Annotated in this window: 47 protein-coding genes, 1 tRNA gene and 1 other RNA gene (1 of these 49 running past the window's edge); 18 read left to right on the top strand and 31 right to left on the bottom strand. The window is 55.8% G+C overall.

Annotated features, from left to right (window positions below; all coding sequences use genetic code 11):
• The 13 genes from VLY20_00625 to priA form a co-directional block, all read right to left on the bottom strand.
• Window positions 1-186 carry the 5' portion of a hypothetical protein gene (locus VLY20_00625; GenBank protein HUK55146.1) on the bottom strand. 270 nt of this gene lie to the left of the window's left edge, so only the first 186 of its 456 coding nucleotides appear in the window; the start codon lies at window positions 184-186; the stop codon falls past the left edge of the window.
• Window positions 186-821 (bottom strand): radical SAM protein, encoded by a 636-nt coding sequence (locus VLY20_00620; GenBank protein ID HUK55145.1) that lies wholly within the window; start codon window positions 819-821, stop codon window positions 186-188. The genes VLY20_00625 and VLY20_00620 overlap by 1 nt, the downstream gene beginning before the upstream one ends.
• Before the next feature lie 204 nt (window positions 822-1,025).
• Window positions 1,026-1,727, bottom strand: a complete 702-nt coding sequence (locus VLY20_00615) for an HAD family hydrolase (protein HUK55144.1) — start codon at window positions 1,725-1,727, stop codon at window positions 1,026-1,028.
• Window positions 1,705-2,331, bottom strand: a complete 627-nt coding sequence (locus tag VLY20_00610) for a CDP-alcohol phosphatidyltransferase family protein (GenBank protein ID HUK55143.1) — start codon at window positions 2,329-2,331, stop codon at window positions 1,705-1,707. The genes VLY20_00615 and VLY20_00610 overlap by 23 nt, the downstream gene beginning before the upstream one ends.
• A gap of 96 nt (window positions 2,332-2,427) precedes the next feature.
• A tRNA-Leu gene (locus VLY20_00605) sits at window positions 2,428-2,511 on the bottom strand.
• A gap of 76 nt (window positions 2,512-2,587) precedes the next feature.
• A complete protein-coding gene (locus VLY20_00600; GenBank protein HUK55142.1) occupies window positions 2,588-4,303 on the bottom strand; it encodes an EAL domain-containing protein in 1,716 nt (571 codons plus the stop codon).
• Between the two features lie 151 nt (window positions 4,304-4,454).
• Window positions 4,455-5,579 carry a hybrid sensor histidine kinase/response regulator gene (locus tag VLY20_00595; GenBank protein HUK55141.1) on the bottom strand — a complete coding sequence of 375 codons (1,125 nt, stop codon included), beginning with the start codon at window positions 5,577-5,579 and terminating at the stop codon, window positions 4,455-4,457.
• A 234-nt stretch (window positions 5,580-5,813) separates the two neighbouring features.
• On the bottom strand, window positions 5,814-7,586 hold the full coding sequence (locus VLY20_00590) for a cache domain-containing protein (protein ID HUK55140.1): 1,773 nt from the start codon (window positions 7,584-7,586) through the stop codon (window positions 5,814-5,816).
• Window positions 7,583-9,097 (bottom strand): ABC transporter substrate-binding protein, encoded by a 1,515-nt coding sequence (locus VLY20_00585; protein ID HUK55139.1) that lies wholly within the window; start codon window positions 9,095-9,097, stop codon window positions 7,583-7,585. The genes VLY20_00590 and VLY20_00585 overlap by 4 nt, the downstream gene beginning before the upstream one ends.
• 293 nt (window positions 9,098-9,390) lie before the next feature.
• Window positions 9,391-10,740, bottom strand: coding sequence for a radical SAM protein (locus VLY20_00580; GenBank protein ID HUK55138.1), 1,350 nt, complete (start codon window positions 10,738-10,740; stop codon window positions 9,391-9,393).
• Between the two features lie 426 nt (window positions 10,741-11,166).
• Window positions 11,167-13,125 (bottom strand): TonB-dependent receptor, encoded by a 1,959-nt coding sequence (locus tag VLY20_00575; GenBank protein HUK55137.1) that lies wholly within the window; start codon window positions 13,123-13,125, stop codon window positions 11,167-11,169.
• Between the two features lie 12 nt (window positions 13,126-13,137).
• Window positions 13,138-14,520, bottom strand: coding sequence for a sigma-54 dependent transcriptional regulator (locus VLY20_00570; protein HUK55136.1), 1,383 nt, complete (start codon window positions 14,518-14,520; stop codon window positions 13,138-13,140).
• 78 nt (window positions 14,521-14,598) lie between these two features.
• Window positions 14,599-16,860: a primosomal protein N' gene (gene priA / locus VLY20_00565; GenBank protein ID HUK55135.1), complete on the bottom strand. Its 2,262-nt coding sequence runs from the start codon at window positions 16,858-16,860 to the stop codon at window positions 14,599-14,601.
• Window positions 16,861-16,973: 113 nt separating this feature from the next.
• Here priA and VLY20_00560 point away from each other — a divergent pair, with 113 nt between their 5' ends.
• Window positions 16,974-17,768, top strand: coding sequence for a peptidylprolyl isomerase (locus VLY20_00560; GenBank protein HUK55134.1), 795 nt, complete (start codon window positions 16,974-16,976; stop codon window positions 17,766-17,768).
• A gap of 18 nt (window positions 17,769-17,786) precedes the next feature.
• Here the strand turns inward: VLY20_00560 and VLY20_00555 are convergent, their stop codons facing one another.
• The 13 genes from VLY20_00555 to smpB form a co-directional block, all read right to left on the bottom strand.
• A complete protein-coding gene (locus tag VLY20_00555; GenBank protein ID HUK55133.1) occupies window positions 17,787-18,350 on the bottom strand; it encodes a helicase in 564 nt (187 codons plus the stop codon).
• 29 nt (window positions 18,351-18,379) lie between these two features.
• Window positions 18,380-18,724 (bottom strand): hypothetical protein, encoded by a 345-nt coding sequence (locus tag VLY20_00550; GenBank protein HUK55132.1) that lies wholly within the window; start codon window positions 18,722-18,724, stop codon window positions 18,380-18,382.
• Between the two features lie 108 nt (window positions 18,725-18,832).
• Window positions 18,833-19,504, bottom strand: a complete 672-nt coding sequence (locus VLY20_00545; protein HUK55131.1) for a response regulator transcription factor — start codon at window positions 19,502-19,504, stop codon at window positions 18,833-18,835.
• Window positions 19,473-20,549 carry a sensor histidine kinase gene (locus tag VLY20_00540; GenBank protein ID HUK55130.1) on the bottom strand — a complete coding sequence of 359 codons (1,077 nt, stop codon included), beginning with the start codon at window positions 20,547-20,549 and terminating at the stop codon, window positions 19,473-19,475. Before VLY20_00540 ends, VLY20_00545 begins: the two co-directional genes overlap by 32 nt.
• 46 nt (window positions 20,550-20,595) lie before the next feature.
• Window positions 20,596-21,126, bottom strand: coding sequence for a transcriptional regulator NrdR (gene nrdR, locus VLY20_00535; protein HUK55129.1), 531 nt, complete (start codon window positions 21,124-21,126; stop codon window positions 20,596-20,598).
• 15 nt (window positions 21,127-21,141) lie between these two features.
• Window positions 21,142-22,377 carry a serine hydroxymethyltransferase gene (glyA, locus tag VLY20_00530; protein HUK55128.1) on the bottom strand — a complete coding sequence of 412 codons (1,236 nt, stop codon included), beginning with the start codon at window positions 22,375-22,377 and terminating at the stop codon, window positions 21,142-21,144.
• A 22-nt stretch (window positions 22,378-22,399) separates the two neighbouring features.
• Complete coding sequence (rpiB, locus tag VLY20_00525; protein HUK55127.1) at window positions 22,400-22,864, bottom strand: ribose 5-phosphate isomerase B; 465 nt, start codon at window positions 22,862-22,864, stop codon at window positions 22,400-22,402.
• Window positions 22,865-22,944: 80 nt separating this feature from the next.
• On the bottom strand, window positions 22,945-24,159 hold the full coding sequence (locus tag VLY20_00520) for an ATP-binding protein (protein HUK55126.1): 1,215 nt from the start codon (window positions 24,157-24,159) through the stop codon (window positions 22,945-22,947).
• Entirely contained in the window at window positions 24,156-26,336 is a 2,181-nt protein-coding gene (locus VLY20_00515) for an ATP-binding protein (GenBank protein ID HUK55125.1), read from the bottom strand. The genes VLY20_00520 and VLY20_00515 overlap by 4 nt, the downstream gene beginning before the upstream one ends.
• Window positions 26,337-26,977: 641 nt before the next feature.
• Window positions 26,978-29,893, bottom strand: coding sequence for a PilZ domain-containing protein (locus VLY20_00510; protein ID HUK55124.1), 2,916 nt, complete (start codon window positions 29,891-29,893; stop codon window positions 26,978-26,980).
• Window positions 29,894-29,918: 25 nt separating this feature from the next.
• Window positions 29,919-31,250 (bottom strand): acyl-CoA dehydrogenase family protein, encoded by a 1,332-nt coding sequence (locus VLY20_00505; GenBank protein HUK55123.1) that lies wholly within the window; start codon window positions 31,248-31,250, stop codon window positions 29,919-29,921.
• A gap of 216 nt (window positions 31,251-31,466) precedes the next feature.
• Window positions 31,467-31,816: a transfer-messenger RNA gene (gene ssrA, locus VLY20_00500) on the bottom strand.
• A gap of 34 nt (window positions 31,817-31,850) precedes the next feature.
• Complete coding sequence (gene smpB, locus VLY20_00495; protein HUK55122.1) at window positions 31,851-32,309, bottom strand: SsrA-binding protein SmpB; 459 nt, start codon at window positions 32,307-32,309, stop codon at window positions 31,851-31,853.
• A 571-nt stretch (window positions 32,310-32,880) separates the two neighbouring features.
• On the opposite strand from smpB, the gene VLY20_00490 reads away from it, so the two are divergent.
• Window positions 32,881-33,195 (top strand): DUF721 domain-containing protein, encoded by a 315-nt coding sequence (locus VLY20_00490; GenBank protein HUK55121.1) that lies wholly within the window; start codon window positions 32,881-32,883, stop codon window positions 33,193-33,195.
• Between the two features lie 104 nt (window positions 33,196-33,299).
• On the opposite strand, the gene VLY20_00485 is transcribed toward VLY20_00490, so the two are convergent.
• From VLY20_00485 to dnaA, 5 genes are all read right to left on the bottom strand, one after another.
• On the bottom strand, window positions 33,300-34,064 hold the full coding sequence (locus tag VLY20_00485) for a tetratricopeptide repeat protein (protein ID HUK55120.1): 765 nt from the start codon (window positions 34,062-34,064) through the stop codon (window positions 33,300-33,302).
• Window positions 34,065-34,131: 67 nt separating this feature from the next.
• Window positions 34,132-36,630, bottom strand: coding sequence for a DNA gyrase subunit A (gene gyrA, locus VLY20_00480; protein ID HUK55119.1), 2,499 nt, complete (start codon window positions 36,628-36,630; stop codon window positions 34,132-34,134).
• A 110-nt stretch (window positions 36,631-36,740) separates the two neighbouring features.
• Entirely contained in the window at window positions 36,741-39,179 is a 2,439-nt protein-coding gene (gene gyrB, locus VLY20_00475) for a DNA topoisomerase (ATP-hydrolyzing) subunit B (protein HUK55118.1), read from the bottom strand.
• 85 nt (window positions 39,180-39,264) lie between these two features.
• Window positions 39,265-40,389, bottom strand: coding sequence for a DNA polymerase III subunit beta (dnaN, locus tag VLY20_00470; protein HUK55117.1), 1,125 nt, complete (start codon window positions 40,387-40,389; stop codon window positions 39,265-39,267).
• 31 nt (window positions 40,390-40,420) lie between these two features.
• Window positions 40,421-41,755: a chromosomal replication initiator protein DnaA gene (gene dnaA, locus VLY20_00465; GenBank protein HUK55116.1), complete on the bottom strand. Its 1,335-nt coding sequence runs from the start codon at window positions 41,753-41,755 to the stop codon at window positions 40,421-40,423.
• A gap of 394 nt (window positions 41,756-42,149) precedes the next feature.
• On the opposite strand from dnaA, the gene rpmH reads away from it, so the two are divergent.
• The 16 genes from rpmH to VLY20_00385 form a co-directional block, all read left to right on the top strand.
• Entirely contained in the window at window positions 42,150-42,287 is a 138-nt protein-coding gene (gene rpmH, locus VLY20_00460) for a 50S ribosomal protein L34 (GenBank protein ID HUK55115.1), read from the top strand.
• 349 nt (window positions 42,288-42,636) lie between these two features.
• Window positions 42,637-42,846, top strand: a complete 210-nt coding sequence (gene yidD, locus VLY20_00455; GenBank protein HUK55114.1) for a membrane protein insertion efficiency factor YidD — start codon at window positions 42,637-42,639, stop codon at window positions 42,844-42,846.
• An 8-nt stretch (window positions 42,847-42,854) separates the two neighbouring features.
• Window positions 42,855-44,528: a membrane protein insertase YidC gene (yidC, locus tag VLY20_00450; protein ID HUK55113.1), complete on the top strand. Its 1,674-nt coding sequence runs from the start codon at window positions 42,855-42,857 to the stop codon at window positions 44,526-44,528.
• Window positions 44,464-45,930 (top strand): tRNA uridine-5-carboxymethylaminomethyl(34) synthesis GTPase MnmE, encoded by a 1,467-nt coding sequence (gene mnmE / locus VLY20_00445; GenBank protein ID HUK55112.1) that lies wholly within the window; start codon window positions 44,464-44,466, stop codon window positions 45,928-45,930. The genes yidC and mnmE overlap by 65 nt, the downstream gene beginning before the upstream one ends.
• An 83-nt stretch (window positions 45,931-46,013) precedes the next feature.
• Window positions 46,014-47,945, top strand: coding sequence for a tRNA uridine-5-carboxymethylaminomethyl(34) synthesis enzyme MnmG (mnmG, locus tag VLY20_00440; protein HUK55111.1), 1,932 nt, complete (start codon window positions 46,014-46,016; stop codon window positions 47,943-47,945).
• Window positions 47,923-48,573, top strand: a complete 651-nt coding sequence (gene rsmG / locus VLY20_00435) for a 16S rRNA (guanine(527)-N(7))-methyltransferase RsmG (protein ID HUK55110.1) — start codon at window positions 47,923-47,925, stop codon at window positions 48,571-48,573. Before mnmG ends, rsmG begins: the two co-directional genes overlap by 23 nt.
• A 175-nt stretch (window positions 48,574-48,748) precedes the next feature.
• Entirely contained in the window at window positions 48,749-49,525 is a 777-nt protein-coding gene (locus VLY20_00430; GenBank protein ID HUK55109.1) for an AAA family ATPase, read from the top strand.
• Entirely contained in the window at window positions 49,503-50,357 is an 855-nt protein-coding gene (locus tag VLY20_00425) for a ParB/RepB/Spo0J family partition protein (protein ID HUK55108.1), read from the top strand. Before VLY20_00430 ends, VLY20_00425 begins: the two co-directional genes overlap by 23 nt.
• Before the next feature lie 41 nt (window positions 50,358-50,398).
• A complete protein-coding gene (locus VLY20_00420) occupies window positions 50,399-50,839 on the top strand; it encodes a polymer-forming cytoskeletal protein (GenBank protein HUK55107.1) in 441 nt (146 codons plus the stop codon).
• Between the two features lie 8 nt (window positions 50,840-50,847).
• Window positions 50,848-52,029, top strand: coding sequence for a tRNA 2-thiouridine(34) synthase MnmA (gene mnmA / locus VLY20_00415; GenBank protein ID HUK55106.1), 1,182 nt, complete (start codon window positions 50,848-50,850; stop codon window positions 52,027-52,029).
• Between the two features lie 49 nt (window positions 52,030-52,078).
• Window positions 52,079-52,615 (top strand): ATP synthase F1 subunit delta, encoded by a 537-nt coding sequence (gene atpH / locus VLY20_00410; GenBank protein ID HUK55105.1) that lies wholly within the window; start codon window positions 52,079-52,081, stop codon window positions 52,613-52,615.
• Between the two features lie 17 nt (window positions 52,616-52,632).
• A complete protein-coding gene (atpA, locus tag VLY20_00405) occupies window positions 52,633-54,153 on the top strand; it encodes a F0F1 ATP synthase subunit alpha (protein HUK55104.1) in 1,521 nt (506 codons plus the stop codon).
• A gap of 21 nt (window positions 54,154-54,174) precedes the next feature.
• Entirely contained in the window at window positions 54,175-55,041 is an 867-nt protein-coding gene (atpG, locus tag VLY20_00400; protein HUK55103.1) for an ATP synthase F1 subunit gamma, read from the top strand.
• Window positions 55,042-55,186: 145 nt separating this feature from the next.
• Window positions 55,187-56,608: a F0F1 ATP synthase subunit beta gene (atpD, locus tag VLY20_00395; GenBank protein ID HUK55102.1), complete on the top strand. Its 1,422-nt coding sequence runs from the start codon at window positions 55,187-55,189 to the stop codon at window positions 56,606-56,608.
• 3 nt (window positions 56,609-56,611) lie between these two features.
• Window positions 56,612-57,016: a F0F1 ATP synthase subunit epsilon gene (locus tag VLY20_00390; protein HUK55101.1), complete on the top strand. Its 405-nt coding sequence runs from the start codon at window positions 56,612-56,614 to the stop codon at window positions 57,014-57,016.
• A 183-nt stretch (window positions 57,017-57,199) separates the two neighbouring features.
• A partial coding sequence (locus VLY20_00385) for a hypothetical protein (protein ID HUK55100.1) occupies window positions 57,200-57,671 on the top strand: 472 nt, incomplete at its 3' end.

The raw sequence follows: 57,671 nt of genomic DNA, 5'->3' as shown, positions 1-57,671 counted from the left end.
GTATATCGCCTTCAGGTCGGAAACCCTTACCTCGATCGGCGATTGGGCCGGTTCCGATTCGATCTGGAGATGGACCGTCTCGGCCGTGGGGGTAAAACCGATGATCAAACCCTTCAGCAGTTTCCCCGCCCGCACATGAAGCACCGCCTGATCTCCGGACAAATTGGATTCGGTCGGTTTTTCCATCAGACGCCCCGAGCCTCCGGATGCCAGATATATTTGTGGATCTGCAGCTGGAGACGGACCGGCCGGCCGTCTTCAAGGATCCAGTCGGCCAGCTGCCGGGGATCCAGGGCGCCGAACACCGGCGAAAAGAGAACGACGCGTTGGCTCAGAACGGGGTATTGATCCAAGATCTCCAGGGCCCAGTCGTAATCGGCGCGATCCTTGATGACGAACTTGACCTGATCGAGCGATCGGAGCGCCTGGATGTTATCCCAGCGCATGGCGCCCGACATGCCGCTCGCGGGGCATTTGATATCCATAATGACGATCGCCCTCGGATCAACGGCCCGGATGTCGAGGCTTCCGCTGGTTTCGATCAGCACCGTGTAGCCGCCGTCCAGCAGCCGGGTCACCAACAACGGGGCCTCCTTCTGCAGCAGCGGTTCTCCCCCGGTCAACTCCACCAGCCGGCAGGCCGACGTCTCGACCCGGGACAGGATGGCCTCCAGGGTCATCTCCAGGCCTTCATAGAAGGCGTGCGGCGTATCACACCACTCGCAACGAAGGTTGCAGCCCGTGGTTCGGATAAAAAGGCAGGGTTGTCCGACATACGTCGATTCGCCCTGGATGCTTTTATATATTTCGTTGATCTTCATGGCCGACAGATTGATCGCGCACCGGCTCGGACTCCGCTTTTATATTATATATTATAATATTCAAAGGCGGCGGGATTTTTTGGGGCCGGCCTTCCATCCGACGGTTCATTATGCCAAGCGACCCGTTGCAAATCAAGGGGAAAAGTTCCCTTGGAAACCGCAGCCCGACGCCCGCGCGGGGATGGCGGGGGCCGGGGACCCCATTTACCAATTCAAAACGGGCCAACCGCGGACGGCCGCCAACCGTTTCATCGACCGGCCGGGATTAACGACATGCGGGTAGCCCACCGCCTCAAAAATGGGGACATCCGCGGAGCTGTCCGCATACGCGTGGGATTGATCCAGTCGAACGGTTTCCATCTCGGCCCACGTTTCCAACAGCCGGCGCTTGGCCTCACCGTAGGGGTGAGGCGGAATCAACCGGCCGGTCCATCGTCCGCCTCTCTCCTCCAGCCGCGAGCCGATGACGGAATCGATGCCGAGTTTGTCCGCCAGCGGGCGGATCAAAAACTCCGGACAACCCGTCAGCAACAGAAGGCGGTGTCCCTGCCGACGGTGATCCTCCAATACGGCCAGGGCCTTCGGCGACACGACCGGACGGATCTCGTCCAAAACAAAGGCACCCGCCAATTCCTCCATGGCCCGGACGGAACGGCCGGCCAGATAGCATTTGTTCGTCTTAAGACGGATCGTTAACGGGCCCCGGCTATCGATCAGGAGACTTCGGATCGTTCGGAGGAAGTCCGGAAGCCGGAGCCAGCCGCGGTTCCAGAGAAACCGTATAAATATCCGTTCAACCGATGTTCGGGGAACCAGTGTGTAGTCAAGGTCCAGAATGACCGATACGGGGGACTTCCCGGACGCGACGGAGGGGCGAACATCCTTACTTCGCTTCGGTTCGGACATAGCGTCGGCCTTCGATCAGAACCGGTATCCCGCGCGCCAGACAGCATGCGACGGTGAAGTAGACAAGCCCCATCCCGAACTTGTACGCCCACGGAAGCCCGTTTTCCATCCCGCCAAGATCCAGTCCGACCGCCTGGGCCCGGATCAGGGCCATGTACAAAAGGAGATATCCGAAGGTGACGGCTTTCGCCGCGGCATAAACCGCGCGGGAGGCGCGCGAGGCCACCACCCGGCGGCCGATCCCGGAGCGCAGCATCGTCCCGAAAGCCGTCTCGCCGCGGGTCCGGGCGATCGACCGGACCGCATCCGTCGCCAGCCCCCGGACCATCACCGTGATCGGGATCCAAACGGGGATCAGCCCGATATGGGCGAAGACGATCCAAAGCGCGTTCTCAACAACCCGGTCCGCGAAAATGTCCATCACCGCGCCGGTCTCATCGGCCCGTCCGGTCCGTCGCGCGATCATCCCGTCCAGGCCGTCCAGCAGAACAACGACGAGGACGACTCCGAACGCAATCAGTTCACCCAAAACCGTGTCGGTATAAATAAATCCGATCGCGATAAAGAGCAGGGCAACTCGGAGAAGTGTGATGCGGTTGGCCATGAAGAAACTTGGGCAGGGTTGGCGTTACGGGCCGAAAAACAACCGACGATTTGCCATTCACGATTCACCGGAAAATTTCCCGCGCGGAAAATTTTCTGGTGCCGAAGGGGGGAGTTGAACCCCCACGGGTTTCCCCACACGCCCCTCAAACGTGCGCGTCTGCCATTCCGCCACTTCGGCTCCCGATGTTTGTAGAAATGGTATTATAGAAAGCCGAGGGGCCCTTGTCAATTAGAGGAAGGGGGTCCCGGGCATCTCAGGCTTGCTTCGATCCCCAGGGCGATTCGTCCAGCCATCGGTTTAGCTCGGCCAAGGGGAGTGGCCGGCTCATGTAATAACCCTGAGCCGCGTCGCAACCCAGTTCAATCAGTCGTTGATAGGTCTCCTTGTTTTCCACGCCCTCCGCCACCACCTTGATGCCCATGTTGTGACCGAGCTCAATGGTCGAGCGCACGATCACTAAATCGTTGGGGTCGCTCGCCATGTTGATGACAAAGGATTTATCGATTTTGATGGCGTCCACCGGCAGTTTTCGGAGATAGGCCAACGAGGAATACCCGGTGCCGAAGTCGTCAATCGAAAACCGGACGCCCATCTCGTAGACTTTGAAAAGGATTTCCAGGGCCTGTCCCGGATCGGCCATGATCGCGCTCTCCGTAATCTCCAGTTCGAGGCGTTCCGGTGAGCCGCCGTGAAGCCGCAGCCATTCCGCAAGCTGGACCGGAAGCCTTGAATCATGGAGGCTTCGGGTCGATAAATTGACCGATACCGTGAGCGGGATCTGCGCGTCCCGCCAGGCTCGATCATCGTTCAGCGCCGTCGTGATGACCCACTGAGTCAGCGGACCGATCAACCCCGTTTGCTCCGCCGGGCCGATGAATTGCTCGGGAGGAATTAATCCATATTCCGGATGCCGCCAGCGAACCAGCCCCTCCAAGCCGATCACCCGACCCGTGGTCAGACTGACCTTCGGTTGGTAGTGCAGGAATAATTGGTTCCGCTCGATCCCCTTGCGCAAGGCCCCCATCAAGGCCAGCCGGCGGGGACTGTGCTGATCCAGTTCCGCGGCATAAAGGGTATATCCGCTGCCGGTGCGTTTGGCCTCGTACATGGCCACATCGGCCCGCTGAAAGAGCGTCTCGGCGTCCGCGCCGTGATCGGGGTAGAGCGCGATGCCGATGCTGGTTTCAACCGCGATGGGCAGCTTCTCGATCATGAAGGGGTCTTCCAGGGCTTTCAGGATTTTTTGGACCACCACCGTGATGTGTTCAGCCGCCGCCAGCCTCGGAAGCATCACGGCAAACTCGTCTCCGCCGAGACGCGAAACGATGTCCGGCTCAAACAGCACGCGCTTTAAGCGCGATCCGACCTGGTAGAGAAGGTTGTCGCCGTGATCATGTCCCAGGGTATCGTTAATCTCCTTGAATCGGTCCAGGTCCATGAGGATCAGCGCCACCGCGTGTTTGGCCTGCCGCCCGTCGACAATGGCCCGTTGCAGATGCTCCAGAAGCAGAATCCGGTTGGGAAAGGCGGTCAGCGGGTCGTAATACGCCAAGTACTTTATGGTTCGCGCCGCTTGCTCCCGTTCCCTTCTGACCCTGACCTCGCGCAACTCCCGTTCAATAACGAGGCCCAGTCGGGAGAGATCGTTCTTTAAGATGTAATCCTGGGCCCCGCTTTTCATGGCGGCGACGGCCATATCTTCTGCGATCTTCCCGGACACGATGATGAACGGGAGGTCCAGCCCGCTTTTTTTAACGAGCGCCAAGGCATCGGGCGCGCTGAACTTCGGCAGGTCGTAGTCGCAAAGGACGATGTCCCAGGCCTGATCTAAAAGAACCTTGGCCATCGCGGCGTGTGTGTCCACTCGTTTGACGATCGGATCGTAACCGGCCTGGTTCAGTTTGCGGATCACCAATAAAGCGTCCGCTTCCGAATCCTCAACCATCAATACGCGCAGCGGTCTACCCATAATCTTCCATGCTCCAAGACTCGTCGACCGGTATTTTGGCGTACGGCGGGCATAGCTTACCATAGACCTTGCGTTTTGTAAAAACGGATGGATCGCCGGGAGAACGGCGCCATGGGAGAAACCGCAGGCGAGGGTGCCGCGCCGATTTAAATCAAACAAGAGGGGGATTCAAGGGAAGCGTCATCCAGATGCGACTTTCCTGCCCGGACCGGTTTTCAACTCCAAGCTCCCCGCGGTGCCGTTCGGCGATCGATCGGGCGATCGTCAGGCCGAGGGGGCCCGTTTCTCCATCGGAGATTCCCCGGCCCGACGGCTCCGGAGGAACACCGGAACCCGTGCAGGCCATCTCAATCCGGGCCTCATGCCCCAGGGGCAAGATCCGGATGGTGACGGTCCCGCCCGCGGCCGTGAAGCGGTGGGCGTTCGACAAGAGATAGCCGAAGGCCAGGAACAAATCACGCCGGCTCCCCTCAAGCATCAGCCGGTCTTTCGTGGGAGACTTGAACACCAGGCGCACTCCTTTTTTATCCAGACGGCGGCGGAATTTTTCAACCGCCTCCCGGAGGACTTGAGTGAGGCCGACTTTCTCGAAAGCAGAACGCGTGCGGGAAACGCCCTCGAGTCCGTCCGCCAGATCCAGGAGATCATTCACGTGTCGGATAATCTCCCGCAGATAAGCGCCGGACACCGAGGGAGCCAACCGGCCCAGCTTCTGCTCCAGCAGAGAGCAAAATCCGGCGATGACCGTCACGGGGGTGCGAAGCTCGCTCAGCACCTTGGCGACAAACCGGTTCTTGAACTGTTGGATCTCTTCATGGCGTTTTTCCTGTTCATCCCGGACCGTAAGCGCCCTGCGAATGCGCGACCGAAGTTCCTTCAGGCGATAGGGCTTCACCACGCAATCCACGGCGTCTAAACCCGAACCGGTCAGGATCTCTTCCACCCGGCTCACGGAGGTCAGAAAAATTAAAGGCGTCGGCCGGGTCGTCGAATGACTGTTTAGCCGTTTCCAGGATTGAACGCCGTCCATGGAAAGGATCGGCAGATCGACAAGGATGAGGTCGGGATGCACGGCCGCCGAAAGGTTCAGGCCTTCGACGTCGCTTTCCGCCGCGATCACATCGTAATGCGCCGCCTGGAGTTCTTTTCTCAGCAGGGACCGGGTGTCGGGGTAATCGGCGATGACAAGAATTTTGGGCGGAGAGGCGCGGTGATCTTGGTGAATCATCGGAGGGACAGCCGGGGCGGTATGGACATCGTCTCGAACCTTAAACATTTCCCTTGATCCGACCGGCCCGATGGTTTTTTTATTCGTCTTCATGTTAGAGCGATCGTTTTGCTGCTAACCGGATTCCGCAGGTCCCGCTGCATCCGAAAACAGCCCCGGCGCCCGCTGTCCTGCCACCAGAAACATATCCGATCGGAATGCTTCTGAAGACGTTGGGCGCCGGGGATGCCGATAAAAGACAAGCAAACCTCGTGCCAACGGATGCCTTAGATCCAATCGATCTCAGGGATTGGGGAAGCGCAGGATAAACGTGGTTCCATAACTGGGGCGGTTTTGAACATGAATGGCGGCCCTGTGCTCGTCCACAATTTTTTTACAGATCGCCAAGCCGAGACCCAGCCCTTTGCGTTTGGTGGTGATAAAGTCTTCAAACAAATTGTCCAGCCGGTCCGGAGGAATACCGCCGCCGGTATCCGAAACCGAAATCTCGGTTAGGTTCGGCGGGGCCGGCCGGGCCGAAATATCCAGCCGGCCTCCATTCGGCATCGCCTCAAGGGCGTTGGCGACCAAATTCTTCAAGATGCGTTCGAGAGCAAACCGATCCGCCCAGACCGTTAGCTCCGGCGGATGGACATCGGCCGAAACCCGGACTTTTCCGTCGACCAAGGGCTCCAAAGACCCTTCACCGAATTTTTGAATCACGCAGCGGGGATCGATTCGAAGGGACCCGAGGAAATCCTCGAAAAAATTATAAAGGTTGACGCTGACGGGTTGGATCGGGGTGGGGCGGCTTAAGTGCAGGAGATTCTCCAAAAAGCGGTCCAAATTTCCAAGCTCCCGTTTTACGACGCCCTGATAGACGTCACGCACCTTGGGATCTTCATATTTTTGAATCATAAGGCGGCTGCTGTTTTCCAGGTTTTTAATCGGATGTTGAAGATCATGCACCAGCCCGCCCGCGATGCGTCCCAGCAAGACGGCCCGCTCGTTGCGCCGGATATTCTCTTCCAACGTTGACAGGCGGTCCGTCATGGCATTAAACGCTTCCCCGAGCTCCAGAAACTCATCCCCCGTCAAGATTTTGACCTTTTTAGCTAAATTTCCGCCGCCCACTTCGCGTATGCCTCGGATCAGCTCCCGGATCGGCGCGACGACGGATCGTCTTCCTCCGACCATACCGATCAGGATCATCAGCAGAAGGAATATCAGCACAAGAAGGGTCAACTGACCGGTCAGCCGCGTCGAGGCGGCGTAGGCCTCTCGGGTCGGCTGCTCGATTACCAACCCCCAACCCAGACTCTCGACGGGAGCGGAGACGCCGATCTGTTCAAAGCCTCCCTGGTCGTTGTAGATGAAGGACCGCCTTTCTCCCTTCAAAGCCGCCTCGACGACCGCGAGAGGGCCTGCACGCTCCTGGCGAAAAACCCGCTCTTTGGCCGAGTTGAGCCCATGGGCGATCAGCAGGCCTTCCTTCGACACCACAAACGCATGCCCATCCTGCCCGATCCGAATGCTGTCCACCAATTTCCACATCTCAATCAGATTCAGCTGCCCCACGACGGCGCCCTGAACTTCACCCAACACCTTCAAGGGAATGGCAAGAGTCATGCTCGGCTCGAAGTTCCGCGAAATAAACACTCCGGACCGGTAGACCCGCCCGGCCAGTGCGGCCTGGATCGACGCCATCTCCGGTTGGTCTTCTCGGGTCAAATCCAGCCGGCTGGTCACCAGCAGCCGGCCGGTCTCATCCACCAGATCAATCGACCGGAACCGCTCAAACTGGAGAGTATAATTCCTGACCATCCGTTCCTTTTGCCAGTTCTTGAGATCCGTCTTGGCCAGGTTCTGAACCAGGGCTTCCAAGATGGACTGGCTGTTGTTGACGTACTGTTCGATCTGGCGGGCGGCGCGGTCGGCCACCTGAAGGTTTTCCTCGGCCACGATTTGTCGTGCCGTCTCGCGGGCCGTCCAGACGGCGATCATCCCGAAAAGGGTCATCGGGACCAGCGCGGAAAGGACCAACAGCAGGATCAGTTTCGTGGAGACCTTGTTCATTGTTTCCTGGCGCTACTCGGGCTTTCAGATTCCGGATGTCGCTGCTCCGCCTTCGGGACGTACCATTCCTGAATATTCTCAAAAGGGCTCACCGAGCTTATTTTCACCCCTTTGAAGCGCTTCTGAATTCCGACGAGATAATTTGTCCAATACAGAAAAATCCCGGGGGGGTCCTTGAGGATTTCTTCTTGGAAATTAAAATATATCGCCTTTCTTCTTTCCTGGTCAAATTCGGATCTCCCTTCTTCCAATAGTTTGTCGACCGTTTTGTTATGATAGGACGTTACGTTAAACCCGCCTTGAATCTGGGAAGAGTGCCAGAACTTGTAACTACTATCGGGATCGCCGCCGGCTCGTGTCTCGGGAAAAACGGCCTGAAACTGCTTCTTAAAATAGAACCCGATATCGGCCGCGTCAAAAAAATTCAGCCTCGCCTTGATTCCAATGTCCAGAAGCTGCTGTTGGATGAGAAGGAACGTTTTCTTTTTCGCGTCGTCTCCGGCGTTGACCTGCACCGTAAATTCAAACGGTCGTCCGTCTTTATCAAGAAAATGATCGCCGTCATGATCCCGCCAGCCGGCTTCCGCGAGAAGAGCGAGGGCTTTCTTGGGATCGTAGGGATAAGGTGCGATGTTTGGATTGTAAGCCCATGAACCGGGAAAGATCGTCCCGGCGGCGATCCGGCCTTGGCCCTCCAAGACCTTCGCCACGATCTCCTCCTTATTGACGGCGTAATTCAAAGCCTGCCGGACACGCCGATCCGCAAAAAGACGATCCTCCATATTAAGGGCCACAAGATAATAATACGGCATGGGAACCGAGTAGAAACGAACGTTTGGAACCTGCTTTGTAATTTCATAGTCACCGGCGCTGAGATAGTCAAAAAAGTCGACTTCCCCGGCCATCAACTTGGCCCAGATGGCTTCACGATCGGGGTACGCGATCGCGCGGATTTTATCGAGGTAGGGTCTGCCCAAAAAATAAGACTCATTGGCTTCCAGAACGATCTCTTGATCGGACCATGATTTGACCTTGAACGGCCCGGTGCCGACGGGATGAAGGTTGAATGAAGTATTTTCGATCTCCTTTCCTTCCAGCAGGTGTTTTGGCAGAATCGGCACATCCAGCGATTGGAGAAAGGAGGCGAGGGGGGTCTTTGACGTGATTTGAACCGTATAGTGATCGACGACATGAACCTCTTGCATATCCTGAGAATTAAAGGAGGTCGGAGCGATTGAAAACCGCTTCATTTTTTCAAACGTGAAGGCCACGTCGTCGGCCGTCAGTTCCACGCCGTCATGGAATTTTACCCCCGGCCTCAAATGGAAGGTCCAGGTCCGGCCATCGACCGGCCGTTCCCAGGATTCCGCCAACTGCGGTTTGGGCTCGAAGCGGTCGTCAAGTTTTATCAAACCGTCGAAGACGATGTCGATTAAGCGGGCCGACAGTGTCGTGGTCGTCAGCAGGGGATTCAGGAAGGCAAACTTTTCAGTGTCGGGAACAACGAGCATATCGCCCGTCGCTTTTTCATCGGTTGCCGATGTGGATTGACACGAGACAGACGCGACGATAAACACAAGAATGGGGATGAAAAGGAACCGTCTGATCTCCCGAGGCATGACACTAGATTAGGCAGGACCTCAAGAGAAGTCAACAACGATAAGAAAGGGATCGCAGATCCGCAATCCCCATCCTAAAGACCCGTGGACCTCAGCGTATAAACACGGGGCATGACGGTGGCGCTGATCGGGTCTTCCGTTCCCCCTTCTTGACGATCTTCATCTTCATGGCCTCACCTCCTCCTTCAATCCATCGTATTTTGCTCATTAAAATACTCTTTCTTGACCAACTCGAGGGCCACATTTTCGAAATAGTTTTTTTCACACGCGATCTTTCTGAAATCCCCCGACTGGGTGACGGAGCTGCCACGGCAGCCGCCGCCGCAGATCGGACGGTAAGCACAGGGCTGGCAGAAGGGATCGCGCCAGAGGTCGACCGTCATAAACTGGGTGTTCCGGTGATTGGTCTCCGGCTCACGAACATCTCCGATCATAAACTCCTTTCGCCCCACCAGCGCCGGGCATTTATAGATGCTTCCCCACGGATCGATCGTGTAGGTGTGTTCCCGGGTGGCGCAGCAGGGACCGATCGCGACATGGTCGGTCGTTTTGAAGCCCCTTTTACCGACTTCGTCATGCAACCATGCGATATCGGAAACCTTGATATCCGAAAAGGTGCAGGCATGGCCGGAGTCCATCGCATTGTTCAAGACGGGCAGCCGGTTGGTCGCTGCAAGAATCGGCTTAAACGTGATGTCCAGGATGTCGTCGGGGGTGAAGCCGAGCTTGACCAACAGATCCAGCAGGCGGGGAATGCTGTCTTTTGTGGTTTCGTCAAAATTGCCCCCGATCGAAATGGGCGCCTTGCCCTTGAGGGCGAGAAGATTCTTGAGGATGACTTGAAAAGACCCCTTACCGTTTTTGTGGCGGCGCTTGGAATCGTGGGCCGTTTCATCTCCGTCGAGAGTCACCTTAACCCGCTTAAGGCCCAACGGGATCAGATCGTTGATGATTGCTTCGGTGAGAAGAACCCCGTTCGTGATGATGCTGATCCGGTGTTCGATTCCCCGTTCGCGGGCTAAATTATATAGTGAGCGGCTCAAGAATCGGGCAGCCTCTGGATTCAAGAGCGGCTCACCGCCGAAGAGGGTCAGGTGGAGACTCCGCGGACGAACCCTGTCGAGTGTCCGGCCAACCCAGGACGCCACACGCGAACAGGTCTCCACCCTCATAAACCCCTTCAGATCGATACCGTTTTCAAAACAATACGTGCACCCCAAGTTGCAGGCCGAGGTGGTCAGGATGATCAGGTCCAAAACGGCGTTGTCGAACTTCAGCCTCTGGAACCAGTACTCTAGCTCGCGGTCTTCATCCACCGCTTCATCCACCATGACCCCGAGTTCGCGAAGCACCTCCAGGTTGTTTCGCTCGGGCTCGGATAAGACACTCAAATCGGTCAGGCCTTCCGCCTTTTCCATCACATTCTTGAGCGGCTCATTGATCACCACCCGTGAATCGGAGAAGGTGTTAAAGACCAGATACTCACCCGACGCGGGGAAATTTGGAATCAGGACATTGAACTTGGAAAGCTTCATTGTCGATCCCGCCTCTTGTGCTCTTACAGAACCCGCTTACGGTTAAGAGCAAGACGCGTGCCTTAATTCGACAGGCCGACTTTCTGCTTCCGTGTATCGAATCATTTCTCCGGCCTCCGCCGGCTCAATTACATCACCTGAAAAACAACCGGATCGTTGGGATGGCATGGTTTTCAACGGGATGGGATTCAGACGAAGGATGATCCCGATCGGGATGTCGATGGTATTCGGATTATAAAAATTTCAGGAAAGCGACGGAATCATTGCCGGGGTTCTTATTGGAAGACACGACGCAAAACTCATCCGAACCGGTCCCAAATCCCTTCGTAAATTTATAAAAACCGCTTCTGTATATGGATTTGTGTCCTTGGCGACAAAAAACTGTCCGGACGGGACAAGATTCCATCTAATCGGAATGGTTATTTTCTACAATGCGGCCGTCAGGCCCGCCAAATAATTGATGCCGGGGGCCGGGAAACCCGGGACTTCCTGATATTTCTGGTCGAAAAGATTTTTGAGTTTGACGAAAAATCGGGTTTCATGAACCCCCCAGTAACTCCGGAAGAGATGGTAGGCGGCCGACAGGTCCACGCGCGTGTAACCCGGGCATCGACCCTGGAGCAGAGAGCCGTCCGGCAGTATAAAATCGGCCGAAATCGCCTGGCTTGATGCCATATTGATATCGAGATGGGCGACGAAGTTGGCCGTGGGCGCGTAAAGAAGGCCGATGTTTCCTATCTGTCTCGGACGAAAGGGAAGTTCCTCGTCCGTTGTCCTGTCTTTCGCGTCAAGATACGTGTAATTCGCCTTGGCCGTCAGGGTTGAAAGAAGCCGGACCTCGAGGCTTGATTCGACACCCTGCGTGCGGGCCTCCCCGATGTTGACGATGGTGGTCGGGCCGATCTGAATCAGATCCCGATAGTCAATCCTGAAATAGGCCGCATCCAGAAGCATCGTCTCACCGAAGACCTTCTGTTGAACACCGGCCTCCCAGCTCCGGCTTTTCTCCGGCTGGAGGTCCGGGTTTCCAACGGCGGGGAAGAACAACTCCTGGATGGTCGGGGCCCGAAATCCTGTGCCCCAGCTGGCCCTCAGTTTCGTCCCCGTGTTTTGAAAATCATACGCGGAAGAAACCTTGGGATTCGTCACGGTCCCGAAGCTTTGGTTGTCGTCCGTTCTCACCCCGGCTTGAAGGACGAATTGTTTTCCCCATTTGAACAAGTTCTGTAAATAATACCCCGTGTTGTCTCTGGATTGATTGACCGGAAGGGCCGTACCGAAATACTTGATTTCACTGTCCACTTCATCTCGTTGCCGGTCGAACCCGAATGAAAGCGTATCAGTGTCGCTCACCAGAACATTTTGCTGGAGGTCGACAATAACGGTGCGCGTATCGGTGTTTTCAAAATAATCGTCGGAATTTCCAGACGAGGGATCGGGCGGATTGTCCCAGTTTAACTTTGTGTCCACCGCCGCCACTTTCCAGGACAGCTCAAACCGTGGCGCGAGCCGGTCTTCATATTGGAGGGTATTGAAAAAGAATCGCTTCCGGATCTCATCGTTTTGGTCGAAAAACACCTGAACCGCGTCGGCCGTAACAGGAACCACATCGATCGCCAGTTCTTTGCTGTCGCTCTGGAGCCGCGAGATGAACTGAAGCCGACCGTTCTCGCGCACGGGAACCCCCACCTGTCCCGTAAAGGACGACGCCCCGAAACGGTCCCGATCGAACTGACCCTCGGTGTCGGTGCGCGCAAAGGTCAGCGCATAATCCATTTGAGATCGCTTCTCGCTCATCGAAACAGCTTCGCGAAACGTTCCTTCGTTCCCGACCTCTTGCGTGAAGGAGGATTCCGGCGGTCCTTGCGCCCCCTGGGTTTTTAGATTGACGACACCGCCCATCGCATCGGAGCCGTACAGAGCCGACTGGGCGCCTCGAACAACCTCGATCTGCCCGATCTGATCCATCATCAGGCCGCCCAAATACAGATCAAAGTCACCCCGAAAAGGTGAATTCAAACGTATGCCGTCCAGCATAATCAACGTTTGATTGGGGTTTGATCCGCGGAGGGTCAGCGCGGCCGATTCCCCCATCGTGCCCGACTCTTGAAGGCTCACGCCCGGGAGATCCCGCAAAACCTCCGGCGCGGACACGGGGTTCTGGGCCCCGATCTCGGGCCCGGACAACACCGTGACGGAACCCGACGATTCATCCGCCGGCTCCTCCAGACGGCTCGGTGTCGTGGCCGTCACGCCGAGTTGAATTTCGGGCCCGGCCGCGTTTTCGTCGGCCGAAACCGGAAGACCGGTCAGCGCGGACAGGATCAACCCGATGAGAAGGACAATGACCTTGCCGGAAGCAGAAAAGGGCGGATAAGGATTCACGGCGCCTCGGAGTTACTTTTCTCGTTTTGGGGATCGGCCGAGAAGCTTGAACTTTTTCATCTTATACTTCAGCGTGCTTACGGGTATCCCGAGGATACGGGCGGCGGCCCCTCGGCTCCACTTTTCTTTCTCCAGGGTTTTCAGGATCAAGTTCTCCTCAAAGGCCTCGACCGCCTTTTGAAACAACCCTTCCTTCTGATGCGCCCCTCGCAGGCCGCTGAGACTGTATTCGATCGGGATGTGCTCCGTCCGAAGTGTGTCTCCGTCGGAGAGCGCCACAAGCCGCTCGACCAGATTTTCCAACTCGCGGATATTGCCGGGCCAGTCGTAGGACGAGAGCATTTCGATCGCCGACGGGTTGACATGCGCAATATTTTTTTTAAACCGCCGATTGTATCGCTGAAGAAAAAATTCCACGAGCGCGGGAAGATCCGCAATCCGTTCCCGAAGCGGGGGAAGCTTGATCGGGATGACGTTCAGCCGGTAATACAAGTCTTCCCGGAAGGCCCCCTTTTGTACCGCAAGGGCCAGATCCACATTGGTGGCCGAAATCAGGCGGACATCGACCCGGATGGTTTTTGTGCCCCCCACCCGCTCGATCTCGCCTTCCTGGACGGCCCGCAGGAGCTTGCCCTGAAGCTCGAGCCTTAGACTTCCGACCTCATCCAAAAAAAGAGTCCCCCCGTCCGCCAATTCGAATTTTCCGATGTGCTGGCGATAGGCCCCGGTGAAGGATCCCCTTTCGTGACCGAACAGCGTGCTTTCGACCAGCGTTTCGGGAATCGCCGTAAGATCGACGGTGACAAAGGGGCGGTCGGCGAGGGCGCTCTGCTTATGGATGTACCGTGCGAGGAGTTGCTTTCCGGTGCCGCTCTCCCCCAAGATCAGGATGGTGGTCGGAAGCTTCGCCACGCGCTGCACCAGGTCGTCGATCTCCCGCATCCGCTTGGTCCGGCCGGCAATGAATTCGGCCCCCGACAGCTGTTCGACCTCGGACCGCAGGTATAAGAGTTCGCGTGCGTTCCGCTGCCGTTCCGCCACCTTCTCAATGAGGGCCAGAACCTCGTCATAGTCGAAGTCCTTCGTAATATAGTGATAGGCACCCAGCTTCATGGCCTGCACCGCCGTACCCACTTCTTTTACGGCCGTGATCATGATCACTTCGATGTCCGAAAACCGGTCCTTGATCTGCCTGAGAATCTCCAGGCCGTTAAGATCGGGAAGCAGAATATCGAGCAGGACGATCTGAACCTCGTGCGCATGAATCAGCTGGAGCCCCGTATGACCGTTCGGGGCCTTGAGAACGTTGTAGTTCTTTTGAAGGATCGCTTCCAACGTGTCCCGGGTGCTTTCGTCGTCGTCGACGATCAGAACGGTGGGGCGTTTTGCATCCAAGGGAAGCGGCTCCTGGGAAAATGCGAAATTCGGCTCAAAGATATCCCATCATTCCTTACGGTGTCAATCTTTCTTCGGCTAGGCGATCCTCTGGGGATCGACATCCACCTCGAACCAGACCCGGGCTCGGTCCGATCCCGATCGAACGGCGCTCAAACCGGCCTGAAGCGCCTCGTGAAGGACACGGCTGTTCGGCGCTTTGATCAGGATCCGGCAGCGAAACTTTCCGTGCAGGCGCGGCTTAATTCCGGCGGCCGGTCCGAGGACTTGAAACGGAGGGTGGGGATCATCCGGACGTGCCGTCGGCCTCATCCCCTCCGCCAGCCGCTGGGCCACCGCCTGGGCTTTCGCCTCGCTCAGAGACTTCACGGTTACGACCGCAAGGCGAGCAAAGGGCGGATAGCCCAAGGCCTTTCGCTGAGCAAGTTCTTTCTCGTAAAACGCTCCCGGCTCTCCGGCCGCGGCCCAGGCGATCGCCTCATGATCGGGATGCCGGGTCTGGAGAAGCACCTCGCCGCCGGCCGAAAAATTCAGGATCCGTCGGATCAGTTGAAACGTCTGTTCACCGGCCCGGAAATCCGGCAGATGAAATGCTCCGTCCGCCTGCAACAGACCGATCAGACCCGGCCGGGCCATGCGGGGGCCGTTGAGCAGGAGCTGCGTCCCGATCACCAGGTCGATCTGGTCCCGATTCAGCCGCTCGATCGCGGCCGACGCCTCGCTCAGACGCACCGTGTCCCGGTCCAGCCGCGCGATCCTCGCGGACGGAAACCGCGACTTGAAAAATTCCTCGGCCTGTTCGGTCCCGGCGCCGACGATCTCCAAACGGGTTCCACGGCATTCAAGACAGGCCGCGGGCGGGTCGGAAACCGTTCCACAGTAATGACAGGTCAGTTGCCGCCTCCGCTTGGAGTAGGGCATCGCCACCTGGCAACGAGGGCACCGGACCACGGCGCCGCAGTCCCGACAGCACAGCGCCCCTCCAAACCCCCGACGGTTCAGAAGCAGCACAACCGGCTCCTTTTTTTCGAGCCGGCCGGCCACGGCCGAGAGAAGGTCGTCCGAGACAAAGGTCCCGGGCGACTCGCCCGCCAGGCCGATGATTCTCACTACGGGACGGACCGCGTGTCCGGACCCCGGTCCGTCCAATGGGACGGACCGGTACTTCCCGTTCCGGATATTGGCGTACGTCTCGATCGACGGCGACGTGCTGGTCAGAAGCACGAGCGCGCCGTCATGCGCGCCCCGCAGGACCGCCACGTCGCGCGCATGGTACCTCGGCGCCTCCGGCTGCTTGTAGGCCGGATCCTGCTCTTCTTCCACCACGATCAGGCCCGGATTCAAAACCGGAGCAAACACGGCGAGACGCGTCCCGATCACGATCGAACCGGCGCCTTGACGAACCCGCTCCCATTGCGCCCGACGCTCGCGGTCCGAAAGCCCGCTATGGAGTATCCCGACGATGCCGTCGATCCGGCCCTTCAGCCGCTCGGCCCAATCGGAAACACGGTCGATTTCGGGCACGAGCAGGATCACGGACCGGTTTCGGCGCCTCGTGGCCGTAATGAGGGCCATGACCTCCGGCCGGGACCGCTCCGCTGCGCCCTCAAGACAAACCGCCGCAAACCGGCCGGAGCCGGCGGCCTGATAGAGATCTTCCGGCAGAGACGTCCCCGCGGGCATCGGACCGTCGCAAGGCTTGAAGTCCGCGACGGATCTGGAAAGAGGAGGGTTCGATGAACGGGGACGCGGCAAGACGTTGGTCTCCTCGACCCAGCCTTTTCGGACAAGAACGGAAAGCGGTCCGGATAATCGCGCCGCGCCGCTTTGAGCGGTTTGGACATCCGCCGTCGTTCGCCGCAACAGGGTCTCAAGCCTCATTCCTCGAGGAACGCGTTCCAGTATGGCTAAAAGCCGTCGGTCCCCTTTCGGAGAGGGCCCCGAAACGGCTTTTCGGCCCGCCGGGGTAATCCGAAAATGCCGCCCGATCTTTATCTCCAGGCCCGGCGGGAGGATGGTCTTCATCGCCGTACCCAACCCCGTCACGTAGTATTCCGAAAGCCAACGGGCCAGCGCCATCATCGATCGATCCAGCAGCGGGCCTGAATCGAGAAGACGCAGGATCGGCTTCACGTGGGCCACGTCGGCCCGATGGAGGCGGCGGATGACGATCCCGGTCCGCCATCGGTTCCGAAACGGAACCAGCACGCGCATGCCGGGTTCAATCCGATCGCGGAAATTCTCCGGAATGAGATAATGGAAGACCCGGTCGAGGTGTTCGAGCAACGCCACCGCGGCGATGGACGGAGCCTCCCGGGGTGCGACTTCGCGATTCATCATGGCCGGATTCTAACAACTCTTCCGAACAAACACAATCGGGAATGCCGGCGGGTTGCTTTTCGATCGCGGGGATGGTAGAGTGCGGGCATTTTGAAGCGAAGGAGGATCGCCGGATGCGTTATCGATTTTGGGTCGGCGTGATGGGCGCCGGGTTGATCATCGGGTCCGCGCTCGCCGATGAGCTGGCCTCCGTGAATGGAACGCCCATCACCACGGAGGCGCTCAGGCAAAAACTGGCCGAGCCGCCCGCCCCTCTGAAGGAATCGATCCATTCGCCGGAAGGCCGCCGGGAAATCCTGGACATCCTGATTACACGGGAGTTGCTGTACCAAGAAGCCGTCAAGCGTCATCTTGAAAAGGAGCGTGTGATTCAGGCCAAGATGGCCGAGGCCCGCCGCTCGGTTCTGGTCGAAGCGATGATGGATCGGTTGACGGCGCGGATGACTGCGGGGAATACCCTCAAAGATTATTATGCGTCACACCGAAACGAGTTCCGAGAAATCCGGGCCAGCCACATCCTGGTCGAGAAGGAGGAGGAGGCCCGAAATCTCAAGCAACAACTGAATGCCGGGGCGGATTTCGCGGAACTGGCGCGAAAGTTTTCGCAAGACGCGCGATCCGGCCCGACCGGAGGGGATCTGGGCTATTTCACGAAAGGGCGGATGATTCCCGAGATCGCGAACGCCGCCTTCCGCCTGCGGGTGAACGAGATCAGCGAGCCGGTCAAATCATACTACGGATACCATCTGATCAAGGTGACCGACGCGCCCGAAGCCAAACGATTTGAGGAACTGCCGACCCCGGTCTTGGAGGAAATCAAACGGGCCGTCCTGCAGGAGGAGATCCAGGCCCTCCGTGCTGCGAATAACGTGACGGTCAACACGGACCGACTCGAACAACTCCGATGACCATCGGCCCGCGCGCCGCTACTTGGGCGCGCCTTGAACCGCGGCCGCTTTGCTCCAGTTGACGGGAATGCTGTGGTACTCGTTGTTCTTCTGGTAGCGCAGCTGCCCGTGATGTTTTCCGTACTCGTACAGGTCGCGGGTCAGCCGCACATCCGCCAGGCAGTAGCTTTTGAGCTTTTCCATATCCCCTTCCCGGAAGTAGCGGATCGCATCCAGTCCGTGTCCCGTCTTTCCCTCGCCGAGCGTCGCCTTGACGAGGGTGTCGAGGCTCAGCCGGTGGCCGAGGAACCGCTCGACCTCTTCCATGATATCCAGCGTTGGAAGGTTCTTGAGGCTCCGCTTGAGGTAAGGCTCCAGCACCAAGTAGTCAAACCGCTTGACGTTGAATCCGACCACCAGGCCCGCGTCTTCGAGGATCCCGCGAAGGGACGGGGTCTCCCATTCGGTGAACGTTCGGAAGAGGTCCTGGTGATAGGAATAGATGCCCACCACGGAGACCCGGAGCAGGTGAAGGTTTCCCCTCCCGCCCACTTCATCGAAGGTCTTCTGCGTCTCCAGATCCAATACAATCACGTCGCCCATGATTCTCCTTTCCCCGTTGGAATCCGCCTTTACTTTCCTCCGGAAGGTTTCAGCGTGATTTTATGAGCGATGTACTTGCTGCCTTCCAAGGCGTACTCGATATCGACCGCCTCGCCGGCCTTAATATCCCCGAGACGTTTCTTCTCATTCCCGGCGGTGATCGCGGTGCCGTCGGTCACGGCGAACTTGATGCGGCCGCCCGACTGGGGATTTTTCACGATCATCTGATGTTCGGCGGCGTCGACCTTTACCACCTGTCCGGAATAGGGGATGTCGGCACTCAGCGCCGGCGTCCTGAGGATCAGGACCGCAACAACCGCCGAGCCGATCAGAAAAGACGCGGCGACGGTGGAAATTCGAGACTGATTTTTCATGGACACTCCCTCCTGTCGTAGGGTTACGATGGGGTCATCATATCAAAGGTGCCAGGGATGGAGCAAGCGAAGAGGCTCATCTTCCTTTGATGAAGGGATCGGGGCATGCTACATTTTGGGATCGAGCTCGATCAGGCCTTTCCGGATGGCATGAATCGCGGCCTGCGTGCGGTCGTAGACATGGAGCTTGTGGAAGATGTTCCGGACGTGGTTCTTGACCGTCTTCTCGCTCAGCTCAAGTGCGTTCGCGATCTCCTTGTTTGTCTTGCCCTGCGCCACCAGCTTGAGAACCGTGATCTCGCGGTCCGTCAGGCCGTGTTCGAGGCGCCCCGGCCTTCGTCCCTTGCCTTCGGCCAGGAGCGAAAACTCGTTTAAGATCTTGCTCGCCACGGACGGATGAATCAACGACTCCCCCTCGGCGATGGCCCGGATGGCCTTGACGATTTGGGCCGAGTCGGCGTCTTTGAGCAGGTAGCCGGTCGCCCCCGCCTTGACCAGATCGAAGATATACTCCTCCTCGGCATACATCGTGAGGACCACGACGCCGATGTGGGGGTTCTCCCGTTTGATCTCGCGGGTGGCCTCCACCCCGTTCATCCGGGGCATGCTGATGTCCATCAAGACCACGTCGGGAATCAGCTCGCGGGCTTTCTCGACCGCCTCCAAACCGTCCTTGGCGACCCCCACCACCTCGATTTCTTCCTTGGTCTTCAGGATGGCCGAGAGTCCTTCCCGAACCACCTGATGGTCATCGGCGATTAACACCCTGATCTTGCTCACGGAGGCGTCCCTCCTTCCCCAGGAGCGGGACCCGAAGCATGATCTTCGTTCCCTGCCCCAGTTTGGTATCGATCACGGCCGTCCCGCCCAAAAGCCGGGCCCGCTCCATGATTCCTTTCAGCCCGAACGAGGCCCACTTTTCCGGATGCGACGACACCGCATCCAGGTCGAAGCCGCGGCCGTTATCCGAGAGCGTCGTCTGGAGATCCGATAACCCGATCGTCAATTCCACTCCAACCCGCGTGGCCTTGGCGTGTCGCTGAACGTTCGACAACGCCTCTTGAATGATCCGAAACAGGAAGATCTTGACCCGGGAGGGGATGCGATGTTCATTCCCCCGGACCTTGAAATCGGTCTCGATCTGATACTGTTTCGAATACGTCTTCAGATAATTTCGGATCGCCGGCAGGAGCTCCATCCGGTCGAAATGCAAGGGGCGGAGATTAAAGACCACCTGACGCGCCTCTTCGATCGCGGCCTTCAAAAGGTCCCGCGTATCCAGAATCAACGCACGGCTCTGGGCCGGATCTTTCTCCAACAATTCGCCGCAGAGGTCCAGCTTGTAATTGAGCCCCACCAGCGTTTGAACCAGTCCGTCATGGATGTCCAGCGCGATCCGGGTTCGCTCTTCGGCGATGGCATGCTGGATCTCCCGCAGGTACAAGCCGTAGAGCGCCTGGTATTCGCGAAGGTGTTTCTCGATCTCCTCCTTGTCCTTGATGTGGGCCTCGATCAACTGCCACATCATCTTGGCGGTGGGCCCGCCGATCACGGCCACTTCCGGACGCTCGAGCTCCCGGAGGCTCCGTTCCACCTTCGGGTTGCCCGTCACATCGATGAGGAGATCCACTTTTTTTAGGCGGAGGAGCCGTTGGTAATCTCTTGTCGTCGGGATCGAGAGGCGTTTTGCGAGCAGGATCCCGGGCGCGCGGGGTTCCAGATCGGCCACGCCGACGATCTTGACCAGCGGATCGGGATGGAAGATTTCGATGAGAGAGGTCCCGCCGCGGCCGGCTCCGATAATGGCAACATGGGTTTTATTCATGGGGGCCGTGACTGAACGGGGTCGCGGTCGCAATCGTCGGACCGGCTCATACCGATGCTTTGGTGGAGGACCCGCCTTCCTTGACCGTAAGGGGGCGGGCGGCTCGATCACTCGAGTCGTTGGGTTCCCGATCCAGGAGACCCTTCAACTCGGACATGAACTGGTTCAAATCCTTGAACTCCCGGTAGACCGAGGCGAATCGCACGTAGGCCACCTGGTCCAAACGATACAGCTCGGCCATGACCGCTTCGCCGATCGCCCGACTGGGAATTTCGGTCTCGCCGTTTTCCTGCAACTTTTTCTCGATCCGCGTGGCGACGACATCCAGCGTATCCATGCTGATCGGCCGCTTTTCACACGCCTTCTTCAGGCCGGCGAGGATCTTTTGGCGATCGAGATGTTCCCGGCGGCCGTCTTTTTTGATCACCATCGGCGACATCTCCTCCACGCGCTCGTACGTCGTGAAGCGTCGCTCACACTTGAAGCATTCGCGCCGGCGCCGAATGACGGCGCCTTCCTGGCTCAGCCGGGAGTCGACCACCTTGTTATCGAGCGATTCGCAATGGGGGCATTTCATCGTGCTTCTCGGAGTTCAATCCTTCAGCGGGAACCGTCGGCAGAGTTGCTTCATCCGTCTGCGCGTTTCCCGGATCACGGTCTCGTCGTTTGGATGGGCCGTCACCCGATCGATCGCCTCCGCGATGATTCCCATCTCGCGCTCCTTCATCCCGCGCGTCGTAACGGCCGGCGTTCCAAGACGAACCCCGCTGGCGACGGCCGGCGGTTTTTCGTCGAAGGGAATGGCGTTTTTATTGACCGTGATGCCGGCCCGATCGAGCGCCGCTTCGGCCTCTTTTCCGGTCACATTCCGGTTCGATAGATCCACGAGCATGAGATGATTGTCCGTCCCTCCCGAAACGAGCCGGAAGCCGCGCTTGATCAGTCCCTCGGCCAGGGCCTGTGCGTTGGCCACGATCTGCCGCTGATAACCCCGGAAGGCCGGCGCCAGCGCTTCCTTAAAAGCCACGGCCTTGGCCGCGATGACGTGCATGAGCGGCCCGCCTTGAAGGCCGGGGAAGACGGCCTTGTCGATCGCTTTCGCAAATTGGTCCTTGCACATGACCATTCCGCCCCTCGGCCCCCGCAAGGTCTTCTGGGTCGTGGTCGTTACAAAATCCGCATAGGGAACCGGGCTGGGGTGCACGCCGGCCGCGACCAGTCCCGCGATATGGGCAATATCGGCCATCAGGAATGCGCCGCAGCGACCCGCAATTTCTCCAAGGCGTTTGAAATCGAAAACGCGGGGGTAGGCGCTGGCCCCGGTCACGATGATTCGCGGCCGGTGCTCATCGGCCAGGCGGGCGATCTCGTCGTAGTCGATGAGACCGGTTTCACGACGGACGCCGTAGAAGACCGGCCGATAGAGGCTGCCCGAAAAGTTCACCGGATGCCCGTGCGAGAGATGGCCTCCATGGGCCAGGCTCATCGAAAGAATCGTGTCGCCCGGCTTGAGCATGGCCAGGTAGACCGCCATGTTGGCCTGGGTCCCGGAATGGGGTTGAACGTTGACGTGTTCGACGCCGAACAGCTCTTTCGCGCGGCTGATCGCCAGGGATTCGGCCACGTCCACGAATTCGCATCCGCCGTAGTATCGTTTTCCGGGAAGGCCTTCGGCATATTTGTTCGTCAGAAGACTTCCTTGCGCTTCCAGAACGGCCTTGCTGGCGTAATTTTCGGAAGCGATCAGGATGATCTGTTCGCGTTCCCGTTTTTTCTCGCCCTGGATCGCGCGATAAATCTCGGGATCGGTTTTCTTCAATGCGGACATGGTTCCTTCACCTTTAACGGAGTTATCCCCGTACGACCTTCTTTTCGATCTCTTCGATCTTGGCCAGACGCCGGGCATGTCGCCCTCCGTCGAAACCGGTCGCCAGCCACAAACGTACGATCTCCAAAGCCGTCTTCTCGTCCAGCACGCGTTGTCCCAGGACAAGAATGTTCGCGTCGTTGTGGAGACGGCTGACTTTCGCCGTAAACGGGTCAAAACAGAGCGCCGCCCGCACACCGGGAAACTTGTTGGCCACGATGGACATGCCGATGCCCGTTCCGCAGATGAGAATGCCCCGCTGGATCTGACCTTCCGAAACGGCCCGCGCCACGGGAACGCCGTAGTCCGGGTAGTCGACCGAGTCGTGGTTGTTCGTACCGAAATCCGATACCGCCAGCCCTTGCTCCTTTAAGAAACGGGTGATCTTGTTTTTCAAATCCAAACCCGCATGATCGCTGGCAATGGCTACGTCGGTCTTGCCGTCCATCCAAAACCCCCGCAGGAAAGGAGTGTTATCATAGCCTACCGGTGGAATTCTGTCAAGGCGAGTCGTCGGGGGAAAAGACGCTAGATCGAGACCTCATCCGGCTCGTTTCGGCGGTCGCTGACCCGACGGTCGTGCTCTTGGGGGTTGAGGGGGATGACGACCGTGAAGGTGGACCCTTTTCCCGGTTGGGATTGCACGTCAATGTATCCGCGGTGGGCCTCAATGATCTGATGACAGGTCAACAGGCCGAGGCCGCTGCCTTCATGATGTTTGGTCGTGAAAAATGGATCAAAGAGTTTCGGGAGGTGCTCTTCCGCGATTCCGGACCCGGTGTCGATGACGGCCACCTCCAGTGCCGTTCGGTCGGACCCTTGCGAAACCCGACGGCTGCGGACCGTGATCGTTCCCCGTTCCGTGGCCTGGATCGCATTTAATAACAGGTTCATGAAGACCTGTTTCATGCGTTCCTGATCCATCCACCCGGTTGGAAGAGCGGGATCAAAATCTTTCTTGAAAACGTTCAGTTTCTTTTTGGCTTCCGGCACCAGAAGCGCGACCATGTCTTCCAAAAGCTCGTTCAGGTGCGTTTCCTGAAAATTATACTCCTCCTGCCCCGTGAACCGCGAGTATCGAAGCATCCGCGTAATGAGGTTGTGGATACGATCCAACTCCTCGCACACCCTTCGGTAGAACTGATCCCAATACTCCCTGTCCCGGGAACTCTCGTCATATTTTTGCGGGAGCATCTGGAGAAAAGCGCTCACCGCGGTCAAGGGATTGTTGATCTCGTGGGCCATTCCGGCCGCCAAGGTCCCGACCGCGGACAGCCGGTTGGCCCGGGCCATGCGCTTCGCGGTTTCAATCTTCTCGGCCTCGAGCCGCTCCCGTTCTCGAATCAAATAGTAGGTGTCGATCCCCTGGCGAATCGTGTTCCGCAGGTCGTCTTCGTTGTAGGGCTTGGTTACGTACCGATAAACGTTCCCTTCGTTGATCGCCTCAATCACGACATCCATATCGGAGTAGGCCGTCATTAACATGCGCACGGTGTCCGGATGGTGCTCTTTCACCTGCTTTAAGAGTTCGACCCCGGTGGTCTGCGGCATCCGCTGATCCGTCAAGATGACGGCGATTTCGTTTTCCCGCAGGATGCGTTGCGCGTCTTCCCCGTTCTGGGAGGTATGGATGGTAAAGTCTTCTTTGAACTGGAGGCGGAACGTTTCCAAAGCCAGCGGCTCATCGTCGACATAGAGGATGGGGAAGCGCAGGTACTCTTCTGTTCGCAACAACGGCTTCATCGCGCGTCTCCTTTACTCGATGCCGGTTCGGAAGAAATCCCGGCGGTCGGCGGGTTCGCCGGCTGACGTTTGGGGAGCGTGACGACAAACTCGGCGCCCTTTCCCTCTTCGCTGCTGACCTCGATCTTCCCGCCGTGGTTCTCGATGATCCGGTAGCTGACCGACAAACCCAGACCTGTGCCTTGACCCACCGCTTTGGTGGTGAAGAACGGCTCGAAGATCCGACCCAGATGATCTTTTTTTATCCCGGCCCCGTTATCGCGGACCGCGATATAAACCCGGTCCGCGTCTTCCCAGGAGCGTATCCAAATGTCGCCCTTTCCCGGAATGGCATGAATCGCGTTTTGAAGCAGGTTCATGAAGACCTGGTTGATCTGCCCCGGGATGATTTCAACCGCCTCCCGGATGCCGTAGTCACGGTGCAACGTGATCCGTTCCGCCATTTCGTGCTGGATCAGCTTAATCGTGGCCTCCAAGCCGTCTTGAACATCGACCCGCTTGGTGTGCTGTTCGTCTTTTCGGGCAAAGGTTTTAAGGTCCGTCACGATTCCCTCCGTACGGTCCAAGCCGGCCTTGACAATATTGAGGGATTGCTCGATGTCCTGAAGAAGTTTGTTGAACTGGAGCAGCACGTGACGTGTTTCCGGCTGCCGTTCCAGCGCGTCGCGCACCTGGCCCAGGTAACGTCGGAGATTGGAGAGGCTGCCCTTTGCGAAACTCACGGGATTGTTCACCTCATGCGCGATGCCGGCGACGAGCAGTCCCAGCGCCGCCATCTTTTCCGAATGGACGAGTTGGGTCTGGGTTTCTTGAAGCATCTTCAGGGTGCGTTCCAGTTCCTCACTCCTATTTTGGATCTCGCGTTCCAGACGACGAAGCTGTATCAACGACCGGATTTTGGCCTTAAGCTCCTGCGCGTTGAACGGTTTGGTCAGATAGTCGTCCGCGCCGTACTCCAATCCTGAAATCTTTTCAGAGAGCTCGGCCTTCGCCGTCAGGAGGATGACCGGGATATGGCGGGTATGGGGATCCGCTTTGATCTCCCGACAGACCTGATAGCCGTCCTTGCCCGGCATCATGACGTCCGAAATGATGAGATCCGGATGGTGTCGGACGGCCAGATCAACGCCCTCGATCCCGTCCCGGGCCTGGATCAGATTGAACGCTTCCTGGAGTTGGAAGACGATGAAGCTTCGCATGTCGGCGTTGTCCTCGATTAAGAGAACGGTATGGTCCTTGGACTCCGACAAGGCCGGAGCCGGCATCGGGACATCGGCGCCCTCTTTCAATATATCCGATGCAGAATATTCTGCCGCGGTGTGAATGGCCCGCGTCCAATCCTCCGAACGGCGCCCCTCGCTCTCCCGTCGCTCCCGCGCGCGGCGGTTGGCCGCCCGACGATCCTCCGTTGAGCTTTCCGGCTCCGACAGCTTGAGGTCCATCGGCAGCGTAAAGGTCATGACGGTTCCCTTCCCGGGCTCGCTGTCGGCCCAGATCCGGCCGTGGTGGAGTTCGACCATTTCCTTCGCCAACGCCAGACCGATCCCGGAGCCTTCGTACTTCCGGCTGGCGGAGGCGTCCACCTGGGAGAACCGCTCGAAGATTTTGGTGCGGTATTCTTTCGGGAATCCGATCCCGGTGTCGGTGACCGAAACGAGGAAACGGTCGCCTTGCCCGTTTTCATCCTCGAGCCGGGTCAGTCCGCACCGGACGGTTACGGTTCCGCCCGGATCGGTGAATTTAAGCGAATTGAAGATCAAGTTTAAAAGAATCCTCTCGATCTTTTCCTTATCGCATGCCATGTCCGGCAGGTGATCGCCGTTTGTGAACGACAGCCGTATCTGTTTCTTCTCGGCCATCGGGGACACGGAGGCCACGATGCCTCGGATAAACTCGGTCAGATTCACCTGGTCGAGGGTCAGCTTCATTTTGCCGGCATCGATCTTGGCCAGGTCCAACAAATTGTTGATCATCTTGAGCAGCCGCAGCGAATTCTGGTACATGATCCGGACGTGCCCTTCCTGCGATCCCTCCAACTTGCCCATCTCGCCCTTGAGCATCGACTCCAGCGGCGCCAGCACCAGCGTCAACGGTGTCCGAAGTTCGTGCGAAACGTTTGCGAAGAACTTCGTCTTTATCGCATCGAGTTCTTTGAGTTTTTCATAGGCTTTTTCCAAGCTGTTCTTTGTTTCCTCTAAATTCACATTGGTGCTTTTAAGCTCAAACCGAGCCTTAAATTCTCGATGCCTCAATTTGTACGAAAAGAATGTTGCCGTGGCCGCAATGATCATCGTCATGTTGAGAAAAAAGATGTTATTGAGAAAGAGTGGCCAAGCCGTAATTTTTTCAAATAAAACTATTGGGATAATATAGGATAGATCGATGGCCAAGTACACTCCCAGAGTTCGTGCTAAGCTCCATGGCATAAGAAGGCTAAAGGCGAGAAACATCAGGTTTAATCCGGCGTAATAGGTACTGGTATGGCCTCCGGTGTATTGGGTCATCGTCGAGATGAAAAAACTCATGGGCAGTATGCTGAGCGCGCCCCAAAAATAGGCATGCCGCTCGGCGTGCTTTGTAAAACACAAAAAGAGGACGACCAGATTTATTGATGCACTAATCACTCTCAACGACAAGAAAAAGCGGAAATTCTCAGGAGTGACGAAATAGTCCAGCACGTTAAATGCCGGGAAAAACGGCACAGCCAATGCACAAATAATTTTTGTCCGGGCGATACTGAGCGAACGGGTTTCGCTCTCGAATTCTTCCCTTATTTTTTTGTTTGCGTTATCTTCCATTACTTTCTCATGAATGGTGCCTATTTAAACCCAATAGCAATGACCGCCTGTGCCGGGCTGCCAAAACTATCATAGGATCGGATATTTCTAAAACCGGATTCTATCAGTAATTGGGTCAGCTCTTCCGTATTATAGAACTTGAACATTTTTTCTTCCTCGAGATCTGTTAAGTATGCGGCGGTGTTGATATAATACTGCACGGCCGTCAACAACTCTTCCCTGGTTTTACCCTCAAAATAAGGGAGCTCATCGGCGGCTTTAATCTTATCAATCAACGATTGTATCGGTTTTGACATATCCGTATCAGGTTTCAGCGATGATACAACGACCATTCCATCCGGTTTCAGAATTCTAAAAAACTCCTCCAGCGTCCCCTGAGCGTTTTTAACGTAGGAAATAAACAAACTCGCCAGTATTTTATCAAGGCTGTTATCCTTAAATGGCAACTTCAATACGGGATTGACCACATTAAGATCCGCTGTCACATAACCAAAACCCGACCGTCTGAAAACATCCGCACCGATGATTCTTTTGTGCTTTTCTCTCGCTCGCAGCAAGGCCTCCTTAACAAAATCAGCTGTGTAAATTTTAGGACCCCGTTCCGAGCCAAAAGTCTTTTTAGGTTTTTCGGACTCCAAATAACATTGCATGAAATTACCGGTGCCCCCACCCATGTCAATCAACAAATCGGTTTCATTTAATTCCAAAAGCGCCAACTGTTTCTCCATCAGTTCATGATATTCATCTGTTAAGGTTATGATATCAAATCCTATTTCTCCTTTTTCTTGTCCCAATAGATAGGACCGCCAGTAATTCTTATGGTCCATTTCCTTCTGTCGGATTCTCGCCCATTCCGCCCTTTCAAATGCGGCCCGTTCCGCCGCGGCTGGAACGCTTGGAATAACATTTTCATGATAAAGCTGTTCCCAAATATGCTGCACGATTAGTTTAAAAACCTCGATCGCTTCATTACTGGTCTTGACAATGTGACCGCAAGGCACTTCACGGACCTGGCGCGGGCCTTTTGACTTAATACTCATGATATCAAGTATTCTGTTCCTATTTATCCAATAGTCATATCTTCCGTAAATCCATGTAACAGGTATCTTTATCTTTGCCATATCTTTTCGCGCATCTTCCAAATAGGCTATATCGTTCGACTCAATGTCATTGCAGTAATTGTCAAGATTCACCATATGACCTAATACTTGCTTCACTGAAAGTTTTTCTCCTTGCCTGAACTCCATTAAGTAATCTATGCCGCCCGTCGAATTCTTCATCAGGTCGTCCGGGTCGGATGCGCCCATGCAGCTTATCCAGTAATCAATGTCCTTTTGTCCATTAACCAAAATAGATCTCCTGGCCGCTATGGACGCCATACTGAAAGAGATTAAGACAATACTAGATGGCTGAAACCCTGGGTTCCTTTTTGCGTAGTCTACCGTCGTGCCAATATCGCTCGCTAACTGGGTTAACGTATAATGAATCATTTCCTTGCCATCGTGTGCGCACTCTTGGTCGTTGTAGCTTTCACCGATGCTTCTTATCCCGTCGAAACGTATCACGACAACATCCTTTTTATATTTCCGAAAAGTCTCCACGATGACCATGGCTAAAAGCCCCGTTGTTTCCTTCCTTCTTGCATACGCGGGCGGAATGATCACAACAGGAGTGCTCCGCTTCCCACTCGTTGAGGTTATGTCAAACGTCGCGTTTACGATAGCGACGATTTTTTCACCTTTCTCGTTAGAATACTTCAGCAATTGGACATCGTCTTGAAGGCCCAGAAATCGCCTATAAATGCTTTCCGCGACCTTAAGAATATTTGTGGTCATTTTAACTATCCGTGAAATACCGGGGTATTTTTCAACCGTGTTTTCAATCTGAGGGTCAGTCTGTTTGAACTCGTATGGCTCTCTTTCAACATGAAATTCAAGGCCCACTTTTACTTGGTTACGACCGACCGGAGTGACGTGGACTACCGTTGCGCTATCGTGATGGTCAATCTTTTTATTTTTTATAACATTTATTTCATGGATCACTCTACCGGCTGAGAAATAACTATCACCCAAGGGAATATGGAAGGACAAACCCGAAGAGTTAAAATCAGCGACCTGCTGAACCGATGGTGCCCCTCCGTCTTGGGTCAACTGCAATTCCACCCTGGTTCTATCATCCCCGTTCGGTTCATTGCCATAGCGCGTTTCGACCCGTCTTTCCTCAAAATAGATCGTATCCGGTTTTGTAATGGTCAGCGAATCATTCCCTTTATACTTGACCGTGGCTTCGAAAAAGTACGACGTGCCTTGATGAGTCATCCCCAAATAAAGATGATCGTATCGGTCAACGGCATCCCGATCGGAATTTTTCGGAAGTTTCAATGACAGGTGGTATTTTCCGACGTCCTGAAGAAGCGTCATAACCGAAATATAATGACGGCACCAAAAAATCTGGACCGCCGCCTGCTGCCGGGCTGCCGAGTAAAAAATCGATTGGATGGCACCGAGGTCATTGAAAGGTTTAAGATTTTGTACCGAGGAATTTGATTTTTTTTGGAAGCCGCTGAGTGTTTCGTTGAAGCCGTGATTTAAGACATAGTTCCTTAGAGTCTTTTTATGTTCGCCGTCGAGCTCCAAAAACCTCACACCCATTCCCAGAAACTGCCCTCCCCCTTCACTCTTTACATAAACCACCTTTCCCAGGAAGTTTATCGGACCGGAGACGTTTGGGACAAAGAACCGCGCCTTCAACGGCTCGGCTTGGTCTTTGGCTTCTTTTGCTACAACGAACAGGCCGGATGTGCTTAGATTGAGGACGTTGCCAAATGGTTTGGTCTTTTGCTCATGTTCTATAATCGGCAGGTAGCAGTTTCTTCGAAGGTATTCCCGAGAGTCGTTTTTGGGGTAATTCTTCAAAGCTTCCGGCTGGTTTTTCATCGATGATCAACCATGACAGCAGGTATTATTTTAATAAACCATATTCTTTAGCCAGCTCTCTATAGACAATCGTTTTATGAATCGGGGAAGGACCTTCATAAATCTGCATGAGCTTGGCATCCCTCATTAATTTTTCCATCGGGTACTCTTTGGAATAACCATAGCCGCCCAACAGGTCCAACGCTTCGCTTGTCACCTTCATCACGACATCCCCGGCAAAATCTTTCGCCATGGAGGATTCCTTGGCATATCGATGGCCTTGGTCGTGTGCCCATGCCGCTCGCCATGCCATTAATCGGGCGGCATCAATCTGGGTGGCCATATCGGCCAATCGAAAATGAACATATTGAAAATTGGCCAGGGGTTGGTTGAACTGTACCCGTTTATGAACGTGCCTCAACGCGCACTCCATGGCGGTCCTCGCTATACCCACCGAACCGGCCGCAACATTAATTCGCGATTTCGAAATAGATTGCAACGCAATTTTGTATCCTTCGCCTTCACCCCCGATTCTGTTTTCAACGGGAACCCCGACATCTTTAAAGAAGATCTCGGCCGTATTGGCCGCCCGCTGTCCCATCTTGTCCAGGATCTTCCCAATTTTAATCCCTTCTACTCTGGAGGGGGTTAAAAACGCGGTAAGGCCTTTTGTTCCTAAATTCTTATCGATCGTCGCGAAGACAACGTAGTAATCCGCGACACCCCCATTGGTGATGAAGCACTTTGATCCGTTGAGAACATACCGGTCTCCTTTCAACTCGGCACGGGTCGTAATTCGGCCTGGATCGGACCCCGCATCCGGTTCGGTGAAGCAGAACGAGACCAATCTTTGTTGACGACAATAAGGAATAAAAAACCGTTCTTTCTGTTCTTCGGTGCCGGCGATAAGAAGTGGCGCCGTTCCCAGAACATTGATCATGATCGATGTTCCCATCGCCATGCATCCCGCGGCGAGTTCTTCGGTCACGATCGCTGTCTCGAAAACTCCCAATCCATCCCCGCCGTATTTTTTAGGAATGTAATTAGTAAAAATTCCGATATCGAACGCTCCGCGAATCACCTCCCATGGAAATTCCCCGATCCGATCGTAGTGAGCCGCCACAGGTGCGATCTGGCTTTGGGTAAACTGCCGCACTTTGTTTTGCAGGTTTTTTTGTTCTCCGGTTAATTCAAACCTTGCCCCTAACGGGACCTGGGGCGCCGGGAAACTCTCCTCCTTGGATCGCTCTACAGAGATGAGTCGTCTCCGTTCAGGCAGGAAGGCTCCTTTCTGAAGCCGCCGTTGAACCCTTCGGCGATCTCCAAAATCGATCGCTTTGTACTCGTTACGCCGCTCATGAAACACCGTGGATACCATGCCATGGCCCCTTCAAGTGTGGATACGCAACCGCGTCTATGATCGACCTGTGGCTCTTCTTTTCTGGATTGTAGAAATCTGTCGAGCGCGCATTGTCTCTCTACCGACAATGCGCTGGGAAGGAACGATCTCGGATGATGCCGCAACCTCTGCGTGAGGGGCTATCCGATCCTCGTCAGAGCATCAGGCCAAATCGTGAAGGAAAAGAGACTAAACTGGTGGAGGCGGCGGGAGTTGAACCCGCGTCCGAAGAACCTCAGCCCCAGGAGACTACATGCGTAGTGGCTGTTTTAAATTCGCCGCTCTTCGGGTACAGCCACAAACCCGATGAGCCGCTATTCCAGTTCGTCTCATCCTGCGGGCCTGGAAAACCCGCGGGACCAGCCTGCTATCGTGACATCCAGTCTGACCGCACAGACAACAATCAGGTGGACGCGCCGCTCTTAAGCAGCGAGGGCCAATTCAGAATTGGCAGTTACTTGTTTCCACAGGTGTTTAACGAGCCCCTGTGGGACCTCGGCATGCCGCCCGAAACCTCTTGATCTCCGTCGAATCCGGTCGCCCCCTCCTTATTTTAGTATCCAATAACCGATAATCACGCTACCGTTGTCTCTGTTTAAAAGCCTTCTGGATTTCCCGTTGTGCGATCTTACGCCTCAGCGTCTCGCGTTTATCCGCAGCCTGCTTCCCAAGCGCAAGGGCCAATTCCACCTTGGCCAAGCCTTTCTTGAAATAGATCTTCAACGGCACTAAGGTAAAACCGCGCTGCTGCGTTTTCCCGATCAGCTTATTGATCTCGTTCCGGTTCAACAAAAGCTTTCTCACCCTCAACGGATCGTGGTTCGCAATGTTTCCATGACTGTAAGGGCTGATGTGACAATGATATAGAAACACCTCGTTGCCTTGGATGCTGGCGTAGCTGTCTCGAAGATTCGCCCGGCCTTCTCTTAATGCCTTGACCTCCGTCCCGATCAAAACGATCCCGACTTCGTACTTTTCTTCGATATGGTAATCATGAAAGGCCTTTGAGTTGGTAGCCACCACCGAATCATTTGCCATGAGACCGCTTTGTTAGACCGGAGGTTGAACATCGCGTGCACCTTTATAACACAAAATAATAAATTTTGCAAGCCATTGATCGTCCGATACTTTTGTCTTCGTCGGCGCGCAAAAGCGGATAGAACAAGCCTTTATCGACATTACTTCGTCGTACTGTTGAAGGGCTGTTATGATCCGGCCACGCCCGGGCAATGAAGGAGAGTCAGCATGGCCTCGACACACCTTTATCCCGAACAAATAGAGAGGCCGGCTCCGTCTTTAGATTTCCGAAATAAAGCCAATGTTATCGAAGATTTTTGAGGAGCTTTCATCTTCCATTCTCCCTGGTCCAGATTGGCTTTCTCTATTTTAAGCGCCGACCAGGTAACATGATCGGTTTCAACTTTCCAGTTTTAAAGTAACGCTCCTTTCGATTTATGTCAATAGATTTAGACCCGTATCTCCGATTGCAATTCGTTTGGAATAGGCCGCAGGGGGTTGCGCAATCGTCTTTCGTTTGCGCATGGGTTGCATTGCCAGGAGCTCTCGGGTAAAATGGGTCTAAAATAAACCGATGAGCCTGCATGACCACATGACCAAAGGATCGTCATTCACTCCCGCAAGCCAAGTCCTTCTACGTCTGATCGCCCAGTATGGTTTAGAAGGTCCGCTGGCGGAACACCGCCTTCGGGAGCACTGGGCCGAGATCGTCGGAGATCAAATCGCGGGGCATGCCCAGCCGGGCAAGATCCGTTTCCGAAAGCTCTACTTATCGGTAGACAGCCCCGCCTGGATGCAAGAGTTGGCCTTCTTAAAACCGACGCTCGTGGATAAGGTGAATGCCGCCTTGCACCGGTTTCAGGCCGATTTTCAGATTCAAGAAGTCATTCTACAACTTGGCCTTTGAACTTTCATCCCGCCTGTGCCCTCCCCATGGGAAAAACGTAAAAAATAATGGGGCCGTGAAAGGCTATCTTTAGATGCAGCGCGTCGTCCTCAATCGTTCACCCGTTATTCTGGCTCCGCAGGGGGACCGCTTGTGACCGGCGGTTTGCCGATGACCGTTCTCAAGCGACTTTCGATACTTTGGATCTTAATTCCAACTACTTTCGGATTCGGATAAATTTTGGCCAGCGACCGATATTCACGTAACGCTTCGTCCAGTCGATCAAGCTCCTCCAAACAATTGGCCAGCCAGAAGCGGACTTCGATCCTTACATCGCTGTGAGGGTAGCGCTTGATCGTCTCTTGATAAATCACCAGGGCTTCATTGTACCGCCCTTGGAGGAAATAACTGCTTCCGGTTCGGTAAAGCGCATTGTCCGCCCACTCGCTGTTGGGTGACTGTTTGAGAAGCTGGTCCCATTCATTCCGGGCTTGATCGTAATCACCCTGATCAAAATAGACCTCGCCAATGCGATACTGTACTTCCTCAGCAACGGCCCGATCCTTGGTCCGCTCCAACAGTTTCTGGTACTCCGCAACGGTCCGCCGATAATCGTGATATTTCTTTTCGTATATCTCGGCCAGTGTTTGCTCGGCTTGCATGACCAGTGGGCTGTTGGGATGTTCCGTTACGACTTTGCGGAAGGCTTCGATGGCTTTCGGGTAATCATTCAGGTAGAGATATTCGAGCGTCCCGATGGCGTAATAGGCATCATCGGCATAAACGCTCTTGGGGTAATCTTCGACCAGACGTTCATAGTCCTGAACCGCGCCTAGGTAATCTCCCGCTTTCCATCGGGCTTCAGCCGCGTCGAGAATGGCCTTGGGCATCTGTTCGCATCCTGTTACCACAACCAGGAAAACCACGCCCAGGCTCAACCAACACTGCGGACCGGTTTTAGGCCGACGGTTCCCCATCCTGGCCGTCCTGTTGCGACACGGGCTCGTCGGGGGTTTCATCGGGGTCGGCTCTCTCCGCCAATGGAGCGACACCCACCACACGATCGTTCGGATCCAGGCCGATCAGCCGTACGCCCTGCGTGTTGCGGCCGATTTGGCGGATGTCCCCGATCTTAAGACGGATGATTTTGCCTTCGGCCGTCATCATCATAATTTCTCCGTCCTCCATCACCTGAAGAACGGCCACCGCATTTCCGTTTTTCGGCGTTGTACGGATGCTGATAATGCCCTTCCCGCCCCGACCCTGGGAACGGTACTCCTTCGGATCCGTCCGCTTGCCGAACCCGCGCTCGGTCACAGTCAGAACGCCGGCTCCCGTATCCTCGCCCAAGACCTCCATCCCGATCACTTCGTTATCCCCGGTCAGGGTGATTCCTTTCACACCCACCGCGGTGCGCCCCATCGGTCTGACCTGTTTTTCCGGAAAGCGAATTACCAATCCTTTTTTCGTTCCGATCAGAACTTCTTTACTTCCGTCCGTCAGCCGTACCGCGACCAGCTTGTCTCCCGGTTCCAGAGTCAACGCAATGATGCCGCCCGCTCTCGGATTGCTGTACGCCTGAAGCGGCGTCTTCTTGATGACCCCCTGCCGGGTCGCCATCACCACGTATCGGTCTTCCCGGAACTCGACGACGGGAAGAATCGCCGTGATTTTTTCACCCTGCGCCAGCTGAAGAAGGTTGACGATCGCTTTTCCTTTGGTCGCGCGTCCCGCCTCGGGGATCTGATGAACTTTTTGCCAGTATACTTTTCCGGCATCTGTGAAAAAGAGGAGGTAGTCGTGCGTCGAGGCGACGAACAAATGCTCGACAAAGTCCTCCTCTCGGACGCCCATGCCGATTTTTCCCTTCCCGCCTCGGCGCTGGCTTCGGTAGATCCCCACGGGGTTGCGTTTGATGTAGCCGGTGTTGGAGATCGTGATGACCATGTCCTCCTCGGCAATCAGGTCTTCCGGATCAATCTCTTCCGCCGCCGCCATGATTTCGGTCCGCCGGGCATCCTGGTACTTCTCCCGGATTTCCAGCAACTCGTCCTTGATCATCTTTCGGACCAAGGCCTCGCTGCCCAGCACCGACCGAAGGTACTCGATCCGCTTGATCGTCTCTTGATACTCCGTCACCAGTTTTTCCCGTTCGAGTTGAGTCAACCGTTGAAGCCTCATGTCCAGAATCGCCTGGGCCTGGACCTGCGAGAGTCCGAACTGTTGAACGAGGCCCGTGCGGGCCACCTCGGGCGAGGCCGCGCGTCGGATCAGGGCGATCACGCGATCCAGATGGTCCAGCGCAATCTTCAATCCTTCTAAGATATGCGCCTTCTCCTCGGCTTTCCGCAGCTCGTACTGCGTCCGCCGCACCACCACGTCACGGCGGTGCCGTACAAAGGCCTGGAGGATCTCCGCCAGATTTAAGACACGGGGCTGATTGTCGACCAAAGCGAGCATGATCACGCCGAACGTCGTCTGGAGCTGGGTATGTTTGTAGAGCTGATTGAGGATAACGGCCGCCACCTCCCCGCGCCGGAGCTCCACGACGATTCGCATCCCGTCCCGGTCGGACTCATCCCGAACATCGGCAATGCCATCGATCTTTCGGTCGCGGACCAGTTCTGCGATTTTCTCAATCAACCGGGCCTTGTTCACTTGGTACGGCAATTCTGTAACGATGATCGTCTCTTTTTCGGTTTTGGGATGAACCTCGATCGTGGCCTTTCCCCTCAACGTCAGGATGCCCCGACCGGTCTTGTACGCGTCCTTGATCCCCTGCGTCCCGCAAATGAACCCGCCGGTCGGGAAGTCCGGCCCCTTGATGATGCGCGTCAACTTGTCGAGTGCGACCTCGGGGTTGTCGATCATGAAGGTCAGCGCGTCAACGACTTCGGTCAGATTATGTGTGGGGATGTTTGTGGCCATCCCCACCGCGATGCCCGATGATCCGTTGATCAACAAATTAGGAACTCGGGAGGGGAGAACGGTCGGCTCGGTGCGGGATTCGTCGTAGTTGGGAACGAAATTGACCGTATCCTTGTCGATGTCGGCCAGCATCTCCTCGGCCAGCTGGGTCAGCCGCGATTCGGTGTAGCGCATGGCCGCCGGTGGGTCACCGTCGATGGAGCCGAAGTTGCCTTGTCCGTCGATCAAGGGATACCGCATGTTGAAATCCTGGGCCATCCGGACCAAGGTATCATAAATGGCGGCATCCCCATGCGGGTGGTAATTACCCATAATCTCGCCCGTGACCTTGGCCGACTTCCGATAGGGCCGATTATGGAGCAGGCCCATTTCGTGCATCCCGTAAAGAATCCGTCGATGAACCGGCTTCAGGCCGTCCCGGACATCGGGGAGCGCCCGGCCCACGATCACGCTCATGGCGTAATCGAGATACGAGGCCTTCATCTCGTCTTCGATGTCCACCACAATTTTTCGGGTTTCGGTCGTCACAGAATCCCTCTGTTTTTATCGGGGAGCGCGGCGGCAAAGGGAAGAGCAAGGTCCTCAAATGCCCCCCTGGTATCCCCGCGCTCGCCCCAGCCGAGCTGGACGCTCGCTATTTAAATATCCAGGTTTTTCACTTCCAGAGCATGCTTTTCGATAAAGGCTTTCCGCGGCTCAACCTGATCTCCCATCAGGACCGAAAACATCTCTTCGGCGGCGACAAGATCCTCCAGTTTGACCTGAAGGAGGACGCGTTTTTCAGGATCCATGGTCGTTTCCCAGAGTTGTTCGGGGTTCATTTCGCCCAACCCTTTGAACCGCTGGATCGTCGCGCCGCTTCGACCGATCGCGAGGACTTGTTCGACAGCACCCTCCAACGTCAAAATCGACTTTGCTTCCTCGCCCTCAGCAGAGATGAGGTACGGCGGTGCCGCGATTTGCTGAACCTGATCGTAGATCGTCTCAAGCCCTTTATACTCGACCGATTCCAGCACGGCGTCCACCTGGGCGGACTCCACGCGTCGTTCGATCACCTGTCCCTCCCAGCTCAGCGAGCAAGATAAGACAAAGCCGTCGTCTCGACGCGACGTTTCCCCCTGCGCCCGGATCTTTTTAGCGGTCGGCGGAAAAGCCTCCTTTAATATATCCATATAGACCTGTTCGAACTGCTTGAGCGTTTTGGGGGTATACCACTCCGTCTTGGGCGCCGGGCGAACGGTCAGAAGCGTCCGGATCAACTCGGATGTGGCCCCGCGCTTCTTAAGTTGTTGGATATGCTGCCGGTATTTCCCCATTTCGGCAAACAGCTTTTGTCGCCGGTCTCCAACGACCGCTTTCTTCCCCTTCTCCGTCAGGACGGTCGCCTTTTCTATTCCCAGTTTGAAGAAGTAGTCCTCAAACTCCCTTTCGTTCTGGATATACCGCTCTTCTTTCCCTTTTTTCACCTTGAAAAGAGGCGGCTGCGCAATATAGAGATATCCTTTCTCCAAGAGCAGGGGCATCTGCCGGAAGAAGAAGGTCAGAAGAAGCGTTCGGATGTGCGATCCGTCCACATCGGCATCGCACATAAGTATGATCTTGTGGTACCGGGCCTTTAAGATGTCGAAGTCTTCCGGTCCGATCCCTGTGCCAAGAGCCGTGATCAGGGTTCGTATTTCGTCGCTCGAAATCATCTTATCGAAACGGGCCTTCTCGACATTGAGGATCTTTCCCTTTAAAGGGAGGATCGCCTGATTGTGTCGATCCCGACCCTGTTTGGCGGATCCGCCGGCCGAATCACCCTCTACGATAAAAAGCTCCGAAAGGGCCGGATCGCGTTCCTGGCAGTCGGCCAGTTTTCCGGGAAGGGACCCGATGTCCAACGCATTCTTGCGGCGGATAAGCTCCTTGGCCTTCCGCGCCGCTTCGCGGGCACGCGCGGCATTGATCGCCTTTTCCGCGATCTTCCGGGCTATGCTCGGGTTCTGATCAAAGTAGGCGCCCAGCGCTTCGTTGACGGCGGCCTCCACGATCCCCTTCACCTCGCTGTTTCCCAGCTTGGCCTTGGTCTGTCCCTCGAACTGCGGTTCCGGTATCTTAACGCTGATCACGGCGGTCAGCCCTTCACGAACGTCATCTCCGGTCAGGGCCTCATCGTCGGCCTTCAACATATTGTTGGCCGTGGCATACGTGTTCACGGTTCGAGTCAGAGCGGCTTTAAATCCCACGAGATGGGTTCCACCCTCACGGGTATTAATGTTGTTTGCAAACGAAAAGATGTTGTCCGAGTAGGAATCGTTGTACTGGAGGGCCACTTCCATCACGACCCCGCTTTTCTCCCGGGTGACATAAATCGGTTTGTGGAGAGGGTCCTTGTTTTCATTCAGGTGCTCCACAAAAGAGATGATGCCCCCTTTGTAGGAAAACTCCTGCCGCTTATCGGTCCGTTCGTCCGAAAGGATGATCTGGAGCCCTTTGTTGAGAAAGGCCAGCTCACGCAGACGTTGTGAGAGGGTGTCGAAGCTGAATTCCGTTTCCTCGAAGACCTGGGGATCGGGTTTGAAGACAACCTGAGTTCCTCTTTTTTTCGTCTTCCCGGTGGCTTTCAGCGGGGCCTCGGGCTTGCCGCGTTTGTATCGCTGCTGAAAGGCTTGCCCGTCCTGCCAGATCTCCAACTCCAGCCATTCCGAAAGGGCATTCACGACCGAGATCCCGACGCCGTGGAGGCCGCCCGACACTTTGTAGGCGTCCCGGTCGAACTTCCCGCCGGAATGGAGAACGGTCAAGACCACCTCGGCCGCCGAGCGCTTTTGGCCCGCGTGCATGCCGGTTGGAATTCCACGTCCGTTGTCGACCACCGTGCAACTGCCGTCGCTGTGAAGACTCACCTCGATCCGGTCACAGAAGCCGGCCATGGCCTCGTCCACGCTGTTGTCGACCACTTCGTAGACAAGGTGATGCAGCCCGTCCACGCCGGTGCTGCCGATATACATCGCCGGACGCTTTCGAACCGCATCCAATCCTTCCAAGACCTTGATCTGTTCCGCATCGTACTTGGGGGACGCTTTGGTCTCCATGCTGCTCCTTAAGACAGAGTCACGCCCTACTCCCTGAGGTCCCCATCCCAGCAGAACCGGATAGCCCAGCATGACCCCCGGTGATTCAAACCCGCATCGGCATGACCACGCATAAGTAATCCGGGTCATCCGCTTGACGGATGATGCAGGGACTCAGTGCATCCTTAAACTCCAAAACGGCCTCTTCCGCATCGATCGCCGAGAGGGCGTCCAAAAGATATCGGGCGTTAAAACCCGTTGTGACCCCTTCTTGGTTGAACTTGGCCCCGATCGTTTCTTTCGCTTCCCCCATGTCCGGATTGCTGGAAGACAACGTAAGCGTACCCGGCTCCAGGGCCAGCTTGATCGCACTCGTTTTCTCGCGAGAAAGGATGGACACTCGGCGCAGCGCGCCCTCGAGCTCGGTCCTTTTAACCGCGGCGCGCTTCTCATTTTCTGTGGGAATCACTTGCTGGTAATTGGGGTAGCTGCCTTCCATGAGTCGGGCAAGCAAAAGGAGGCCTCCCCGCTTAAAGATCATTTGATTTTTACTCACGCCGAGTTCCGGTCCTTCTTCATTCTCCTCCAACAATTTCTTTATTTCCGTCGCGGCCTTCTTTGGAATGACGGCGGTCAGCTCTTGGGGAAGTCCCCGCACCGTTCCACCGTCCAACGGCCTCTCGATCACCGCCAAACGGTGGCCGTCGGTTCCGACAAATCGCAGGAAAGGTTTCTTGTCCTTTGCATAGAGGGTGACCAGTAACCCGTTGAGAATATAACGGGCGTTGTTGTCGCTGGCGGTAAAAACGGTCTTGCGAATCAAATCGGAAAGCGTCTTGCGGTCGACGGCCATGAGCGGTTCCGATTCGACCGTCGGCATGGCCGGAAATTCCTGGGGCGGCAGTCCCAACACTTTGAACTCGCTCTTTCCAGCCTCGATCTGAACGGCGTGATCCTCTTTCGAAGAGATCGTGACCATGCCGTCCGGCAGTTCGCGAATGATCTCATACAACTTCCTGGCCGAAACGGTTACCCCGCCGGGCTGCGATACCTCGGCTTTGTAGGTTCCCCGAATGCCGATCTCGAGGTCGGTTGCGAATAAAATGACCCGGTCCCCTTTCGCCTCAAAGAGCATGTTTGAAAGGATCGGCATGGTATTTCGCTTTTCAACCACGCCTTGAACGCGTTGGAAGCCGGTCAATAATTCACTCCGAGAAATTTTGAGCTTCATACAAACCTCCTCGTGCCCCTGGAGTACGTTGTTATGCCGAACCCTGGCCTTCTTGCAACTGCCTCGTTATGGATTCCACCAATTGTTTAAAACTCGCGTCGGCTTCCATTCGTTTCTCGATCTGCCGACAGGCATGGATAACCGTTGTATGATCCTTCCCACCGAAATGTCGCCCGATTTCCGGGAAGGAATTGGACGTCAGTTCTCGGCAGAGGTACATGGTGATCTGCCTGGGCTGCACGATCGTTTTTGTCCTTTTCTTCGACTTCATATCGACCTGCCGAAGGTGGAAGCGTTCCGCGACGACTCTTTGAATCTCTTCTGCGGTAAGGATTTTCTTTACTTGCACCGAATCCCGAAGAATCTTCTTCGCCAAGTCCAGCGTTATGGCTTGTCCCGTCAACGAAGAAAAGGCCCCGACTCGAATCAGAGCCCCTTCCAATTCACGGACGTTCCCACGGATGTTTTCGGCCAACAGATGGGCCACCGCGTCTGGCAGATCGATCGCCTCGGTCTCGGCTTTCTTTCGGAGAATGGCGATACGGGTTTCGAGGTCCGGGACTTGAAGATCCGCAATCAAACCCCATTCAAAACGAGATCTCAGCCGTTCTTCAATCGTCGGGATTTCTTTAGGAAAGCGATCGCTCGACAAGACAATTTGTTTGTGGGCTTCGTAAAGGGCGTTGAAGGTGTGAAAAAACTCTTCTTGCGTCCGTTCTTTTCCCGCGATGAACTGGATGTCATCCATAAGCAACGTATCAACACCCCGGTATTTGTTCCTAAACTCCAGCATTTTGTCGTACCGGATGGAATTGATGACTTCGTTCGTGAATTGCTCGGAAGAGAGATAGGCGATCCTCGTCCCGGGACGCTTTTCGATTATAAAATTCCCTATCGCATTCAGCAGGTGTGTCTTTCCCAGCCCTACACCGCCATACAGGAATAATGGGTTGTAGGCCCTGGCTGGAGATTCCGCCACGGCCAAGGCCGCGGCATGGGCGAACTGGTTGCAGGAACCGACCACGAACCCGCCAAAGGTGTACTTTGCATTGAGCTGAATTCCTCTTCGGGATCTTCCCGTTTTTTCCGATATCGGACTTTCGGTCGGCGTTTGTTCGCCGTTCTTTATGATCAGGTTTATTCTTAATCCATCAATCTTCGTAATCCGCCCTATTTCGTCGAGAAGCATTTCATAGTAGTGCTCCCTAATCCATTCGCAGAAAAACCGATTGGGTGCGACGAGCGTGACCTCCTTGCCTTCGACGGACTCGATGGAAAGAGGTTTGAACCATGTGTCATGGGTCTGCTTGTTGACACGGGTCTCCATCTTTTCACTGGCTTGGTGCCAGATTTCTTCCGGTTTCATTTCCGCCTGGTTATCAACAGCTTTATCAACAATTGTTGATAATAAATTAATGCAATATAAATCAATAAGCTATGCTGGTTAAAATCCACTTCAGAACACCTACATAAAAATGATCGCCGTTATTGCCTGTGGTTAAATTGATTCCCGGCCCAAGATAACAAAACCATTCAAACAAAGCAAGTTTTATTCAGCCCCAACCCCCAGAGAAGTGTGTTTTCTTTTATTCCGTTCCGATTCAATTCCCTCTTTTAACAAGCACTACTATTACTACTATTTTATTTCATTTACAATTTCTCTCCTGTAACAAACGACCGAATGAAACCGACGTGTTTTCGATTGACTCGCCAAACAAACCTGCCTATAATGAAATTTTTTAAAAGATCGAGGAGGATACATGTCCATCACGTACCGGCAGCCCAGCAAGAGGAGAAAAAAAAAGACGCATGGATTTTTAACCCGCATGAAATCGAAAGGGGGTCGTCGCGCTTTGTCTCGACGCCGGTCGAAAGGAAGAAGAAAGTTAACCGCGTAGGAGTAACTATGAATCGCAGACACCGGTTGAATCGGAAGGTGCAGTTTACGGGTGTTTATCGATACGGGGTTACGGTCGATGCCGAGACGTTTCGAATTTTGTGCCGGGAAAACCGCCGTTCTTGTTCTAGGTTTGCTGCCGTGGTCGGTCGAAGGTTTGGGCCGGCGGTTCGAAGGAATAAAGCCAAGCGAATTGCGCGAATTCTTTTCGATCAATTTCAAAAAAGAATCTCTCCTTCTTGCGATATCATCCTGTTTCCTCGGATAGCCTTGCTTACGCAGCGACGTGATTTATTGACCGTTGATTTTGAAAACGCGCTCCGGCAAGCGCGGGTATGTCAGGAACCCGTATGAAACACGTGTTGATCGGGATGATCAAGTGCTACAAATGGACGGTCTCCCCGTTTTTGCCGAGAGCGTGCCGATTCACGCCGACCTGCTCCTGTTATGCCATGGAGTCGCTGCAACGGCACGGAATGGTCAAGGGCCTTCTGTACACCGTTGTACGAATATTGAAATGCCAGCCGTTTCACCCCGGCGGGTACGATCCCGTCAAATAAGCGGATAAATGGAAAAGCGGTTTATTCTCTTTCTGGTTTTGTCATTTACGATTATGATGGCCTACCCCTACGTTGTCGAGAAACTCGGGCTGGTTCCATCTTCGCCCGGACTCGGACAGCCGGAGAAGGCCGCGGAGAAACAGGACTTTGCTCAACCGCCGTCCGGCGTTGTCGGCGCAAAACCACTTGCAATCCCGGTATCGCCCAGAGAGGAACAGACGATTCAAATAAACACACCGCTCTACCATGCCGGTTTTTCCTCGCGCGGGGGGAAACTGGTCGTGTTTGAGTTAAAAAAGTATACAGGCCTGGACAGGAAAACGCCGATCAAGCTTTATCAAGAGGGGGCCGGCGCGCCCCCGGCCTTTTCAATCCAAACGCCGGATGCCGGACTGAATGAGCGCATGGACCGCGGGCTTTATACCGTGGACGGCCACGATCTAACGCTCGATGAACAAAACAAGACGGGCACCGTCGCCTTCCGCTTCCAGGACCCCGACACGGGCATTCGCGTTTCAAAACGGGTTTCCTTTTGGAGCGACAGTTACCGGATCGGCCTGGACATCGAAACGGAAGGCGTTCCCGATCGGTACCTGTTTTCAATCGGCCGCAACTTCGGCATCACCGACTGGGGACAAAAAAGAGGGTTCGTCGGGTTCGTCGGACCCGTTACCGATATCGGTGGAGAGCTGGTCAAAGACAATCCGGCCAAAATGGAAAAGGAAGTCCGCCACGAGGGCCCGATTGCCTGGACGGCGCTGCAGGACAAGTACTTTATTGCCGCGGCGATCACGACCGGGGCCGGCGCGGCGGTGGTCAGCCGGTTGTCCCCCGTATCGGTAAATACCGAATTGGAATTCAAGTCCGCGGGAGCCGGCCCCGCGATCAACCACCTCCTCCTTTACACGGGACCGAAGGAACACCAGCGCCTGAAAGCCCTCGGGGTCGGACTCGAGGAGACGGTCGATTTCGGATGGTTTATTTATGGCAGCTGGGCCATCGTCCGGTGGATCGCCCGGCCGCTTTTCTATATTCTGCAGTTCCTTCACGGTTTCACCGGGAACTATGGCGTGTCGATCGTCCTGTTGACCGTCGGCGTTCGCGTGCTGTTCATTCCCCTCACGCACAAGAGCTATCGGTCGATGAGGGCGATGCAGGCCCTTCAACCCCAGCTGCAGGCGCTGCAGAAGAAATACAAGGAGGATCGGCAACGCCTGCAGCGCGAGATGATGGAATTGTACCAGAAGAACAAGGTCAATCCCGTTGGGGGATGCCTTCCCATGATTCTCCAAATCCCCGTTTTCGTGGCGCTGTTCAACGTGCTCTACACAACCATCGAACTTCGTCAGGCCCCGTTTATTCTCTGGATTCATGATCTGGCCGACAAAGACCCCTATTTTGTCCTTCCCATCATCATGGGCTTCACCATGCTGATCCAGCAAAAGATGCAACCCACCACCATGGATCCCACCCAAGCCAAGATATTTCTGATGATGCCCGTACTCATGACCTTCTTATTTCTAAATTTCCCCACCGGGTTAGTCCTCTACATGATCACGAACAATGTCCTGACCGTGAGTCAGCAGTATTTCACCATGAAATATTTTGAGACCAAACATGAAAAGGAGTCCGGAAAAAAAGAGCCGGGAAAAACGCCCGCAGCTGGTCCAGAAAAGTCATAGACTCGTTTCGGGAGACACCATCTGCGCGATCGCGACCCCCGTTGGGGAGGGAGGCATCGGAGTCATCCGCCTCAGCGGCGGGCGGGCCATCGAGATTGCCGCACAGGTTTTTGAGCCCAGGAGCGGCCTCGCCGTAAACGAACTGGCCAGTCACACGATCCATCTTGGGGTGATACGCGATCCCTTCATCGGAGAACGACTGGATGAGGTGATGCTCGCGGTCATGCATGCGCCCAGAACCTACACCCGCATGGATACGGTGGAAATTTACGGCCATGGTGGACCACTCCTCCTTCATCGGATTTTGGATGTTTTAATGCAGCAAGGCGCACGACTGGCCGACCCGGGGGAGTTTACGAAGTGGGCATTTCTCAACGGTCGGATCGATCTGACTCAGGCCGAGGCCGTGATGGATTTGATTCATTCGAAGACCGAAGCGGGCCAGCGGGCTGCGCTCGCACAATTGGGCGGCGAACTACATCGCCGAATCAGACATCTACGCGAATCCGCCGTCCGGCTTTTAGCGGAGATCGAGGCCGGAATTGATTTTACAGAAGAAGATCTTCAGTTCCTAAATCAAGGTCAGATGCGGGCCCTGCTTGCCGACCTCGTCAACGGGGCGGATGCCCTTGCTAAAACAGCGACGAGCGGTAAAGCCTTGAGAGAAGGGATTGCAACCGTGATCGTCGGTCGCCCGAACGCCGGGAAATCCAGTTTGCTCAACGCGATGCTCCTGCAAAACCGGGCGATCGTAACCCCAATTCCAGGGACAACCCGCGATATTATAGAAGACTATCTCAATCTAGGCGGCCTTCCTCTTCGCATCATGGATACGGCCGGATTACGGGAGACGGAGGATTTGGTGGAACGAGAGGGTGTTTTACGAACCCGTCAAGCCATTAAAGAGGCGGATCTCATTTTGTTAGTTCTAGACCTAAGCCAAAAACTCGGCGAGGAAGAGCAGAGGTTAATTGAAGAGACGGATGAGAAAAGACGGTTGATTGTCTGCACAAAGATTGATCTCCTCCCGGAAAATGCTCGGAGTCAGGATCAGGTGGGGTTTCTGGTTCAAAATCATCATGCCGAAAAAATTGTCTGTATTTCGGCGCGTACCGGAGAAGGGCTTGACAACCTCCGAGAGGCCATCGTGAGAGAAATACGGAGCGGCATTGTGACATGCGGAGAGCGCGAAGCCATGATTAATTATAGACACAAGTCATTATTAACTCATGCAAAAATGTCGCTTCAAGATGCCATTGAATCTATCGATAGAAACGCACCGCCTGAATTAATTGTTGTTGATATTAGAACCGCGATCGATCGACTTGGGGAGATTACCGGAGAGACTACTACAGACGATCTTCTCGAAAAAATATTCAAAAATTTTTGCATTGGAAAATGAATTGGAACATAGGTAATTAATAATTAAATGATTTTTATGAAAGCAAAAAGTACAACTGATATGTTCCACGTGGAACATTGGCCATGCTGATCCAAACGTTCGATCGATCCTACGATGTCATTGTGGTCGGAGGTGGCCATGCGGGATGCGAGGCTGCTCTTGCGGCCGCTCGCATGGGTTGTTCAACGATGTTACTGACTATGGAACCGGATAAAATTGCACATATGTCATGCAATCCGGCCATCGGTGGTATAGCGAAAGGACATCTCGTACGGGAAATAGATGCTCTTGGTGGAGAAATGGCCAGGAACACAGATAAGGCCGGTATTCAGTTCCGCATGCTCAATACTCGAAAGGGACCTGCAGTCCAGGCTGTGCGTGCTCAAGCCGATAAGGCCGCTTACCGTCATGAAATGAAGACATCGTTGGATGTGACAAAAAGGCTCGAAATCCGGAAGGGAACTGTATCTAGGTTGTTAACACGTGGACAAGAAGTGTCCGGAATCATAACGGACACAGGAGTTCGGCTAAAGGCCAAGGCTGTTGTATTGACAACTGGAACTTTTTTAAGAGGGTTGATCCATATAGGGATGACCCGTTTTCCGGCCGGTAGAGCCGGCGAAGCGGCGGCCGAAGGCCTTTCTGAAGACCTCCTAGGATTTGGACTTAAGTTAGGACGCCTTAAAACAGGAACGCCGCCTCGCCTGGACCGTCGCTCTATCGATTTCTCCGTAATGATTCCGCAATATGGCGATGAACCCCCTCCCCCGTTCTCCTACTCAACAGAGCGAATAGCGACGAAACAGGTTCCATGCCATATCACTTATACAAACAATGAAACGCACAAAATAATCATGGATAATCTCGACCGATCACCGATGTACAGCGGTGTCATCGAAGGGACAGGACCGCGATACTGCCCATCCATCGAGGATAAAGTGGTCCGATTTTCGGCGCGTGACCGCCACCAGGTGTTTGTGGAACCTGAAGGTATTAATTCGGAAGAGTTTTATCCAAACGGAATTTCTACAAGTCTGCCTGTGGACGTGCAAGGAGCAATATTAAAAACCATTCCGGGCCTTGAAAGCGCCGTAATGTTAAAGCCTGGGTATGCGGTTGAATATGATTTCTTTCCGCCCACCCAATTGAAGCCGACACTTGAAACGAAAGTATTGGATGGACTGTATCATGCCGGTCAAATCAACGGTACCTCCGGCTATGAAGAGGCGGCGGCCCAAGGGCTTATGGCCGGCATCAACGCGGCCTTGAATATCTCGAACAAACCCGCGTTGATTTTGGATCGTTCAGAGGCCTATATAGGCGTTCTTATCGACGATCTTGTTACAAAAGGGACGCGTGAGCCTTATCGGATGTTTACCTCAAGAGCGGAATACCGATTATTACTTCGACATGATAATGCCGATGTCCGATTAATGGAGAAGGGATTGCAAATTGGACTCGTCTCCCAGGCTTCGTATCAAACGTTTCTTCATAAGCAATTAACCATAAAAAATGAAATCGGTCGGTTGAAAAAGACCCGGATCAAAGCAGGGGTCCTGTATGAATGCGGCCTGTTGGGCCTCGAAGAAACGGCGGACCAGACGCTGGAGCAATTGCTCAAGCGCCCCGAACTGGATTACGAAATGATCGAGCCGCTTTCAAACCGCGAACCCCTTCTCTCCGATGAGATTAAAAAGCGGGTGGAGATCGAAATCAAGTACGACGGGTACATTCAGAGGCAATTAAAGGAAGTCGACCGTTTCAAAAGGATGGAAGATCGAAAAATTCATGCTGAATTTGATTATGACAGTGTTATTGGCCTTTCAACAGAAGTACGCGAGAAGCTGGATAAAATTAGACCGATCTCTGTTGGCCAAGCATCACGAATTTCCGGGATCACACCTGCCGCGCTTTCGCTCATTTTAGTTGCACTGGAACGTGCTCGGTTGAACCCGAAAGAAGGCAAAAATAAGCGCCAAGGGAATATTGACGATGCCCCGCCCGGGCCGATCTGAGCTTGCGACCTTTTTTGCGACCGGCTCGAAGTCGCTGAGCAGTCCATTATCCGATTTTCAGATCAGTCAATTTTTGATCTATCTTGAAGACCTAAAGGAATGGAGTCGTGGGGTCAATTTGACCTCGATCCTAGACGATAAAGAGATCATTGAAAAGCATTTCCTGGACTCCCTTGCCGGATTAAAAGCGATCGAAAAACGTCCGGGACAAACATTATTGGACATCGGAACCGGGGCGGGGTTCCCTGGCGTTCCATTAAAGATCGGTCTTCCCGGATTGCAACTAACCCTCCTTGAATCTTCAGAGAAAAAGACGGCATTTCTTCATCATCTTATCGGCAAACTTAAGTTGTCCGAGATCAGAATTTTAAATCAACGTATCGAGAAACTGGCGACCGGTGACAATCGCTACGATTTGATTGTTGCAAGGGCTTTCGCGAAAATAGAGACGGTATTGAGTAAAGCCCTCCCGTTATTAGGACCTAATGGGAAATTGATTCTGTATCAGGGACGTATTCAATCCGCCATGCCGGTTGATCGGATAAAGGAATGGGAAGCCACAGTGCAATACGAGCTTCCGTTTTCAAAAATCCTTAGGAGGTTGGAGATCTTTAAGCGACCGTCATAGCACCTCGACCCGAATCAGTCCGGACAATGTTCCACGTGGAACATTCTTAAAACCCCGCCATTGTTGTAGTGCAGCCTGTGTCGATAGACGGCCGATACGTCTGGGCATAAAAAATTCTTTTGTTTTGTTTTCTATTGTGATAGGATCTGCCGGGTCATCGGGTTGCGCAGCCGACATGGGAAGCGTTATCGCAATTGCCAATCAAAAAGGAGGGGTCGGGAAGACGACCACCGCCATCAATTTGGCGGCGTCCCTCGCCGTGGCCGAAAAAAAGGTGTTGCTGGTCGATGTCGATCCGCAGGGAAACACCACAAGCGGCCTGCAAGTCAATCGGGAAAGCCTCTCGGCCAGCCTCTACGACGTCCTCATGGGACACAAAACATTTGAGGATGTCATACGGAAAACGGAACTGGCGGGCTTGGAATTGGTCCCGGCGCGGGTCGACTTGGTGGGCGCGGAACTGGAATTGGTCTCGATTCCGCATCGCGAGTCCATTTTGAAGAACGTGATGCGGAATGTGGCGGAACGGTATGATTATCTGATCTTGGACTGCCCGCCTTCGCTGGGGCTGCTGACGCTCAACGCGCTGACGGCCGCCCATTCCGTCTTGATCCCGGTCCAGTGCGAATATTATGCCATGGAGGGATTACAGCAGCTGTTGCGGACGATCCGGCGGGTTCGGGAGAGTTATAATCCCGACTTGAAAATTGAAGGAATTTTATTCACGATGTTCGACGGCCGCACCAATCTGGCCCATCAGGTGGTTCGGGAAGTCCGAAGTTATTTCAAACAGCAGGTTTTTGAGGTTATGGTGCCGCGGAACGTGGTCTTGGCGGAAGCGCCCAGCCATGGCCGGCCCGTGCTCCTGTACGGCATCGGTTCGACGGGGGCTCAGGCCTATCTGAATCTTGCGAAGGAAGTGATGGCCCATGCAGAAGAAAGCACTCGGTAGAGGACTGGACGCCCTGTTTGATCGGGCCCTTCCGGAGGGGGCGTCCGCCGCGGGTTCCACCGGACGATACCTCGATCTGGACGTCCAAAAAATAATACCTAATAGGTATCAGCCCCGAAAGGTCTTCCGGGAGGCGGACCTGCAGGAGCTCGCCGCCTCCGTCAAAGAACGGGGGGTTCTCCAGCCCGTCCTCGTCCGGCCCGCCGAAGACGGCCGCTACGAGTTAATCGCCGGCGAACGTCGCTGGCGGGCGGCCAAGCTGGCCGGTCTGGACAAGATCCCTGCCGTGCTTCAGGAGGCCTCGGACCCCGATGCCGTGGAGTTGGCCCTGATTGAGAACCTTCAACGCCAAGACCTCAACCCGATCGAAACCGCCAAGGCCTATCGCCGCTTGACGGACGAGTTTCGTTTGACGCAGGAGGAAGTCGCCCGTCGGGTGGGGAAAGAGCGGTCTTCGGTCACCAATGCACTGCGCCTGTTAAACCTCCCGTCCGAAATACAGGAGGCGATCGCGTCGGACCGGCTATCCATGGGCCATGCGAAGGTCCTCTTGTCCCTGACCGGACTGCAGGCCCAACTCCGGTTGGCCCAACGGATTATGCGGAAGGGGCTCTCGGTGCGCGCCGCCGAAGCCGCCGCCAATCGAGCGCCCGCGCGGACTCGGAGCGGACCGTCCGGGATTCAAGCGGCCCTGACCGAAGCCGAAGAACGGCTGATTCGATATCTGGGAACGCGGGTTCGAATCACCATGATGAACGGCGGAGGACAGGTCGCGATCCACTATCAAAACCCGTCGGATCTGGACCGGCTGCTGGAGCTCATTCTAAAATAGCCGAGGCGTTGCCTGCCGAGATGATAGACAAGGAGGAACACATGCTGCGCAAGGATGACAAAGACCGAAGAGACGGAGTCGGCGACGAGGTCATCGCTTTTTTGGGAAAGGGCACCGAATTCAAGGGGGTGATCACGTACCATGGCACGATACGGATCGATGGACATGTCGAAGGAGAGATCATCACCGAGGGAACGCTGGTCGTGGGCGAAGGCGCCGTCATTCATGCCGAGATCAGCGCCGGCACGGTTGTGAACGGCGGCAAGATTACGGGCAACGTCACCGCCTTGGAAAAAATCCAGCTCCTGCCGACGGCGATTTTGGACGGATCGATCAAGACGCCGGTGCTCATCATTGAAGAAGGCGTACGGTTTAACGGTCATTGTCAAATGAGCGGAGCGGAAACGACGTCGCGGAAGGGACTGGAAGGATCGGGACAGGTTCAAGGACAGGTGGCGGAGGCCATGCAGGAGGCGCGCTGAAGCAGGACATGACCCAGAAGCGGATGAGTCGGACGGAAAACAAGACGGTTGTGGTCGGCATGAGCGGAGGCGTGGACAGTTGCGCCGCGGCGCTGATGTTGAAGGAACAGGGCCACCGGGTGATCGGCGTGACGCTCAAGGTCTGGAAGGAAGAGGAGAACCCGGATAAGCGTTGGCAGGACCGGTCCTGTTGTAAAGTCGGGGTGGCGCGTTACGTGGCCCAACGGCTCGGGATTGAACACCATGTCGTCGACGTCCAGCCGGAGTTTCGACGGTCCGTGGTCGATGACTTTGTGGACGGATATCTCGGTGGAGAGACGCCGAACCCCTGTGTGCGATGCAATGAGCGGATCAAGTTCGGCCGACTCTTCGAGATCGCCCGGGAATTCGGGGCGGATTGTCTCGCGACCGGGCATTACGTCCGGCTGGAGAAGCCTGAAGGGACGGGCCGGCCTGTTCTCAAGCGCGCGGTGGATGAACAAAAAGACCAGAGTTACTTCCTCTACCGGCTCCGGCCGGAGATTCTGCCCCACTTGATCTTCCCCTTGGGCTCCCTTCGCAAATCCGAGGTGTGGCGGCGCGTCGAATCCCTGGACCTTCCGGCCGACGAGATGCGCGAGAGCCAGGAAATCTGCTTCGTCACACAGCAGGATTACCGGCAGTTTTTGTCGATCGAAGCGCCCCAAGCGGTCCGACCCGGCCGGATCGTGACCTCCCAAGGGGAGGTTTTGGGAGAACACCCGGGCGTGGCCTTCTACACCATCGGGCAGCGGCGGGGATTGGGCCTTTCGGCCCCGGATCGTTTGTACGTGGTCGATATCCGTCCGGATGAAAACACCGTAGTGGTGGGCGAGGAGTCCGAACTGCTCTGCGAGGAACTGGTTGCGAACGACCTGAATTTTTTTGTGGAGCAACCCCTGAGGCATCCGATGGAGGTGGAGGTGAAAATTCGGTACCGTCATGCATCGGTGCCGGCCCGGATCGATCCGGTGGACGGCCAAACCGTCCGCGTTGGGCTTCAAAGGCCCCAGCGGGCCGTGACCCCCGGGCAGTCCGTCGTCTTCTATCGGGGCGATGAACTGCTGGGCGGGGGCATCATCCGGAGCCTATCGCGGAGAGGATCCCCGGCGCTTCCTCGGCCCTCCGAAGTCGCAAGCCGGCCGCTTGACAACACAACGGCCCTGTGTTAGGGTAGCACATTTTTGTCGAGAATCACGGTCCCGGACTTGGTTTGAGGTCATGAGCATCGCAACGGCACGACGGTACGCGAAAGCGCTTTTCGAATTGGCCCGGCAGGAAGGGCAGCCAGCGCCGGTCCGCGAGGGGCTTGGGCGGATGGATGAGATGATCCGCGTCCAGCCCGAACTGCGCGACCTCTGCCGGAGCCCGCGCTATCACCCGGAAGAGAAAAAGCGGGTATTGGAATCGCTGGCCGGTCGAATCGGAAGCCCGCCGCTCCTGAAACGCTTCATGGATCTCCTGATCCAGAAAAACCGGCTCGGGCAGTTGCCCGAGATCACGAAGGTCTTCGGACTTCTGGTGGACGAGGCTGAAGGCGTGGAGCATGTGCGGGTACGCGCGGCGCGGCCTTTGTCCAAAGAACAGGAGTCCGGTTTGAAACGAGAACTGGGGGCTATTCTGAAACGGGATGTGGATCTGATCGTCGAATCCGATCCGTCCCTTCTCGGAGGGATGGTCATCTATGCGGGGAGCCGTGTCTACGATGGAAGCGTGAGGGGACAGCTTCAGGGGCTTCGGCGTGAGTTGGCCAAGTAAGGTCAGGAGCTAGAACAATGCAGATGCGCGCGGAAGAGATCAGCGAGATCATCAAAAAGCAGATCAAGGATTTCCAGAAGGGCGTCGACATCCAGGAGGTCGGAACGGTTCTCCAGGTCGGCGATAACATCGCGAAGATTTACGGGCTGGAAAAGGCGATGGCCGGAGAGCTGCTGGAATTCCCCGGCGCCGTGTACGGGATCGTCCTGAACCTGGAGGAGGACAACGTCGGCGCGGTGCTTCTGGGGTCGGATGTCGGAATCAAAGAAGGGGATCTGGTCAAACGGACCGGCCGGATCGCCGAGGTGCCGGTGGGCGACGCGCTCATCGGGCGCGTGGTCGACGCGATCGGGCAGGCCATCGACGGGAAAGGGCCCGTCCAGGCCAAGGAGTTCCGGCGGGTCGAGGTGGTTGCTCCCGGCGTGGTCGATCGCCAGCCGGTGCGCGAACCGCTTCAGACCGGGCTCAAGGCCATCGATGCGATGATCCCCATCGGGCGCGGCCAGCGCGAGCTGATCATCGGAGACCGCCAGACCGGGAAGACGGCCATCGCGGTCGACACGATCATCAATCAAAAAGGCCAGAACGTGATCTGCATCTACGTCGCGGTCGGGCAGAAGCGCTCGACCGTAGCGCGGGTGATCAAGACGCTGGAAGACGCCGGCGCCATGGCGTACAGCATCGTGGTCTCGGCCACCGCGTCGGAGCCGGCGTCGCTGCAGTTTCTGGCGCCGTACATCGGCTGCGCGATCGGGGAATATTTCCGCGACAACGGGCGCCACGCCCTGGTGATCTACGACGATCTTTCCAAGCACGCGGCCGCGTACCGGCAGCTGTCGCTCCTTCTCCGGCGGCCTCCGGGCCGGGAGGCCTATCCCGGGGATGTCTTCTACCTTCATTCGCGCCTTCTGGAGCGCGCGGCCAAGCTCAGCGACGCGCTGGGCGGCGGCTCGCTCACGGCCCTGCCGATCATCGAGACCCAGGCCGGGGACGTCTCGGCCTACATCCCGACCAACGTCATCTCGATCACGGACGGGCAGATCTATCTCGGGGCGGATCTCTTTTATTCCGGCGTCCGGCCGGCGATCAACGTCGGACTCTCGGTCTCCCGCGTGGGAGGGTCGGCCCAGATCAAGGCGATGAAGCAGGTGGCCGGTACCCTGAGGCTGGATCTGGCCCAGTATCGCGAGATGGCGGCCTTCGCCCAGTTCGGTTCCGAGCTGGACAAGACCACCCAGGCGATGCTGGCCCGCGGCGCGCGGATGGTCGAGTTGTTGAAGCAGGACCAGTATCAACCGTTACCGGTGGAGGCCCAGATCCTCTCGATCTTTGCCGGGATCAACGGGTACGTCGACGATCTCCCGGTCGAGCAGGTGCGCCGCTTCGAGCAGGCATTGGTCAAATATTTTGACCAAGAGGGAGCGGACCTTAAAAAGGAAGTGGCCGCGAAGAAGACCATGGACAAGGATCTCACCGATAAAGTCAAGAAGGCGCTGGAACGCCTGAAGCAGGACTTCGTCAAGAAAATTTCGGTCTAGCCCCCTGGATGCCGAACCCCCATGCCCAGTCTTCAGCATATCCGACGAAAAATTAGTTCGGTCAAGAGCACCCAAAAAATCACGAAGGCCATGAAGATGGTCGCCGCGGCCAAGTTCAAGCGGGCGCAGGACCGCATCCTCTCGGCCCGGCCCTACGCCCAGAAAATGGCCGCGGTCCTGAAGGGCCTGAGCCGGGGAGTCAACCGTGATCTGCATCCCCTCCTCCGCCGTCGATCCGCGCGCAAAGTCGAGCTGCTCGTCATCACGGCCGATCGCGGGCTTTGCGGGGCGTTCAACGCCAATATTCTCCGGCGGGCGCAGGAGTTCATTCGGGAGAAGCGCGCGGCCGGGTTGGAGGTGGGCGTCTCGGTCGTCGGCCGGAAGGCCCGGGATTTCTTCAGACGGCGGGGAACCGTCCCCCGGGGGACCTGGGTCCAGATCTTCGACCGGCTGGGCTACGCCCACGGGGCCGAGATCGGCCGGGACCTCAGCGCGCAGTACGCCGGCGTGGCCTTCGATGAGCTTTACCTTTTGTACAACGAATTTAAATCGGTGATGCAGCAGCGGGTCGCGGTCGAAAAACTGTTCCCGATCGAGCCGCCGGAGACGGCCGAGGCCGTGACGGGGGATTACTTGTACGAGCCCGATGAGACGGCCGTGCTGGTCCGCTTGCTGCCGAAATATATCGAGGTGCAGGTCTTCCGCGCCCTTCTCGAATCGGCGGCCGGGGAGCTGGGCGCCCGGATGACGGCGATGGACGCCGCCTCCCGGAATGCCGGCGAGTTGATCCGCAAAATGACGCTGGTCTATAACAAAACGCGCCAGGCCGTGATCACCAAGGAGCTGATGGATATCGTGGGCGGGGCCGAAGCAATGCGCGGAGGTTAACAGGCTGCTGAAAAAGTCCATCTGCGTCGTTCTCGGTCCCTCGGAGATCCTCACGTACCATCCTAAGTACGCTGCGGTCTCCTCGGTCCCTGCGGCCTCGCATCTGGAGCTTTTTGAGCAGCCTAAAAGCAAATGGAGGTAAACAGTGAATAAAGGCAGAGTGGTTCAGGTGATCGGTCCGGTGGTGGACGTTGAGTTCCCCCCGGGCAAGCTTCCGGCGATTTACAACGCGCTCCGCGTGGAACGGGAGGCGGATGAGAAGCACCGGCTTCCGCAGATCCGGCTGACGCTCGAGACGGCCCAGCACCTCGGAGAGAACCGCGTGCGGGGCGTGGCCATGTCGTCGACCGACGGCCTGGTGCGCGGGATGGACGTCGTCGATACCGGCGCGCCGATCTCGGTGCCGGTCGGACCCGAAACCCTCGGGCGGATGGTCAACGTCCTCGGCGAGCCGGTGGACCATCAGGGGGCGGTCCAGGCGAAAAAACATTACCCGATTCATCGACCGGCGCCGTCCTTGGTGGACCAGGAGACCCGGACGGAGGTGTTCGAGACCGGGATCAAGGTCATTGATCTCCTGGAGCCCTACTCCCGCGGGGGAAAAGTCGGGCTGTTCGGGGGCGCCGGCGTGGGCAAGACCGTGATCATCATGGAGCTGATCAACAACATCGCGACGCAGCACGGCGGCTATTCCGTCTTCGCCGGCGTAGGCGAGCGGACGCGGGAGGGAAACGACCTGTGGCTCGAGATGAAGGAGTCCGGCGTGATCAGCAAAACGGCGCTGGTGTACGGCCAGATGAACGAGCCGCCCGGAGCGAGGCTTCGCGTGGGCCTCACCGGCCTGACGGTCGCGGAGTACTTCCGCGACGAGGAAGGGCAGGACGTGCTCCTGTTCATCGACAACATCTTCCGCTTTACCCAGGCGGGGTCCGAGGTGTCCGCCCTTCTCGGCCGGATGCCGTCGGCCGTGGGCTATCAGCCGACCCTGGCGACCGAGATGGGCGCGCTGCAGGAACGGATCACCTCGACGAAGAAGGGCTCGATCACATCGGTCCAGGCGATCTACGTTCCGGCCGACGATCTCACCGATCCCGCTCCCGCCACGGCCTTCGCCCATCTGGACGCGACGACCGTGCTTTCGAGGCAGCTGGCCGAGCTCGGGATCTACCCGGCCGTCGATCCGCTCGATTCGACTTCACGGATTCTCGACCCCAAGATCGTGGGCGAGGAACATTACGCCGTGGCCCGGCAGGTCCAGGCGACGCTCCAGCGCTATAAAGAGTTGCAGGACATCATCGCCATTCTGGGAATGGACGAGCTGTCCGATGACGACAAGCTGACCGTCGCGCGCGCGCGGAAGATCCAGCGCTTCCTGTCCCAGCCCTTCCACGTCGCCGAGGCCTTCACCGGGGCGAAGGGGAAATACGTGAAGCTCAAAGACACCGTGAAGAGCTTCAAGGAGATCGTCGAGGGAAAATACGACGATCTTCCGGAGCAGGCCTTCTACATGGTCGGGCCGATCGAGGAAGTGGTCGAGAAGGCCAAGAAGTTGACGGGGAAAGCCTAACCAATGGCCGGCAAAATTCATATGGATATTGTGACGCCCGAGCGCTTGCTGATCAGCGATGAGGTCGATGAAGTGATCGCGCCCGGAGCGGAGGGCGAGTTCGGCGTGCTGCCCGGCCATTGCCATTTTCTGACGACGCTCCGGATCGGCGAGCTGCGTTATCGCAAGGGCGAGGAATGGAAGCGGCTGTCCGTGAGCTGGGGCTATGCCCAGGTGGAACCCAAACGGGTCACGATCCTGGCCGAGATCGCGGAGCGGGCGGAAGAGATCGATCTGGCCCGCGCCGAAGCCGCGGCCAAGTCGGCTGAGCAACAACTTGCCGCCGCCTCGAAGAGCGAAGAGATGGAAGCCGCACGCGCACAACTTGAAAAGGCTCTTCTGCGACTCAAGGTCGGAAAGAAACAATAGCAGGCTGCTGAAAAAGTCCATCTGCGTCGTTCTCGGTCCCTGCGGCCTTGCATCCGGAGCTTTTTGAACACCCTGAATCGTCTGGCCTGATCTTCCGCCGGTCTGAGCCGCGGCCTCGTAGGGGTTTGATTAATCCACGCTTATCACCTTGACACAGGGAAAGCGGAGGATTAAAATGTCTGCATGTCAAAATTCATTTTGCGACATCCTGTTTTATGGACTAGTTTTTCATTCCTTTTCATTTTTCTTCCGCAATGGCTTGCTTCGGTATGGAGTTTGTTTAGTCCAGATCCATTGGTTAAAATTATTTATAGCAAGGTTGGTTTAACAATGCCGACCTTTTCTTCATATTGGATAAGCATACCGATTGGATTTTTAATGTTTGGTTATCTTATATATGAACAGCACTTTAGGAAAGTTCCTGAATTAGGAGAAATAGTACAGCGGAAAAACAATCTAAAGATTGAGATAGAAGATATTGAAATAACAACATCACACAGTAGAGGTAAAGATGGTGAATCTTTTATTCAGGAAAAGCAAATTCTGAAAGTAACCATTTCACTGCTGCCATCCATGAAGATGCAAATTGCGAAGATATTATTACATATGGACGATAAAATCATAGAACCATCGGGTCCGCCTATTTATGCAAGTA

This window comes from Nitrospiria bacterium, assembly GCA_035517655.1.
Lineage (GTDB): Bacteria > Nitrospirota > Nitrospiria > JACQBZ01 > JACQBZ01 > JACQBZ01.
The sequence above is the reverse complement of the archived record's forward strand: the minus strand, read 5'-3'. Positions and strand labels throughout refer to the sequence as shown.

Bases quoted from the DNA above. Each gene is read 5' to 3' on its own strand.
- VLY20_00620 (HUK55145.1), bottom strand. From the start codon at position 821: ATGAAGATCAACGAAATATATAAAAGCATCCAGGGCGAATCGACGTAT.
- VLY20_00615 (HUK55144.1), bottom strand. From the start codon at position 1,727: ATGTCCGAACCGAAGCGAAGTAAGGATGTTCGCCCCTCCGTCGCGTCC.
- VLY20_00610 (HUK55143.1), bottom strand. From the start codon at position 2,331: ATGGCCAACCGCATCACACTTCTCCGAGTTGCCCTGCTCTTTATCGCG.
- VLY20_00600 (HUK55142.1), bottom strand. From the start codon at position 4,303: ATGGGTAGACCGCTGCGCGTATTGATGGTTGAGGATTCGGAAGCGGAC.
- VLY20_00595 (HUK55141.1), bottom strand. From the start codon at position 5,579: ATGTTTAAGGTTCGAGACGATGTCCATACCGCCCCGGCTGTCCCTCCG.
- VLY20_00590 (HUK55140.1), bottom strand. From the start codon at position 7,586: ATGAACAAGGTCTCCACGAAACTGATCCTGCTGTTGGTCCTTTCCGCG.
- VLY20_00585 (HUK55139.1), bottom strand. From the start codon at position 9,097: ATGCTCGTTGTTCCCGACACTGAAAAGTTTGCCTTCCTGAATCCCCTG.
- VLY20_00580 (HUK55138.1), bottom strand. From the start codon at position 10,740: ATGAAGCTTTCCAAGTTCAATGTCCTGATTCCAAATTTCCCCGCGTCG.
- priA (HUK55135.1), bottom strand. From the start codon at position 16,860: ATGATGAATCGCGAAGTCGCACCCCGGGAGGCTCCGTCCATCGCCGCG.
- VLY20_00560 (HUK55134.1), top strand. From the start codon at position 16,974: ATGCGTTATCGATTTTGGGTCGGCGTGATGGGCGCCGGGTTGATCATC.
- VLY20_00555 (HUK55133.1), bottom strand. From the start codon at position 18,350: ATGGGCGACGTGATTGTATTGGATCTGGAGACGCAGAAGACCTTCGAT.
- VLY20_00550 (HUK55132.1), bottom strand. From the start codon at position 18,724: ATGAAAAATCAGTCTCGAATTTCCACCGTCGCCGCGTCTTTTCTGATC.
- VLY20_00540 (HUK55130.1), bottom strand. From the start codon at position 20,549: ATGAATAAAACCCATGTTGCCATTATCGGAGCCGGCCGCGGCGGGACC.
- nrdR (HUK55129.1), bottom strand. From the start codon at position 21,126: ATGAAATGCCCCCATTGCGAATCGCTCGATAACAAGGTGGTCGACTCC.
- glyA (HUK55128.1), bottom strand. From the start codon at position 22,377: ATGTCCGCATTGAAGAAAACCGATCCCGAGATTTATCGCGCGATCCAG.
- rpiB (HUK55127.1), bottom strand. From the start codon at position 22,864: ATGGACGGCAAGACCGACGTAGCCATTGCCAGCGATCATGCGGGTTTG.
- VLY20_00520 (HUK55126.1), bottom strand. From the start codon at position 24,159: ATGAAGCCGTTGTTGCGAACAGAAGAGTACCTGCGCTTCCCCATCCTC.
- VLY20_00510 (HUK55124.1), bottom strand. From the start codon at position 29,893: ATGAAAAACCAGCCGGAAGCTTTGAAGAATTACCCCAAAAACGACTCT.
- VLY20_00505 (HUK55123.1), bottom strand. From the start codon at position 31,250: ATGGTATCCACGGTGTTTCATGAGCGGCGTAACGAGTACAAAGCGATC.
- smpB (HUK55122.1), bottom strand. From the start codon at position 32,309: ATGGCAAATGATTCGGTGGTGGCTACCAACTCAAAGGCCTTTCATGAT.
- VLY20_00490 (HUK55121.1), top strand. From the start codon at position 32,881: ATGACCAAAGGATCGTCATTCACTCCCGCAAGCCAAGTCCTTCTACGT.
- VLY20_00485 (HUK55120.1), bottom strand. From the start codon at position 34,064: ATGCCCAAGGCCATTCTCGACGCGGCTGAAGCCCGATGGAAAGCGGGA.
- gyrB (HUK55118.1), bottom strand. From the start codon at position 39,179: ATGGAGACCAAAGCGTCCCCCAAGTACGATGCGGAACAGATCAAGGTC.
- dnaN (HUK55117.1), bottom strand. From the start codon at position 40,389: ATGAAGCTCAAAATTTCTCGGAGTGAATTATTGACCGGCTTCCAACGC.
- dnaA (HUK55116.1), bottom strand. From the start codon at position 41,755: ATGAAACCGGAAGAAATCTGGCACCAAGCCAGTGAAAAGATGGAGACC.
- rpmH (HUK55115.1), top strand. From the start codon at position 42,150: ATGTCCATCACGTACCGGCAGCCCAGCAAGAGGAGAAAAAAAAAGACG.
- yidD (HUK55114.1), top strand. From the start codon at position 42,637: ATGAAACACGTGTTGATCGGGATGATCAAGTGCTACAAATGGACGGTC.
- yidC (HUK55113.1), top strand. From the start codon at position 42,855: ATGGAAAAGCGGTTTATTCTCTTTCTGGTTTTGTCATTTACGATTATG.
- mnmE (HUK55112.1), top strand. From the start codon at position 44,464: ATGAAAAGGAGTCCGGAAAAAAAGAGCCGGGAAAAACGCCCGCAGCTG.
- mnmG (HUK55111.1), top strand. From the start codon at position 46,014: ATGCTGATCCAAACGTTCGATCGATCCTACGATGTCATTGTGGTCGGA.
- rsmG (HUK55110.1), top strand. From the start codon at position 47,923: ATGCCCCGCCCGGGCCGATCTGAGCTTGCGACCTTTTTTGCGACCGGC.
- VLY20_00430 (HUK55109.1), top strand. From the start codon at position 48,749: ATGGGAAGCGTTATCGCAATTGCCAATCAAAAAGGAGGGGTCGGGAAG.
- VLY20_00425 (HUK55108.1), top strand. From the start codon at position 49,503: ATGCAGAAGAAAGCACTCGGTAGAGGACTGGACGCCCTGTTTGATCGG.
- VLY20_00420 (HUK55107.1), top strand. From the start codon at position 50,399: ATGCTGCGCAAGGATGACAAAGACCGAAGAGACGGAGTCGGCGACGAG.
- mnmA (HUK55106.1), top strand. From the start codon at position 50,848: ATGACCCAGAAGCGGATGAGTCGGACGGAAAACAAGACGGTTGTGGTC.
- atpH (HUK55105.1), top strand. From the start codon at position 52,079: ATGAGCATCGCAACGGCACGACGGTACGCGAAAGCGCTTTTCGAATTG.
- atpA (HUK55104.1), top strand. From the start codon at position 52,633: ATGCAGATGCGCGCGGAAGAGATCAGCGAGATCATCAAAAAGCAGATC.
- atpG (HUK55103.1), top strand. From the start codon at position 54,175: ATGCCCAGTCTTCAGCATATCCGACGAAAAATTAGTTCGGTCAAGAGC.
- VLY20_00390 (HUK55101.1), top strand. From the start codon at position 56,612: ATGGCCGGCAAAATTCATATGGATATTGTGACGCCCGAGCGCTTGCTG.